The organism is Pseudomonas fontis (assembly GCF_028656955.1).
Taxonomy (GTDB): Bacteria; Pseudomonadota; Gammaproteobacteria; order Pseudomonadales; family Pseudomonadaceae; genus Aquipseudomonas; species Aquipseudomonas fontis.
Genome location: NZ_JAMDGY010000067.1, coordinates 1 through 44,180, shown reverse-complemented (window position 1 = coordinate 44,180; position 44,180 = coordinate 1). Strand labels below are relative to the sequence as shown.

Here is a 44,180-nt window from a genome sequence, read left to right as displayed (position 1 = left end):
CTGCCGTCATCAGCCCGTCCCCGAACTGCTCAAGCAGCTCTTTCGGGATTTTCGGTAATTCTCGTGGCGCTTGGCGCGCGGGTTTCTTTTTGGTTGGCATACATGCACCTCTTGCTCATGTTATGCCCGAACACAAAATTTCTGACACCCCCCCGGCTCCCACAGAAATCAAAGGCAACCCGTGTCCTGTAGGAGCCGGCCTTGCCGGCGATGGGCTCAGCGCCGAGCCCCGAGGTAATAGAACAAGGCCGCCAGCACCACCGCCACCATCATGATGTGGAACATCGCCACTGGCACCAGGTGTGCCAGGGCAAACCCGCAGATCACCGGCCCCAGGGCCGCGCCCAGGTTCGACAGGTTCTGCGCGCCGTAATACACCCCGCGCAGGTGCTCCGGCGCGATGCTGTCGATGAACATGTATTCCGCCGGGATCACGATGATCTCGCCCAGGGTGAACACCAGCATCGCCAGGCACCATACCAGCAGCGAATCGGCCAGCGAAAAGCCCAGCAAGCCCACCAGGAACAGCGCCATCCCCGCCATCAGCCAGGGCATCAGCTGACGGCTGCCGATGCGCCGGCCGATCACATACTGCAAGGCAATCACCGTCACTGCGTTGGTCGCCACCAGGTAGCTGATGGTCAGGTTGGCCTCTGCGGCGCTGCCGGTGGTCACCAGGTACTGCGACAGATACGCGGTGAACTGACCAAACACGATGGCGCTCAACGCGCCGCCCAGGGTGAAGTACACCAGCCGACGGTCGGCCAGCAAATGCCGGCCGACACTGAGGAAGCCCGGTGTCGCGCTGTCGTCGAGACGCGCCCGCGCCGTACGCTCGCCCCAGCGCTGGTAGCTGCCGCACATCAGCAAGCCGAGCAAGGCCGACACCAGGAAGGGCAGGTGATTGCTCAGTTGCATCAGTGCCACCCCAATAAATGGGCCGACGGCGTAGGCAACGTTGCTCAGGGTGTATTTGATCGAGAACACTTCGCTGCGCTCATCGACCGGCAACAACGCGCAGAAGCCTGCCTTGGCGGCGATGTCGACCACGGCCAGGGTCAGGTTGATCAACACCAGGCAAAGGAAGAACAGCACCAGCTGCCGGCTGGCGAAGGCGCCAATAAAGGCCCCGGCAAACACCAGGGTAGCCACGACGATGACGGTATAGCTGCGCAGCGTATCGATCAGGTAGCCGCCGTACAGGCTCAGCAGCGAGGCGACGATCAAGGCACCGCCGATCATCAGGCCAGTGCCGCTGATGTCCAGGGTGAAATACTCTGACAGGTAGACCACCAGGTACGGCAGTGTGATGGCCCGGGCCAGGGTCAGCACGAATGTGGTGACGAGTAGCAGGCGAACTTCAGCGCAATAGCCCATGAGGCGCGAGAGCATAAACATATCCTTGTACATTGCGGGGTTGCGCGATCCAGTGGGTGAGCATACGTCAGGCCTGGGCTGCTTCGCGAGGGCTGCCACTTATTGGTAAAACCGATAACAGATAGAGAAAATACCCGTTATATGGATATTTCCTGAGCGCATAAGATGGAGTCCACCTCACCAGAGGACAGGAGACCGACACCATGCCATGCCCCAACACTGCTCACCCCTTGCGCCCATTCAGCCAGCTGGCGCACCCGCGTGAAGTGATTCGCCAATTCACCCCCAACTGGTTTGCCGCGACCATGGGCACCGGGGTGTTGGCCTTGGCGCTCAAGCAGTTGTCCATCCCGGCACTGGACGGGCTGGCCGAAGGCTTGTGGGTGCTGACGATTGGCCTGTTCGTGCTGTTCACCTTTCTCTACACAGCGCGCTGGGTGATGTTCTTCGACGAGGCGCGGCGCATTTTTGCGCATTCCACCGTGTCGATGTTCTTCGGCACCATCCCCATGGGCCTGGCGACCATTCTCAATGGCGCGCTGCTGTTCGGCTTGCCGCGCTGGGGTGACGGCATCCTGCCGTGGGTCGAGGCGCTGTGGTGGTTCGATGTCGGGCTGGCGCTGCTGTGTGGCGTGGCCATTCCCTACCTGATGTTTACCCGCCAGGAGCACAGCATCGACCAGATGACCGCGGTCTGGCTGTTGCCGGTAGTGGCAGCGGAAGTTGCCGCGGCCAGCGGCGGCCTGCTGGCGCCGCACCTGGTGGATGTGCATCGGCAGTTCCAGGTGCTGATCACCAGCTATGTGCTGTGGGCGGTTTCCTTGCCGGTGGCGTTCAGCATCCTGACCATCCTGATGTTGCGCATGGCCTTGCACAAACTACCGCACGAGAACATGGCCGCGTCGAGCTGGCTGGCGCTGGGGCCAATTGGCACCGGGGCCTTGGGCATGCTGGTGCTGGGTGGCGATGCCCCGATGATATTTGCCGCCAATGGCCTCGGCGGGTTGGGCGAGATCGCCCGTGGCATCGGCCTGATTGTCGGGATCGTGTTGTGGGGCGCCGGGTTGTGGTGGCTGCTGACGGCGGTGCTGATCACCTGGCGCTACATGCGCAACGGCATGCCGTTCAACCTGGGCTGGTGGGGCTTCACCTTCCCGTTGGGGGTGTATGCGTTGGCGACCTTGAAGCTGGCGGCGTGGCTGCAGCTCGGGTTCTTCCAGATCATGGGCTATGTGCTGGTGGCGGCGTTGGCCGGGTTGTGGCTGCTGGTGGCCAGCCGCACGGTGCGCGGGGCCTGGCGCGGGGAGTTGTTCGTGTCGCCGTGCATTGCCGATTGTTCGGCTAAATAGAAGAAGCATCGCGGGCTCATCCCGCGATGGGGGCTTACAGCGAATTTGCATTTACCTGAGCAACTGTGGCTTTTTGCGCATTGGCATCCTCCAATCACAAAGCCCCACTCAGGACCACGGACGATGAGTCATCCTTCGCAATTCGCCTTGCTCAAGAAGCGGCGTTTCCTGCCCTTCTTCGTGACCCAGTCTTTGGGCGCGTTCAACGACAACCTGTTCAAGCAGTCACTGATCCTCGCGATTCTCTACAAGCTCAGCCTGGGTGGCGATGGCTCGCTGCTGGTCAACGTCTGCGCCTTGCTGTTCATCCTGCCGTTCTTCCTGTTCTCGGCCCTGGCCGGGCAGTTCGGCGAGAAATACGCCAAGGACGCGCTGATCCGCCTGATCAAGCTCGCCGAAGTGCTGATCATGGCCATCGGCGCTGCAGGCTTCCTTTATAACCAGCTGTGGATGATGCTCCTGGCGCTGTTCGCCATGGGCACTCACTCGGCGCTGTTCGGCCCGGTGAAGTACTCGATCCTGCCCCAGGCCCTGCGCGAAGAGGAACTGGTCGGGGGCAATGGCCTGGTGGAGATGGGTACCTTCCTGGCCATTCTCGCCGGCACCATCGGCGCCGGCGTGATGATGTCGGTGCATGACTATGCCCCGGTGGTCGCCACCGCCGTGGTGGCGGTGGCCGTGCTCGGTTACCTCGCCAGCCGCGCCATCCCGCGCGCCGCTGCCTCCACGCCGGAACTCCAGCTGCAATGGAACATCTTTTCCCAGACCTGGGCGACCCTGCGCATGGGCCTGAACCAGACCCCCGCGGTGTCGCGCTCGATTGTCGGCAACTCGTGGTTCTGGTTTGTCGGGGCGATCTACCTCACGCAGATCCCGGCTTACGCCCAGGAATGGATGCACGGCGATGAAACCGTGGTCACGCTGATCCTGACCCTGTTCTCGGTCGGCATCGCCATCGGCTCGTTGCTGTGTGAGCGCCTCAGTGGGCGCAAGGTGGAAATCGGCCTGGTGCCCTTTGGCTCGTTCGGCCTGACCTTGTTCGGCCTGCTGTGGTGGTGGCACTCCGGCGATATCCCGGCGGGTGTCGTTGCCTATGACTGGCTGGCGCTGCTGGGCATGAGCAAGGCCTGGTGGATCCTGCTGTCGATTCTTGGCCTGGGCGTGTTTGGCGGCTTCTATATCGTGCCGCTGTATGCACTGATCCAGTCGCGCACCCCGGAGCATCAGCGGGCGCGGGTAATTGCCGCGAACAACATCCTCAATGCACTGTTCATGGTGGTCTCGGCCATCGTCACCATCCTGTTGCTGAGCCTGGCCAAGCTGACCATCCCGCAGCTGTTCCTGGTGGTGTCGTTGCTCAACATTGCGGTGAACACCTATATCTTCCGCATCGTTCCCGAGTTCAGCATGCGCTTCATGATCTGGCTGCTCAGCCACTCCATGTACCGCGTCGAGCACCGCGACCTGGAGAAGATCCCGGACGAAGGCGCGGCCTTGCTGGTGTGCAACCATGTCTCGTTCGTCGATGCCTTGCTGATCGGTGGCGCTGTGCGTCGGCCGATCCGCTTTGTCATGTACTACAAGATCTACCGCCTGCCGGTGTTGAACTTCATCTTCCGCACCGCCGGGACCATCCCGATTGCCGGGCGCAGCGAAGACCCGGTGATCTACGAACAGGCCTTCGAGCGAATTGCCGCGTACCTGGCCGACGGTGAGCTGGTGTGTATCTTCCCGGAAGGCAAGCTGACCACCGATGGCGAGATCGACGAGTTCAAGGGCGGGCTGATGCGCATTCTTGAGCGCACGCCGGTGCCGGTGATCCCGATGGCGTTGCAGGGGTTGTGGGGGAGTTTCTTCAGTCGCGATCCGGCCAAGGGCTGGTTCCACCGCTTGTGGTCGCGGGTGACCCTGGTGGCCGGTTCCGCCTTGCCGGTGGAGGCAGTGGAACCGGCGCTGTTGCGCGAGCGCGTCAGTAAGTTGCGCGGGGCTGCGCGCTAGGGCAGCAACTCAGGGTCAGCTGGCGCTGACCTTGAGGCCGACCAGGCCGGCGATGATCAGCGCCACGCTGAGCAAACGAATCAGGGCCATGGATTCGCCGAACAGGATGATCCCGGCGATGACCGTGCCCACGGCGCCGACGCCGGTCCAGATGGCATAGGCGGTGCCCAACGGCAGTTCCTTCATGGCCAGGCCGAGCAGGCCCAGGCTGACGACCATTGCGGCAATAGTCAGAACGGTCGGGAGGGGGCGGGTAAAGCCGTCGGTGTATTTCAGGCCGACGGCCCAGCCGACTTCGAAAAGCCCGGCGAAAAACAGGATGATCCAGGACATGGTTACTCTCCATCTGATGATGGGGCCGTCCCCGAAGCGGTCACGCGGTGCGTCGTGAGGTCGTCCTCACAGTGCGCACTATCGTGCACATTTCTGTTTCGCGGGGCAAGGTGCGGGCTTGTTCTTATTATAGAGAGGCCCCATCGCTGGCAAGGCCAGCTCCCACAAAGGCCGTGTACTGCTTGGCACTTCAACTGTGGGAGCCGGCCTTGCCGGCGATGGGGCCCTCAAGACCACCAGGCTTATCAGACCCCTTGCGGAATCTCCTCGCCACCCAGTGCTTCATACAGCGCCGGCAGGAAATCACCAAAGGTCAGCATCATCAGGGTGAAGCTGGCATCCAGTTGGCCCAGGGCCTCTTCGCCGCCGTCTTCTTCCGCCTGGTCTTGCAGCAGCTCTTCGAACTTCAGGCGCTTGATGATCATCTTGTCGTCCAGCACGAACGACAGTTTGTCCTGCCAGGCCAGTGACAGCTGGGTGACCTGCTTGCCGGTCCCCAGGTGCATCTGGATCTCTTCGCTGGTCAGGTCCTGGCGCTTGCAGCGCACGATGCCGCCATCTTCATGGGTATCACGCAGCTCGCATTCATCCAGTACATAGAAGTCTGGCGCAGCTTGCTGGTTCTTGACCCAGTCGGTCATGGTCGCGGTCGGGGCGATCTTCACGGTCACCGGGCGCACCGGCAGCGAACCCATCACCTCACGCAGGGTGGAGAGCAGGTCTTCGGCGCGCTTGGCGCTGGCCGAGTTGACCAGGATCAGGCCCTGCTTCGGGGCGATGGCGGCGAAGATCATCGAGCGACGAATAAAGGCACGCGGCAAGAAGGCCTGGATGATCTCGTCCTTGATCTGGTCGCGCTCCTTCTTATAGACCTTGCGCATCTGTTCGGCTTCGATCTCTTCGATCTTCTCTTTAACAGCATCGCGTACGACGCTGCCCGGCAGGATGCGTTCTTCTTTACGGGCAGCGATCAGCAGGAAATCGCCGCTTACGTGTACCAGGGGGGCATCTTCACCTTTGCCGAACGGCGCAACAAAACCGTAGGTGGTCAACTCCTGGCTCGCACAGGGGCGCGCAGGCTTGCTGGCCAGAGCGGTTTCCAGTGCTTCGGCGTCGAACGGGATGTCCTGGGTCAGGCGATAGGTCAGCAGGTTTTTGAACCACATGGGGTGAATCTCTCCTCTTTACTAAGGAGGGCATTATTCTCCGAGCAGTGCCTCGAGGCCAACCCCGCTAAGTCATTGGAAGGCCTATAAAATTTTTTTAAAAAAGTGCTTGCCAGAGTGCAAGGTGCTCCGTAGAATGCGCGCCACACCGAGACGAAAGGGTGATTAGCTCAGCTGGGAGAGCATCTGCCTTACAAGCAGAGGGTCGGCGGTTCGATCCCGTCATCACCCACCACTTCTCATGTGTATCGCGCAGCGGTAGTTCAGTCGGTTAGAATACCGGCCTGTCACGCCGGGGGTCGCGGGTTCGAGTCCCGTCCGCTGCGCCATATTTAGTTCCAGGGCCCACTGAACTCCCTGGAACAACAAAGAAAGCGACCTTAGGGTCGCTTTTTTTGTGCCTGCGATTTCTCATCGAGCACCACAGCCCGCTGGTGCGGGCTGCGGTGGTTCAGGCCTTGAAGCGTTTAGTGCGCGTGATGGGCGTGCCCAGTCGCCGGCTTGGCCTGGGCTTCCAGCACTGCGATCCGCTGGTTCAGGGTGCGCACGCTTTCGATCAGTGGGGCGACCAGTTTCTGGTAGTCCAGTTGCTTGAAGCCGTCCTTTTCGTGGATCAGCTCCGGGTAGACCTTTTCGACATCCTGGGCAATCAGGCCAATGTCCTTGCTGCCGTCATTCTTGTAGGTGTAGGAAACGCCTCGCAGCTCAAGCAGCTTTGCCAGCGGGTCGCGTAGCGCATGGATGTCGTTCTTCAGGCGTTCATCGCTGAACGGGCAGCACTGCTCGCCAAAGCCAGGCAGTTCGTCGCACTCGAATTTGCCGCACTTCTCGTTGACTTCGGTGTTGGCGGTTACCGAGGTAGCGAACAGGGCGGAGCCGGCGATGCTGGCCAGCAGGCTGGCGGAAAGGGCGAGGTTCTTGAGGATCACGGTATTTTTCCTGAAATTTGTTATTGGCTCACTACCTCGTCAGTCAGACGCCTGAATGGGCATCTGCTGTTGTAGGGGTAGTAAGTTATTATTTTTTCGGGATTTTTTCGTTAGATCTGTAGAACAAGTTCTAGGGTGCATTGGCGCTCTACCTTGCAGCATAACCTGATACTTTTACCAGTAGACGATCGCGTGTCGAGGGGCCAGTCTTCCGTCTTAAATCGTCGGAGTTTCTTGCATGCCTAGCCCCTTGAAAACAGTATCGAGCATTTGTCGCTATCAATATGATCCGTTGGATCGGTTGGCAAATAAGGAGTTTTTAGTTGGGGATGACCTTCAGTTATTTCATGATGGGTTACGCTTGGTCACGCAGGTTCAGAAAGGACGAGCGTATTCTCTTATGCACAGTGGCGATCAGCTGTTGGCACAGCACGAGCACCGTGATGGGGACCTCACGGCATCCTTTTTTGGCACCGACACGCAGGGCTCAGTGTTGTCGGTCCTGAGTTTGTCACAGGTCAAGTTTTACACTTACACACCCTATGGCAGCCTTAATCCACCCGGGAATGTGATAGTGGCGTTTAATGGTGAGCGACGAGAGTTGGAAACTGGGCATTATCTACTGGGAGTTGGCGAGCGGGCCTACAATCCAGTCGTGCGGCGGTTCAACAGTCCGGATCGATTGAGCCCCTTTGGGAAAGGTGGGTTGAATACCTATACGTACTGCATGGGGGACCCGATCAACTGGCGTGATCCAACGGGGAATAGCATTCTGGGGTTTTTAAAGTATGTTGGTGATTCACTAGCAAATCTATCGGCAAAGGTAATTAATACGGCCCCTAAGGGTGCGGCAAGTATCAATCGTTTGCCCCCTGAAATGATTGAGTACATTACCGTTAATTTAAGAGGGAAGGACTTGGCTAATTTTGCCAGCACCTCCAAACGTATGTCAGCGGTCGTCAGTAATCAGTCTAGAGTATTGTTTAAGGTAGAACTTGATCGCTTGCCGAGCACAATGAAAGAAAACCAGCTTGGCGTGATTGTGCTGAATGGTCGGCGCAATGGTGTACTGCCTGTAGCGGCAAGAAATAAAGGGTTTAGCAAGAAAACGATTGCCGAAGAAAGCGCCCAAGTTCGTCGCCTCAATGTGCGTGCGAATGAAATCAATGATGTGCACAACGCTGACATCCACAATCAGCGAGTGCAGTATGAACTGGCTGAGCAAGCAGCTGTAATCAGAGCGCAAGAAGGTGGAAACTTGCCCTTATAAGTTTTCGAAGGTGCCACGCCTCCTCGCGCGACACCAACAGCCCCACACCTGTGGTCGTCACCAGTAGCGGATGCTTCCACTGCGCTGGCGGATTATCGCAAGTCCCCTCACCCTGGTTAACCATCCAATGCCTTGCGCGTGTTCGTCCATAGGGTGTGCAATTCGTCGATGATCGAGCGCGCCAGCAGTGCGCGGCCCTCACTATCGCGCAGTACCTGCAAATCCTCGTTGCTGGGAGTGGTCAAATTCAATTGTGGGTTCGCATACGTCCACCAGGGGAAATACGCACTGGTGTTTGTCTGTCCCGTCGGGTTGAGGAGTTTTTTTAGCGTTTGATGCGCTTCGGGGTGTTCGGCGTGATTGCAGTAGACGCCATGGAACAGGCGCTGGCCAATTTCGACCGCGACACCGCCGGGGGCGGTATTGAATGGCCACGCAAGCCCGTAGTAGCGATTGTTTCTGGACAGGTAATAGTAGTCGCGCACTTCCGCACGGCTGACCTTTTGGCTCGGCGTGCCCATGTCAGGGTACAGGGCGGTCTGATACGCCAACATGCGTTCCCATAGATCCAACTGAAGATCGATCAGCACTTCTTTATAGGCTTGCTGGATATCATTGATCAGTAGTAGGTGCTCGCCTTTGAGCAGTTGCTCCTTGAGCTTCTGCATGTAGTCCTCTCCCTGGTCGCTGGCTGTCAGTTTCTGTAGCAGTTCGATGTATTGAAAAATACCTTCGCGCAGGGAAGGTGCTCGAATCACGAGTGCGATGCACTGGTTCAGCCAGTCGATGATGTGGGTTTCATAACTGAGTAGTTGTACATCTAGCCCCTGCCGGCTCTGATCGCTGGGTTCGGTACCGTGCAGCGTGAGGTATATACAGCGGATGTCGGTTGCCTCGCGTTGCAATACGCGAACGTAGCGAATCAGCTGTTCCGGTTGGTCGCCGGCATTGATTTTGTTCTCGATCAGCAGCGCCTGGCCGACAGTATTGCGTACCAGGATGTCGATGTTCTGATACTCGGCCTGAACGCTGATGCCTTCCAGGGAAAAGTCGCTGATGCCCGCGTTCTGCAGGAAGGCATCGAGTAGCTGCACGCCTTTGTTGTGCGAGCTTTTCGGATCGAGTAGGTACGCCAGAAAACGCGAATGCAGGCGTACTTCATCGGTATCACGGCGCAGGATCGAGAATAGATTGAAACCCGGGGGGCGGTAGTGGAGTTTGCGCAATAGTGACAGTGTGTTGAAAAAGTTGTCCATGACCTAGTAATAGTCCTTAAGGCGATAGTGTGTCCGCCAATAATTTCATGGGGATGCTACTGCACGCTTTTTGTCCCTTCGCCAATCGGTGGTCTGTTTTCGATCGGTCATTTGAAATTTGCCATTGCAAGGGATTGAACCCAAGGATCAGATGTGGCTGAGCATCGCGCGCTCTTCGTCGCGCAAGGTCAGTACCTCGACACCATCCGCCGTCACCGCCACGGTGTGCTCCCACTGCGCCGACAGGCTGCGGTCGCGGGTGATCACCGTCCAGCCATCGCGCAAGGTCCGTACGCCACGCCCGCCCTGGTTGATCATTGGTTCGATGGTGAAGGTCATGCCCGGTTTGAGCAGCAGGCCACTGGCCGGGTGGCCGTAGTGCAGCACCTCGGGCGCTTCGTGCATTTGGCGACCAATACCATGCCCGCAATACTCGCGCACCACGTTGTAGCCGAAGGCTTCGGCGTGCTGCTGGATGGCGTGGCCGACGTCGCCCAGGGTGGCGCCGGGGCGTACCTGGCGAATGCCGGCCCAGAGCGCATCGTAGGTGTGATCGACCAATTGCCGGGCGCCTGCATCGATCTCGCCGATGCAGTACATCTTCGATGAATCGGCGATATAGCCGCCCTGTTCGAGGGTGATGTCGACGTTCACGATGGAGCCGGCCATGAGGATTTCATCAGCTTTGGGGATGCCGTGGCACACCACGTGGTCCACCGAGGTGTTAAGCGAATAGGCGAAACCGTACTGGCCCTTACTGGCCGGGCGCGCCTTGAGCACGTCGACGATGAAGGCATCGGCGCGGTCGTTGATGGCCAGGGTGCTGACGCCTGGCTGGATGAAATCGTCCAGGTGACGGAACACTTGGGCCAGCAATTGCCCGGCGTGGCGCATCAGGGCCAGTTGTTGCGGGTTTTTCAGTACCACATTGCTCATGGGCAGGTCCTTCTGGAGACTGGCACATCATACTCCCTGCTACAGGGTCTCTGTGGGAGCCGGCCTTGCCGGCGATGGGGGTTGAAGCCAGCGCAAAGCATTCGCAGTCCTCCCAATGCCCCGATAAACTCGCGGCATGAACCTCGACACTCGCATCAAGTTCCGCCACCTGCTGTGCTTTCTCGAAATCGCCCGCCAGGGCAGTTTCGCCAAGGCAGCAGACGCCATGGCGATCAGTCAGCCGGCGATTTCCAAGACCCTCAAGGAACTGGAAGACCTGCTCCAGACCCGGTTGTTCGAGCGCAGCAAGCAAGGTGTCGAGCTGACCGCCGCCGGTGTGCGCTTCATGCGCTACGCCGGCCCCTGCGTGCAGGCCCTGCGCGAAGGCGTAAACACCCTGCGCGGCGAAGAGCATCAGCCGCCCCAGGTGCGCATTGGCGTGCTGTCCACTGTCGAGAGCCTATTGATGCCCGAGGTCCTTTGCCGGCTGCATCAGCGTCACAGTGCGTTGGTGGTCAGCGTTGCCACCGGCCCCAGTGCCCACTTGCTGGCGCAACTGCATGTCGGCGAACTGGACCTGGTCATTGGCCGCATGACGGACAGCCCGCAAATCCAGGGCCTGCTGTTCGAGCATCTCTATAGCGAGTCCATGGCCCTGGTGGTCCGCCCCGGGCACCCATTGCTTGCCCGCCAGCCACTGGAGCGAAGCCAGGTGGGGCGTTTCCCCGTGGTACTGCCGCTGGCGGGCACCACCATCCGCAAACACGCTGACAGCCTGTTCGTGCAGTGCGCGATAGAGCCCTCGCCGCAACGTCTGGAAACCCTTTCCCCGGCCCTGAGTCGACGCTATGTACAGTGCAGCGATGCCGTCTGGGTGGCCCCGCGTGATGCCGTGCGCATCGACCTCGAGCGCGGCGAATTGCAGGAGCTGGACCTGGGCGTACGTGAGCCCGGTGGCTCTGTGGGCATCTGCAGCAATGCCACGATTCCCCTGGGTTTGCCGGCCCAATGGCTGTGTGAAGTGTTGCGCGAAGTGGCAGGCGAGTACCGCGAAACGCACTCTGCCTGAATGGCCCAGGCAAACCGCTGAATCCCGGCAATACTGGCTATTGGCCCGGCATTCGGTGAAGAAGCGTTCATACAGCTGAACTTATCCACCTTTCGTCGCTCTCATGCCGGTAGCCATTGGTCGTGGCCGCCTGATAAGCTCGCGGCTTTACTCGATTGCCCTATTGGCGCATGAACAAGGAAATAGCATGAAACAGCATCGGTTGGCGGCTGCGGTTGCCCTGGTTAGCCTGGTCCTGGCGGGTTGCGATTCGCAGACCAGCGTCGAGCTGAAGACTCCGGCACAGAAAGCCTCCTACGGTATCGGCCTGAACATGGGCAAGAGCCTGGCACAGGAAGGCATGGATGACCTCGATTCGAAGGCTGTAGCCCAAGGCATCGAAGACGCTGTCGGCAAGAAAGAGCAGAAGATCAAGGACGAAGAGCTGGTTGAAGCCTTCGCTGCCCTGCAAAAGCGCGCTGAAGAGCGTCTGGTCAAGATGAGCGAAGAGTCGGCTACCGCTGGCAAGAAGTTCCTTGAAGAAAACGCCAAGAAAGCCGGTGTCGTTACCACTGCTTCCGGCCTGCAATACGAAGTCGTGAAGAAGGCCGACGGCCCTCAGCCTAAGCCTACCGACGTAGTGACTGTTCACTACGAAGGCAAGCTGATCGACGGCAAGGTCTTCGACAGCTCGGTTGAGCGCGGCAGCCCGATCGACCTGCCGGTCAGCGGCGTCATCCCGGGTTGGGTTGAAGGCCTGCAACTGATGCACGTTGGCGAGAAGTACAAGCTGTACATCCCGGCCGACCTGGCTTATGGCGCGCAAAGCCCAAGCCCGATGATCCCGGCCAACGCGGTGCTGGTCTTTGACCTGGAACTGCTGGCCATCAAGGATCCAGCCAAAGCCGCTGCCGAAGCCGCTCAGTAAGCGTTCGCCAGTGTGCACAACGCCCCGTCTCGACGGGGCGTTGTCGTTTATGCAGTAGAGTGAACCGTCAGGCGTGTCTGACGTCAGAGAGGGGGCAGGGGGGTAAACTGTGACCCCGTGCGCAAAACGATTGCGCATTGAAACAGGTGTGTAAAAAACGCCCGATTTAACCCCGGCCCTTGCCCTGCGGGCACCTTGGGCTTAAAAAAGGGCTCTGTTCACAAGGTTATCCACAATTTATGTGGATAACATTTCCGTGCCAGGCCATTGGAGGTCGAATGAACGCACCGTGGAGTTTTGCCCGCTTCCTGCCCTTGGCCGAGCGTTTGTTGAGCCGTGGGCGCTTGCCGGCACTGATTTTTGCCGTGGCACGCAAGGGGCCGAGGCTGGGCAAGCTGAAGGACGACGTACGTTTGCTGCAGTCCCTGTGCGTAGCCTGGTGGCGGGGTGAGTACCGGGCGATCAGCCCGCGTGCGTTGGTGACCATCGTTGCCGGCCTGCTGTATTTCGTCAGCCCGCTGGATGCGATCCCGGACTGGCTGCTGGGCGTCGGCCTGCTCGACGACATTGCAGTGCTGGCCTGGGTGCTGAAAACCGTGGATGACGAACTGGCCGCCTTCCGCGCCTGGCGCGACCGTCAGGCACCGGAAAAACTGCGTGTGGTCGAGCGCCTGCCCGACACCCCGCAAGCGTTGCAATTGGAACAGGAAAAATCCTAGGGAAATACCGCACTGCAAACCTTTGTCCGCTAGTAATATAATTGGCATAAGGATTATGCCTACCGATTACATGCGATAAGTCCGACAAGGGGGTTGTAATGGGTATTCAGGTCATCAGCCGGGACGGTCAACCCGAATACGCGGTTGTACCCTGGGAGCAGTACCAGGCCTTGCTCAAAGCAGCGGGCCAGCCTGCCGTCAACGCCGACACCAGCAGCACCAGCGAAACCACACCCGCCACGCCGACCTTGCACGCTTTCAGCGAGCTTGCAGCATTGCGCCAGGCCAAAGGCCTGGCCGCCGAGCAACTGGCACGCAGCGTGGGTATCAGCCCGGTCTACCTGGCCCTGATCGAAAGCGGCGAGCGCGAGCCGGATGCCGCGATCCGTCGCAGCCTGGCCTGGGAGCTTGGCGTGCCGGGTTGGAGCGAGCCGTCATGAGCAGCGTGAGGATCAGCCGCCAGCAATGGGAAGGGCTGCTCGTCGAACTGGATGTGGCGCGCCGGCAGCGCCACCTGCTGACCTACCGCGCCTTGCTGGAGCGCTTGCAACTGCCCAGCCCGGCCATGCAGACGCTGACCGCCGCACTGGAATACCTGGCGGTGCTCGATGCGCGTGCCGAGCAACCGCTGCGCAGCTCGCTGGTGATCAGCCAGGGTGCCAGCCGTTTGCCGCGCACCGGGTTTTTCGAATGTGTGGAGCGCCTGGGGCGTTTCTCCGGACCTTCCGATGGCATGGCCGCCGCGTCCTGGCATGCCTCTGAAGTGGTGCGGGTGTTCGAGTACCGTTACCCGGATACTGAAGAAGCCTGATCAACGTTCGCGGTATCGATCAGGTACAGGCTGTGCCCGCTGACTTCCTTGGCGTGGTGCTTGGCCTGGGAGGCGAGGTCGGCCAGTTGCCCGGCATCCAGGTCGGCGCAAGACTGCGGATGCAACTGCACCACACCGACCGACAATGACAGCAAGGGAAATTCCTGACGCTGGCCCAGACGGTTGTGGGCAATGAAACACCCCGCCTGCACATGCTCGGCGCGGTAGAACCGCCGGCACTGTTTCTGAAAGTCCTCCAGCAACTGCTGCAGGCGTTTCTCCCAATCCTTCGAACCCAGCACCAGCATGAAGTCGTCGCCGCCGATATGCCCGACGAAGTCGCGGCTGGGGTCTACCCGATCGTTCAGGCACTGCGCCAGGCACAGCAGCACCTCATCGCCACGGGCATAGCCGTAGATGTCGTTGAACGGTTTGAAACTGTCGATATCCACGTAGCAGATTGCCGCGCTGCGCTGTTGTTGCAGCAAGCGGGTCAGGCACTGCTGGATCGGCACGTTGCCCGGTAGCAGGGTCAGCGGGTTGGCGTAGCGGGCCTGCTGGATCTTCTGCTCGGTAATCAGCTTGAGTACGTCGATCACCCGTCCCAGGCCCAGGTAGCGGCCCTCGCGGGTGATGATGAAATCTTCCTCGATACGCTGGCGTGCCCGGCTGGTCAGCAGGCGGCTGACGGTCTGCAGCGACTGGCTGATTTCCACCGCAAGAAAGTCATCGCTCATCAGTCGGCTGATCGGCTTGCGCGCGAACAGGTCGGTGGCGAACGGCTTGAGCAGGGCCTCGGACAGCGAGTGGCGATGCACGATCCCGCACGGCCGTTGCTGCTCGTCCAGCACGGCCAGGGAATTGAGGTTGGCCTGACGGCGGAACGCTTCCAGTACCAGGGGTGTCGGGGTGTCGCGGGTAACGGCCGGTGGCTCGTTGAGCAGGGCACTGAGGTCCAGGCCTTCGTCTGCCAGGATCGGCACCGTGCTGGGCGCCGGCAGCATGGCCAGGGCGTCACGCGGTGGGTGCTCCTGCGGGCGGCAGAGCAGGTAGCCCTGCACCAGGTCCACGCCCATTTCGGTCAGGATGGTCAGCTCTTCAGCCAGCTCGATGCCCTCGGCAATCACCTTGGCGCGGGAGGCCTTGGCGATCTGCAGGATGGAGCCGACGAACTCGCGCTTGACCGCGTCGAGGTGGATGCCATCGATGAAATGGCGGTCGATCTTCACATAGTCCGGGCGCAGCTCCGACCACAGGCGCAGGCTCGAATAGCCGGCACCGAGATCATCCAGCGCAATCGAAAAGCCCATGTCGCGGTAGTGGTGCAGGGCGGTGTACAGCAGCTGGAAATCATCGGTCGGCGTTTGCTCGGTCAGCTCGATCACTACGCGGCTGGCGGGGATGCCGAGGCTCTGCAACAGCTTCAGGGTGCGCCCGGACTCGTACTGCGGTTCCAGCAGCGACTCGGGCGAGACGTTGAGAAACAGCTTGCCGTCCAGTTGCTGCTCGCTGAAGCGCCGGCAGGCGCTTTCCCGGCAGGCCACTTCCAGTTCGGTCAGGCGGCCGGCCTGGCGGGCCACGGCAAACAGGTTGATCGGCGAGTGCAGCGGGCTGTTGGAGGGGCCGCGGCTCAAGGCTTCATAGCCGAGAATGCGCCGCTCAGACAGGCAGACTATGGGTTGGAACAGGCTGTGCAAGCCGCTTTGAGCCAGGATGGTGCTCAACGCGCTGAGCTGTTCGGTCACGGTCATGGCAAAACTACCTTGAAAAAAAGGGACTGAGGCCAGTGGCGCTCAGTCCCTTATTTCACGACAGAATGATGACTGTTTAATGACTTAATGTGTCGCAGTCATACTATTTTGCCATTATCGTTTCAGCATCCACCTTACTGCTTGGCCACGCGTGGGTTCAGGTTCAGGTAGTCGCCCAGGATGCGTCCGGTTTCGACCAGGTAAGCGTCGTCTTCCGGCTTGCTGTCATCCTGCTCGGGCGGCAGCGCGTCCTCGTCTTCCTTCTTCAGCTCCTTCAGCGGCTCTTCGCCCTTGGCTTTGCGGCGGGTGTTTTCCAGGGCCAGTTGCTTGCCCTCGATGTCCGCATGCTGGGCACGGCGCTCGACTTCGTTGAGGCTGACGGTTTTTTCGTTCATCAGCTTCTGGGTCAGGGCCAGGCGGTCGCGAATGTAGACGAACTCCGGGTCCTTGGCAGTGCGCGTGTCGTGATCAGCCTTTAGCTTGGCCAGGTACGGCTTGAACGGGTCGCTCTCTGGTTTGATCGCCGGGCGGATGGTGTCCCACGGCATCGCTTCAGGCAGGGCGCTCTCGCCGATTTCCTTGGTGTCGATAATCGACGGGTAGTCGATGTCCGGCAGCACGCCCTGGTGCTGGGTGCTCTGCCCGGAAACCCGGTAGAACTTGGCCAGGGTCAGTTTCAGCTCGCCATGGTTGAGCGGCTGGATGGTCTGCACGGTGCCTTTGCCGAAGGTCTGGCCGCCGATGATCAGTGCGCGGTGGTAGTCCTGCATGGCGCCGGCGAAGATCTCCGAAGCCGAAGCCGAGAGGCGGTTGACCAGCAGGGCCAGTGGGCCTTTGTAGAAGGCACCGGGGTTTTCGTCTTCAAGCACGTCGACACGGCCGTCGGCATTGCGCACCAGTACGGTCGGGCCCTTGTCGATGAACAGGCTGGTCAGCTCGGTGGCTTCCTGCAGGGAACCGCCGCCGTTGTTGCGCAGGTCGATGACCACGCCGTCGACTTTTTCCTTTTGCAGTTCGGTCAGCAGCTTCTTCACGTCGCGGGTGGTGGACTTGTACTCGGGATCGCCGGCACGGAAGGCCTTGAAGTCCAGGTAGAAGGCCGGGATCTCGATGATCCCCAGCTTGTAGTCACGGCCATCCTGCTTGAGGTTGAGCACCGACTTTTTCGCTGCCTGCTCTTCAAGCTTCACCGCTTCACGGGTGATGGCGACGATCTTGCTGGTCTGGTCGTTCGGCGCATTGGTCGAAGGGATGACTTCAAGACGCACCACCGAACCTTTCGGCCCACGGATCAGCTTGACCACTTCATCCAGACGCCAGCCGATCACGTCGACCATTTCCTTGTCGCCCTGGGCCACGCCGACGATCTTGTCGGCAGGGGCGACCTGCTTGGTCTTGGCGGCAGGGCCGGCCGGGACCAGGCGGACGATCTTGACCTGATCGTTGTCGCTTTGCAGCACCGCGCCGATACCTTCCAGCGACAGGCTCATGTTGATGTCGAAGTTTTCCGCGTTGTCCGGCGACAGGTAGTTGGTGTGCGGGTCGTAGGACTGGGCGAAGGTGTTGATGTAGGCCTGGAAGATGTCTTCGGCCCGGGTCTGGTCCAGGCGCGCCAGCTGATTCTTGTAGCGCTTGGTCAGCAGCTCCTGAATGGCCTTTGGCTCTTTGCCGGCGATCTTCAGGCGCAGTACTTCGTCCTTGACGCGTTTGCGCCAGAGCTCATCGAGCTCGGCATCGTTCTTCATCCACGGGGCGTCCTTGCGGTCGATCAGCAAGGTTTCCTTGGTGGTGAAGTCGATCTTGTCGACGCCTTTGTTCAGTTCGGCCAGGGTGAAGTCCAGACGCGACTTGACCCGGTCGAGGTAGCGTTTGTAGATGGTGAAGCCTGGGTCCAGGTTGCCGGACTTGAGGAAGTCGTCGAACTGGGTCTTCCACTTGTCGAACTCGGCGATATCACTGGCCATGAAGTAGCTGCGCGAGGGGTCGAGCAACTTGATGTAGCTGTCGTAGATGATGACCGAGCGCTTGTCGTCGAGCGGTGGCTTGCTGTAGTGATGGCGCTTGAGCAGCTCGACGATGTTCAGGCTGGCGACGACTTCGTCGCGGTCCGGCTGCAACTTGTCCCAACTGTTGGCAGCCAAAGCGCTGCCAGCCAGCGGCAAGCTGCCAAGGCCGATCATCAGGGCGAGGGCGGTGCTGGGCAGGAACTGCTTCATGCTGATTCGACGTAGGGGCAATTGATCACGCATATTAGGCCGTCTTTGGATTCGCCGGTTCCATGGAGCCGGACGCATAATGCAAAAAGCCTGAAGCTACAGCTCCAGGCTCAGTCATGACTCAACTATGGAGGCACTGTGAAGGCATTGCAAGGCGTTGAGGGACATGTGGAGTGGGTTGAGGCGACAAGTCCAACTTGCGATGTAGGTCAAGTACGAATTCGCGTCGCCGCGGCGGGGCTCAATCGTGCCGACCTGTTGCAACGTGGCGGTCTGTATCCGCCGCCGCCGGGTGCCAGCGAGTACCTGGGGCTGGAATGTGCCGGGGTGATCAGCGAAGTCGGGCCGGGTTCGGCCTGGCAGGTCGGTGATCGGGTCTGTGCCTTGCTGGCGGGTGGCGGCATGGCCGAGGAAGTGGTGGTCGATTCCCGTCATGTCCTGCCGGTGCCCGAGGGCCTGAGCCTGCACGAGGCGGCGGCGATCCCCGAGGTGTATGCCACGGCGTGGTTGAACCTGTTCCAGCTGGGCGGCCTGAAGCCGGGCGAGAAGGTCTTGTTGCATGCGGGCGCCAGCGGCGTCGGCTCGGCGGCGATCCAGCTGTGCAAGGCGTTCGGCAGCCCGTGCTGGGTGAGTGTCGGTTCGGCCGAGCGTCTGGCCTACTGCCAGGGCCTGGGTGCCAGCGGTGGCGTGGTGCGCGGTGACGACCTGGAAAGCCTGAGCGATTTTGCCCCGTTCGATGTGATTCTCGACCCGGTGGGTGGCAATTACGCGGCGCTGAACGTGAAGGTGCTGGCGCGTGATGGTCGCTGGGTGATCATCGGCTTGATGGGCGGGCGCAAGGCGGATATCGACCTGGCGCAGTTGCTGGCCAAGCGCATTCAGGTCACCGGCTCGACGTTGCGCAACCGCGATGATCAGTTCAAGGCGGACTTGTTGAGCGACCTGGGCCAGCAGGTGTGGCCGTTGTTCGCCGAAGGGCGGTTGCAGGCGCAGCTGGTGCGCAGTTACCCGGTGAAGGATGCCGAGGCGGCATTTGCCGAGCTGGCGGGCAATCAGGTGTCGGGCAAGCTGGTGCTGGTGATTGACGAGAGCCTGGTGTAGGGCTTGAGGGCCCTATCGCCGGCAATGCCGGCTCCCACAGGTGTTGTGGGAGCTGGCCTTGCCAGCGATGGGCCGCAAAGCGGCCCTGAAAACCTCAGCTCCAGCTCAAGATCGGCCAGCCCTGCTGTTCAGCATGCGCCCGCAACACCGCATCCGGGTTCACCACATGCGGGTGATCCACCTTCGACAGCAACGGCAGATCGTTGCGTGAGTCCGAATAGAAATGCGCCCCCTCGAGGTTCTCTTCCTCCTGGTCCAGCCACTCCAGCAGCCGGGTGATCTTGCCTTCGCGGTAGGTCAGCACGCCGGTGGTCTTGCCGCTGTACACCCCGTGCTGGACGTCCAGCTCAATCGCCAGAATCTCCTCGATGCCCAGGCGCTCGGCAATCGGCCCGACCAGGTGGGTGCCGGATGCCGAGATCACCAGAATCCGGTCCCCCGCCTTGCGGTGCATGGCGATGGTACGCGTGGCTTCACTGAAGATGATCGGCTCGATGAAATCTTCCACCCAAGGCCCGACAAGGTGCTCGACCTCTTCAGGTGTACGCCCGATCAACGGCTCGAGGCTGAAGGCCATGTAGTCCTCCATGGCCAGTTTCCCTTGGGCATAGGCGTCCATCAATTCCTTGTCTTTGCGCAGGAACGTCGCGTCCACCCAACCCAGGTGCACCATCTGCTCGCTCCAGAGCGAGGCGCAGTCACCGTGGATCAGGGTTTCGTCCAGATCGAATATCGCTAAAGCCATTTCAACAAAACTCCTGTGCAACCCTCAAGCCACTTCGCAGAGGGCGGTGGGATCGATCGACAAGGATACCCGCTGGCCATCCGCATGCAGATCGGCCGACGAGCGATTCAGTACATCCACCAGCAACTCGACGCCACGTGCCTCGATCCGGTAACGGATGACGTTGCCCAGCAGGCTGTGGCTGCGCACCAGGCCCTCGCGTTCACCCTCCAGGCTCAGCGCGATGGCTTCCGGGCGAATCGCCAGGCGCGTGTTGACCGGGCGTTGCAGCAGGCGGCTGGCGCTGTCGGCGTCGAGCAGGTTGTAGTTGCCGATGAAGCCGGCGGCAAACGCGTCCACCGGCGCGGTATAGAGCGTTTCGGCGTCGCCACTTTGCACGATGCGACCCTGGTTCATCAGGAAGATGCGGTCAGACATGGTCAGCGCTTCCTCCTGGTCGTGGGTCACGAAAATCGTGGTCAGGCCCAATTCGCGCTGGATCTGCCGGATCTGCTCGCGCAGGTGTTTGCGAATGCGCGCATCGAGGGCCGACAGCGGCTCATCGAGCAGCAGCAGGCGCGGGCGGGTGACCAGCGAGCGGGCCAGCGCCACACGCTGGCATTGCCCGCCCGACAACTGATGCGGATAGCGCCGGGCAAAGTCCTGCAACTCTACCATCTGCAAGGCTTCGATCACCCGCGCCTGGCTTTCTTCAGGCTTGACCTTCTGCATGCGCAGGCCGAAGGCGACGTTCTGCTCCACGGTCATGTTGGGGAACAGCGCATAGCTCTGGAACACCATGCCGATCCCGCGCTTCTGCGGGCTTTGCGGTACCAGGTCGTTGCCGTCGAGAAGGATCTTGCCGCTGTCCACCGAGGTCAGCCCGGCGATGCAGCGCAGCAGGGTGGATTTGCCGCAGCCGGAGGGGCCGAGCAGGGTGACGAACTCGCCCCGGCCGATCTGGCAATTGATGTCGTTGAACACCGGGCTGCCGGCGTAGCTCTTTTGCAGGTTCTGGATGCTGACGAAGCTCATATCAGGTCTTGTCCTTGTTCAGGCGGTTGGCTGCCCAGGTCAGCACCAGCACGAAGAGGAAATAGGAAATCACCAGCGCGCTGTTGAAGTGCCCGCTGCTGTTGCGCATGTTGTTCAGGTACACCTGCAGGGTTTCGTAGCGGGTGCCGACCAGCAGGTTGGCGAACACGAACTCGCCAAACAGGAACGAGAACGACAGCAGCAGCGCCACCATCAGGCCCTTGCGCAGGTTCGGCAGCACCACCAGGAACGCCGCCTGCCAGGTGTTGGCACCGAGCAGTTGGGCGGCGTCCATCAGGTCGCGCAGGTTGATCGCTTGCAGGTTGTTGGTGATCGCCCGGTACATGAACGGCAGGGCCACGGTGAAGTAGCAGCCGATCAGAATCCACGGCGTGCCGACCATCGCCATCGGCCCCGAGCCATACAGCTGCAACAGGCCCACCGACGACACCACCGGCGGCACGGCGAAGGGCAGCAGGATGAGGATGTTCATCAGCGCATCAAGGCGCGGGAAGTGGTAGTGCACCACGAACAACAGCGGCAGGATCAGCAGCACCGACAGCAGCAGCGCCCCGACGCACACCAGCAGCGACTGGCCGAAGGCGGCCAGGAAGCGCGGGTCGCTCCACAGTGCCACGTACCATTTGAAGGTCAGCCCGCTGGGTAGCAAGCTGGCCGACCAACTGGTGGCCAGCGAGTACAGCAGCGTACCGGCCAGTGGCAGCAGCAGGATCAGGAACAGCACATACACCACCACCCGGTGGTACAGGTTGGCAGAGCCAGGTTCAGCGCGCGACATGGTAGCTCCGCTTCAATAGCCATTGGTGGACCACGGTAACCAGGGTCATCAGCCCGACCAGGATGATCGCCAGGGCGCTGGCCAGGTTCGGGTCCAGCGAGATATCGCCGGCCACCAGCGCGGCAATGCGGATCGGCAGCACGTTGAAGTTGCCGGTGGTCAGCGCATACACCGTGGCATAGGCGCCCAGGGCGTTGGCCAGGAGAATCACGAAAGTCCCGAGCAACGCCGGGGTCAGCACCGGCAGGCCGATATGCCGCCAGTACTGCCAGGCATCGGCGCCCAGCAGCGCGGCGGATTCGCGCCAGTCTTCACGCAAGGCGTCGAAGGCCGGGTAGAGCAGCAACACCCCCAGCGGAATCTGGAAGTAGGTGTAGAGGATGATCAGGCCGGTCTTGGAGTAGAGGTTGAAGTCCTCGATGATCCCGGCCTGCTTCAGCAGCATGGTCAGCGCGCCGTTGAAGCCCAGCAGGATGATGAAGGCAAACGCCAGCGGCACGCCGGAGAAGTTGCTGGTCATGTTGGCGAAGGCGTTGACGAAGTCGCGCAGCTTGGAGTCGACCCGGCGCAGCGAATAGGCGCCGAGCACCGCGATGAGGATGCCGAACACGCTCGACCAGAAGCTGATTTCCAGGCTGAACTGGATCGCCTGGCGATAGAACCTGGAGGAGAACACCTTGGTGAAGTTGTCCAGGCCCCAGCCGCTTTCGGCTTGCAGGCTGTGGATGGCCACCCAGGCCAGCGGGGCGATCTGGAAGATGATGAAGAACACTGCGAAGGGCAGCAGGCACAGCAGCGCCAGCCATTTGCCGCGTAGGGTCGAGTTCACGTGAGCAGCTCCCGGCATACCGGTTTGTCGTGGGGTACGCCGAGCAGCTCGCAGATCGTGCCGCACAGCTCGGTCTGCAAGGGTTTGGCGGCGGGGTCGAGGCTGAAGGCATCGCCGAAGACGAACAGCGGCACTTCACGCTCTTCCGGGAGCAGGCCGTTGTGTGAGCGGTCGTTGTTCATGCCGTGGTCGGCGGTGACCAGTACCTGGTAGCCGCTGTCGAGCCAGCCACGCAGGTAGTCGGCCAGCTGGATGTCGGCGCTGCGTGCGCTGTTGCGGTATTGGCTGCTGTCCAGGCCATGCTTGTGCCCGGCGTCGTCGATGTTCATCGGGTGCACCAGGAGGAAATTTGGCGCGTAGTGGCGGCGCAGGTATTCGGCATCGGCAAACAGGTGCGAATCGGGGTAGTGATCGGCGTAGTAGAACAGGCCGTGCTGGATTGGCAGCTTTGGCGCGTTGGTGTGGCGGTCACGTACCGCATCGAACGGCGAGCGGTTGTACAGCTCGCTGACCCAATGGTAGGCCGCAGCGGCAGTGTTCAGGCCGGCATCGCGGGCGTAGTGGAAGATGCTGCGTTCGCTGGACAGGCGTGACACGTTGTTGTGCACGATGCCGCTGTTGATCGGGGTGACGCCGGTGAGGATGCATTCGTACAGCGGGCGCGACAGAGCCGGCAGTTCGCATTCCAGGCGGTACAGCGCGGCGCGGTCGGCTTCGACGTAGGCGTGCAGGTGGCCCATGGCGTGATGGGCGACCTGGTAGTTGAGGCCGTCGAGCAGGACCAGGATGACGTTGTGGTTCATGGATTCTCCGGATTAAGCGCAGGCCGCATCGCCGGCAAGGCCGGCTCTCACAGGGATATGCCGCGCAGCACACCCCTGTGGGAGCTGGCCTTGCCAGCGATTGGGGCCAACCGATTGCAAGTCAGCCCCTCAAGCGATCAATTCATTTCGATGATCACCTGCTCGTTCCACTTCTGCGGCAGGGCCTTGGAGGTTTTCTCCCAAGCCGCCGGATCCTTGATCGGCTTGACGCTCTTGTACTGCTCGTTAGGCAGCAACTTGGCCTGCACATCCGCCGGCAGCGTCAGGTGCTCGGCACGAATCGGCCGGGCATTGCCACGGGCCAGGTTGGTCTGCCCGGCATCACTGAAGATGTACTCGCGGGTCAGCTTGGCCGCGTTCGGGTGCTTGGCGTACTTGTTGATGATGGTGGTGTAGCCGGAGATCACCGAACCGTCCGAGGGGATCAGCACTTCAAAGCGCTTGGGGTCGATCTGCTCGCGGTAGCTCAGGCCGTTGAAGTCCCAGACCACGCCGACTTCCACTTCGCCTTTTTCCAGGGTCTGGATGGTCGGGTTGGCCAGCGACAGGCGCTTCTGCTGGGCCAGCTTGGTGAACAGTTGCAGGCCCGGTTCGATGTTCTTCTCGTCACCGCCACGAGCGATGGCCGCCGCCAGCACGCCGTTGGCCGCCTGGGCCGCAGTGCTCACGTCACCAATGGCGACCTTGTACTTGCCCGTCTCCAGGTCCTTCCAGCTTTTGGGGATGTCGCCTTCCTTGACCAACTGCTTGTTGATGATGAAAGCGATGGTGCCGGTATAGGCCAGCGCCCAGTGGCCGTCCTTGTCCTTGGCCCACTCCGGGACCTGGTCCCAGGTGCTTGGCTTGTACGGCTGGGTCACGCCCTTGGCGGTAGCAATCGGCCCGAACGCGGCGCCAACGTCACCGATATCGGCACTGGCGTTGTCTTTCTCGGCGTCGAACTTGGCCACTTCCTGGGCCGAACTCATGTCGGTGTCCATGTGCTTGAGGCCGTACTGTTTGGCCAGGTCTTCCCAGGTGCCTTTCCAGTTGGCCCAGGCGTCGGGCATGCCGACGCTGTTCACTGCGCCTTCTTTGCGCGCGGCGTCTTCAAGGGCCTTGAGGTCAGGGCCGGCGGCCATGGCTGAGGTACACAGGGCGATGCTGGTGCCTAACAGTGAGGCCAGGAAAAGCTGTTTCATCCGAAGCTCCTTAATGGGGTGCCTTGCAAAACGCTGAAGGGGTAGAACGTCGTTGCGATTCGGTTGGTCTAGGTCAGCAATACCTGAGCCAAGGTAGGCGTGTTGCATGACAATTTGATGTCTGAGGGGGTTCGCCGGGCTCGTGCGCTGGCCTTGGAAATACAGCGTAGACCAGTTTCAAGTGCTTGATCCGCAAGCCCTTGGCCGCGTCTTTGCAGGGTTTTTCACTGAGCCGTGGCAGCCGCTGTCATCTATCGTTCATCTGCATTGCCTAGGCTTGCAGCCATCACCAGCGGCTCGTCGATGCGCCATTTTGGCCCACGTTTGAGGCTGGACTAGTCCAGATAGGTAACCTTTGATGCGTCCACTGCCACCGCGTGCAGTAACAGCTATCTGCCATGCCCTGCAGGAACAGATCGAACATGGCCTGCTGGCCCCCGGCTGCAAGCTGCCGGCCGAGCGCAAGCTCAGCGAAGTGTTCGACACCACGCGCATCACCTTGCGTGAGGCGCTGGTGCAACTGGAGGCGCGTGGGCTGATTTACCGCGAGGAGCGCCGTGGCTGGTTTGTCGCCCCCGAACGCCTGACCTATGACCTGATCGAGCGTAGCCACTTCCACGCCATGGTTCGCGATCAAGGGCGGGTGCCGAGCACCGAGTTGCTCTCGGCGCGCTTGCAGCCAGCAGCCGCGACGATCTGCGCGCGCCTGCAACTGCCAGCGTTGTCCAGCGTGATCCAGGTATGCCGGTTGCGGCGCATTGACGGGCGGGCGGTGCTGTATGCCGAGCATTACCTGAACCCGGAGTATTTCCCCGGCATTCTGCAGCACGACCTGGGCCAGTCGCTGACCGAGATCTACGCGCAGCACTACGCAATTGATTACGGCCGGGTGTGCTTCGAGATCCTGCCCACCGCGCTACCGCTGGCGGCCGCCACGGCGCTGAAGGTGTCGACCGGGAGCCCGGGTTTGCACATCACCCGGGTCAACAGCGACCAGCACGGGCGGCTGATCGACTGTGATTTGGAATACTGGCGGCACGATGCCATTCGCATCCGCGCCGATGCCGGTTAAGCCTTGCCTTTGGCCTGCGCGTCTTCGCTAGCACCGCCACCGGCGGTGACCACCTGCACCGACAGGCGCGGGGTGGCCAGGTCCAGGCCGGCTTCGTCGAGCTGGCGCTTGAGCGCCAGGTTGAACGCCCGCGACACTTCCCACTGCTTGATCGGCGCGGTCTTGAAGCGCGCACGCAGCACCGCCGAGCCCGACTCGAAACTCTCCACGCCCTGAAACTCCAGCGGCGACCAGATGTTGCGGCGTTGCAGCGGGTCGTTGCGCATCTTCTGCCCGACATCGCGCACCAGCGCAATCGCCTGGTCGATGTTCATGTTGTACGGGATGGCGATACGGAAGATCGCGTAGCCGAACTCACGCGAGTAGTTCTTGATGCTCTTGATCTCGCTGAACGGGATGGTGTGGACGATCCCGTCGATATCGCGCAGGCGCACGGTGCGGATGGTCAGGCCTTCGACCGTGCCCAGGTGGCCGCCGACGTCGACGTAGTCGTCGATGGCCAGCGAGTCCTCGATGATGATGAACAGGCCGGTGATCAGGTCGGCAACCAGCGATTGGGCACCAAAGCCGATGGCCAGGCCGATCACGCCGGCACCGGCCAGCAGCGGGGTGACGTTCATGCCCATGTTGGCCAGGGCGACGATCACCGCAATGATGAAGATGGTCACGAACAGCACGTTGCGGATCAGCGGCATCATGGTTTGCTCGCGGGCGTTGGCCAGGCCTTTGCGTGAGCGGGTGAGGGCGTGGTGCACGGCGGTGTCGGCGAGGATCCACACCAGCCAGGCGCCGATCAGCGTGCCGACCAGGCCGAACAGGCGCACTGCAACATCGTGGCCGTCGCCCTCGGCAAAGCCGATGATCGACAGGCCCCACACGCGCAGCCCGAGCTCGATGAACACCAGCCAGATGATCAGGTGCACCAGGGTGTAGCCGAAACTGCGCAGGCGCTCGGCATACACTGCCTGGCGCCGGTTGGCCCGGCGCGGCTTGGTCGCGTTGCGGCGGACCAGGCCGTTGACCACCATGCAGATCACTACCAGCACCGTGCACATCAGGGACTGGCGCAAGGCCGTGCTGGTGTCGCCGGCGGAAATGAACGTGGCCACCAGCGAAATACCCACCAGCACCAGCGCCGGCAGGTACCAGAAGGTACCGAGGATCTCGATGGTGTCGCTCAGAGCGCGGCGGGTCAGGCGTCGCGACAGTGGCTGGTTGCGGATCAGGTGGGCGATGGGCCGGCGGAAACGCACGATGAACAGCCCGCTGGAGATGGCCGCGAGGATGTTCGCCAGGGTCGCCAGGGTATGGGCCAGGTGATCGCCCAGCGCGCTGGACATGCGCGGATCGTTCATCGCCTCGCCGAAGGCGGCGAAACTGCCGATCAGCCACAGCGGGTGGAAGGCCTGGTGGCGCAGGATGTACAGGGCGCGATGGCGGTGCGGGCCGTCGAGCAGGGAAAAGGCGATCACGCAGATGGCCGAGAAGCAGGTGCCCACTACCAGCGCGTAGGCCAGCACCATGGCCATCGACTTGCCCAGCGACGAGGGCAGGGCGAGGCTCAGGTACACGGTGATCACCAGGGCCACCAGCCACGGCCCGAGCTTGCGCAGGGCGAAGCGCACCAGGTCCCAGGTGTTGGGGTGTTGCGGCAGTTCTTCCGTCAGGCCGAAGCGCAGGCGCACCTGGTGGCTGACCCAGTTCAACGCGTAGGCCAGCAGGCTCCACAGCGCGATGATCGCGGCGAAGCCGAAGAGGATGGTTGGCCACTCCTGCACCGGCAGCAGGCGGGCGCTGAACTCGATCTGCGCCAGTTCCAGCTCTCGCGACCAGCGCACGAACGGGCTGGCTTCACCGCTGAACTGTTTTTCCAGCTCGCCGAGGGTCGAGCCGATCAGGCCGAGTACGCCTTGTTCGGTGGTGGGCTGGGCTTGCTTGGTACTGTCGCGGAGTTTTTTCAGGTCGGCGAGAAGCTTGGCGCGTTGCTGGTCGTTTTCCAGGTTCTTGATGACTTCGTCCAGCGACTGGCTGAGCGGCTCGGTGGCTTCGGGCTGGGGTTTGCTGCCGCCCAGCAGGCTCGGCAGGCCAGCCGCATGGGCCTGGCCGAGGGAGGTGAACAGGAGCAGCAACAGCAGGGGTAGGCAGCGAAGGAGAGCAGGCACCGGACAATCAACCTCGAACAATCAGTCGCCCGAGTGTAGAGCATTTGTCAGGCCAGTTTCTCGAGGATCTTCCAGACCATGATGCCGAGGATGCCGAGCATGCCGATCCACATCATCAGCACGCCGGAGTTGCGGTCGCGCATGGAGAAGCCGACGGTGAGCATGATCAGGCCGGCGAGCACCGGGAGGAACATCAGTTGAAACTCAGACATGCGCAAGGTCCTTGGTCTGCTTGGAGTCGTTGAGCCAAGCATAGGACGGATTGGCGGGGAGGGGGTTGATTGAGGTCAGCGGGGGGCTGTGGCTTATGACTCACCCTTCAGCCCAGCGGCCTGTTCCTGTGGGAGCCAGCCTTGCTGGCGATTGCTCGCACCACCGTTGCAAGTCTCTACTACCTGCAAGGGCCTCATCGCCGGCAAGGCCGGCTCCCACAGAGATTTTTGCCTGGGTTGCTTCCTGCTTACGGCAGGTCGCGGCTGCGATAGAACGCCGTCAACACCTTCACCAGGTGTGCCAGGTCCTGGCTGCCGCACAGCTCGCGGATCGAGTGCATGGCAAAGGTCGGCAGGCCGATATCCACGGTACGCACACCCAGGTGGCTGGCAGTGATCGGGCCGATGGTCGAGCCACAGCCCATGTCACTGCGCACCACGAAGCTTTGCACCGGCACTTCTTCAGCCATGCACAGATGGCGGAAGAACCCGGCAGTTTCGCTGTTGGTGGCGTAGCGCTGGTTGTTGTTGACCTTGATCACCGGCCCGGCATTGAGCTTGGGCCCGTGGTTGCCGTCATGCTTGTCGGCATAGTTGGGGTGCACGCCATGGGCGTTGTCGGCCGAAACCAGCAACGAACGCTGGATCGTACGGACGAAATCATCGCCCTCCGGCAGCAGGCGGCGCAGGGTTTGCTCGAGCATCGGGCCGTCGGCACCACAGGCCGAGCAGGAACCCACTTCCTCGTGGTCGTTCGCCACCAGCACGCAGGTCTCATCACTGTCGGCGGCGAACAAGGCTTGCAGGCCGGCATAGCAGGACAGCAGATTGTCCAGGCGCGCACCGGCGATGAAGTCGCCATTGAGGCCGACCACTGCAGCGTCCTGGGTGTCGTAGAAGCTCAGCTCGTAGTCGAGCACTACATCGGCGTTCAGGCCGTGCTCGCGGGCCAGTTGCTCGGTGAGCACGGCGCGGAAGTCCACGCGCTCGTCACCGGCGAACTGCGCCAGGATCGGCGGCAGTTCGTTCTGCGGGTTGATCGCCCAGCCTTCGTTGGCGGTACGGTTCAGGTGGATCGCCAGGTTGGGGATCACCGCAATCGGCAGCTTGAAGTCGATCAGCTGGCTTTCGACCTTGCCGTCGCGGCGGAAGGTGACCCGCCCGGCCAGCGACAGGTCGCGGTCGAACCACGGCGCGAGCAGGGCGCCGCCGTAGACTTCGACGCCCAGTTGCCAGAAGCCCAGGCGTTGCAGCTCGGGCTGCGGCTTGACCCGCAGGCATGGGCTGTCGGTGTGGGCGCCGACCAGGCGGATGCCGTCGAGCAGCGGCGAGTGCTTGCCGAGCTTGATGGCGATGATCGAGGAGTCGTTGCGGGTCAGGTAGTAGCGACCGCCGGCCACGGTGGCCCAGCTGTCGCGTTCGTCCAGGCGCTGGTAACCGGCGGCTTCAAGGCGTTGGGCCATGGCAGCGGTGGCGTGGAACGGCGTAGGGGAGGCCTTGAGGAAGTCAATCAGGCCTTGATTCAGAGCATCGCGCATAAGTCACTCCAGACAGCAGTGGCGCGAGTTTAACGTATTGCTTGGGGATTTGCGTTGGCACTCTCGCCGGCAAGGCCGGCTCCCACAAAGGCTGAAGAAAACCCTGTGGGAGCCGGCCTTGCCGGCGAAAAATCCTACGCGGTCTATCAGAACGGCGCCGGGCACTCGAAGCGCATCCGCTCTTTGCTCACCGGGTGGGTAAAGCTCAGCATGCTGGCATGCAGGCACAGCCGCTCGTAGGCCGCCAGCGCCTCGGGGTGGGCGTACAAGCCATCCCCCAGCAGCGGGTGGCCGATCGACAGCATGTGCACGCGTAACTGGTGCGAACGCCCGGTAATCGGCGTCAGCTCGACCCGGCAGTAATCGCCACAACGCTCGACGATGCGCCAGAACGTCATGGCATGCTTGCCCAGCTCATGGTCCACCACATGCCGTGGCTTGGTCGGCGGGTCGTAGCGCAGCGGCAGGTTGATGCTGCCACTGTCCAGCTCCGGCTGGCCCCAGCACAAGGCGGTGTAGGCCTTTTCGGTTTCGCGGTCATGGAACTGGCGCGACAGCTCGCGATGACTGTCGGCATCGCGCGCCAGCAGGATGATCCCCGAGGTTTCCCAGTCCAGGCGATGGACGATCAGGGCATCGGGGTAACCGTTTTCCTGCAGGCGGGTGATCAGGCAGTCCTTGTTGTCCTCGGCACGGCCAGGAACGGACAGCAACAGGGTGGGCTTGTTGACCACCAGGACAGCAGCATCCTCATGCAGGATGCGAACATTGGACAGCGGCATTGCGTGCTCTCTGCAAACGCCAACGGCGACGGTCGGACCCAGGCTCATGGAGCCCAGGCCCGGCCGCCGCCGTGGCTGGTTACCCGAAGGCGCCGATCAACGATCGGGCAGGGTGATGTTCAGTTCCAGGATCGAGCAGCTGCCCTGATTCTCCAAAGCCACATGCACATCATCAGAGCCGATGTTCACGTACTTGCGGATCACTTCCACCAGTTCCTTCTGCAAGGCTGGCAGGTAGTCAGGGGTACTGCGCTGACCGCGCTCGTGCGCCACGATGATCTGTAGACGCTCTTTCGCGACCGAGGCGGTGCTTACTTTTTTGCTGGCACGAAAGAAGTCAAAAAGGTTCATTTTTTACTTGCCTCCAAACAGGCGCTCGAAGAATCCCTTCTTCTGTACATCAAGGAACCGGTGTTCCACATTTTTACCCAGCAGGCGGTCGACGGTGTCGCTGTACGCCTGGCCGGCATCGCTCTGGTCGTCAAGAATCACCGGCACGCCCTGGTTGGAGGCCTTGAGCACCGCCTGGGATTCCGGGATCACGCCGAGCAGGGCGACCGAGAGGATTTCCTTGACGTCTTCAACGCCGAGCATTTCGCCCTGGCTGACACGCTCCGGGTTGTAGCGGGTGATCAGCAGGTGCTCCTTGATCGGGTCCTGCTGGTTCTCGGCGCGACGCGATTTGCTGGCCAGCAGGCCGAGCATGCGGTCCGAGTCACGTACCGAAGACACTTCCGGGTTGGTCACGACGATGGCTTCGTCGGCGAAGTACATCGCCAGGTGGGCACCTTTCTCGATACCGGCCGGGGAGTCGCAGACGACGAACTCGAACTGCTCCTTGAGCTCCATCAGGACTTTCTCGACGCCTTCCTGGGTCAGCGCATCCTTGTCACGGGTCTGGCTGGCGGCCAGCACGTACAGGTTCTCGAGGCGCTTGTCCTTGATCAGGGCTTGCTGCAGGTTGGCTTCGCCGTTGACCACGTTGACGAAGTCGTACACCACGCGACGCTCGCAACCCATGATCAGGTCGAGGTTACGCAGGCCGACGTCGAAGTCGACGATCACCGTCTTGTGGCCACGCAGTGCGAGGCCGGTACCGATAGCGGCGCTGGTGGTGGTCTTACCCACACCACCCTTGCCGGATGTAACCACGAGAATCTTGGCCAAGGTGTATCACCCCTAAAGAAAAAGGACGTAACGTCCCAAAAAATACAAAAACGGCAACATATGGAAAAGTTGCGCGGAAAATGGCGGCAGTATCCGTTAAAGGCGTGTGATGTTCAACACGTCACCGGACAGGCTGACCTGTACCCCGGCCCCCCACAACGGATCGCGACGCAGATCTTCAGACACCTTGTATTGCCCGGCAATCGACACCAGCTCAGCGGTCATCTGCTGGCAGAAGATCCGCGCGCGGGTATTGCCCTTGATGCCGGCCAGCGCTCGGCCGCGCATGGCGCCGTACACATGGATATTGCCATCGGCAAGAAGTTCCGCACCCGGGCTGACCGAGGCGATCACTACCAGGTCGCCGCCCTGAGCATAGATCTGCTGGCCGCCGCGTACAGGGGTGGTGATGATTTTGGTCGGCTTGATCGCAGGTTCTGCCGGGGCTGGCGGCGGGGCGGGCGCAGGCTCGGGCTTCTTCACTTCCGGCTCGGGCTCGAGCGGCCGCTCGCGGGCGCCGGACGGTGGCAGCACCGGCAGGTCGATGGCGATGGCGGCCGCGATGTCCTCGATACGGCTGGCGCGAATCGCCAGGGTACGCAGGCCGTGATGGCGGCAGACGCGCATCAGGCCGGGCAGATCGACCGCGCCAGAACCTGCCGGGAGCTTGTCCAGGGCCAACACCAGCGGGGTGTTGCTGAAGAAGTTCGGCGCCTGGGCCACCTTGGCCGCCAGCTGGCGGTCGAGGCCCTCGAGGTTGTTCTGCGCAAGTTCGAGCACGGTAATGGCGAGCATGCTGCCCTTGAGCTGGAACACGGGTTCTTGGTCTGGCGTCTGGGTTTGGCTCATGGTCTGCATAGGGCGGCTTGTTACGAAAAAGTGCCCAGACTTATAACGAGAACGCCGGTTAGCCGCAACCCGCACCGAACCGTTGTAGAATGCGCGGCCATCGTCTTTTCGGAATCTTGAATGGATCGCCCGCGTTTTCGTCCTTATTTTCTGCACCCACGTTTCTGGCCGCTGTGGCTGGGGCTGGGCCTGTTGTGGCTGATCGTGCAGCTGCCGTACCGGGTTTTGCTGGTTGTCGGCCGGGCTTTGGGTGCGCTCATGTACTGCGTGGCGGGCGAACGCCGCTATATCGCGGCGCGCAACCTGGAGCTGTGCTTCCCTGAATTACCGTCCGTCGAACGCAAGCGCCTGCTCAAGGAAAATTTCGCTTCCACCGGCATCGCCTTCTTCGAAATGGCCATGAGCTGGTGGTGGCCAAAGGCTCGATTGGCGCGCCTTGCGCACATCGAAGGGCTGGAGCACCTGCAGGCGGCGCAGCGTGATGGCCAGGGAGCCATCCTCATGGCCCTGCATTTCACCACGCTGGAGATCGGTGCCGCGCTGCTGGGGCAGAAGCACACCATCGACGGCATGTACCGCGAGCACAAGAACCCGGTATTCGACTTCATTCAGCGCCAGGGCCGTGAGCGGCACAACCTGGACTCGCTGGCGGTCGAGCGCGAGGATGTGCGCGGGATGCTCAAGTTGCTGCGTGCCGGCCGGGCGATCTGGTATGCACCGGACCAGGACTACGGCGCCAAGCAGAGCCTGTTCGTGCCGTTGTTCGGCATCGAGGCGGCGACGGTGACTGCGACCACCAAGTTTGCCCGCCTGGGCAAGGCGCGGGTGATTCCGTTCACCCAGGAGCGCCTGGCCGATGGCAGCGGCTATCGGCTGGTGATCCATGCGCCGCTGGCGGACTTCCCCGGGGAGAGCGAAGAGGCCGATTGCCTGCGGATCAACCGCTGGATCGAGAGCGCCTTGCGCGAGTGCCCGGCGCAGTACCTGTGGGCGCATCGACGCTTCAAGTCGCGCCCGCCGGGGGCGCCGCGGCTGTACGAAAAGAGGTAGGGAAGCCATCGTCGGCAAGGCCGGCTCCCACAGGGTAGGGCATCCACCACACCACTGTGGGAACGGGCTCGTCCCGCGATGAATTCACCACAACATCCAGGGAGGACCGCAATGCCAGCAGCAGCCCCGATCACCGGCCTGATCCTCTCCGGCGGTGGCGCCCGTGCCGCCTATCAGGTCGGGGTGCTGGCGGGGATCGCCGACCTGCTGCCGCCCGGCGCCGCCAACCCGTTCCCGGTCATCGTCGGCACCTCTGCCGGGGCCATCAATGCGGTCACCCTGGCCAGCGGCGCGATGCAGTTCCCCGACGCCATTCGCCGCCTCACTGCCTTCTGGCAAGGCTTTCGCAGCGATCTGGTGCTGCGCAGCGACTGGCCCGGGGTCATCCGCCAGGCCAGCCGCTTCGTCGGCCACAGCCTGCTCGGCCTCGGCTCCCAGGTGCCGGTGGCCCTGCTTGACAGCTCCCCCCTGCGCAAACTGCTCAACCAGCACCTGGACCTGCGCGGGATCGGCCATGCCATCGAGCAGCAGCAACTGCGCGCCGTGGCAGTGACGGCCTTCGGTTACGAGTCCGGCCAGGCGGTGACGTTCTATCAGGGCAAGGGCGCCATCGCCCCCTGGCTGCGCCATCGGCGCATCGGCCTGCCGACTCAGCTGAGCGTCGAGCACTTGCTGGCAAGCTCGGCCATTCCACTGCTGTTCGCACCGATCAAGCTGGGCCATGAATATTACGGCGACGGCGCGGTGCGCCAGTCGGCGCCGATCAGCCCGGCGCTGCACCTGGGCGCGAGCCGGGTGCTGGTGGTCGGGGTGAGCGGCAACCCGCACAGCCCTTCACCGGGAGATCCGCGCGAGCGCATTTTCAGTGGCCAGCAACCGAGCCTGGCGCAAATCGGCGGGCACCTGCTCAACAGCACGTTCATTGACAGCCTGGAAGACGACCTGGAGTTGTTGCAGCGGCTCAATCACCTGAGCCGTTTGCTGCCCTCGGATGTGCAGCCACGCCACCTTGGGCTGGCGCCGGTAGAGGTGCTGGTGGTCGCGCCGAGCCAGCCACTCGATGAGATCGCCGCACGCCACCGGCGTGAGCTGCCGGCGGCGTTGCGCTTGTTTCTGCGTGGTCCGGGGGCGACCAAGACCAGTGGCGCCGGGGTGCTCAGCTACCTGCTGTTCGAAGCCGGCTATTGCAGCGAGCTGATCGAGCTGGGCCGGCGCGATGCCTTGGCCAAGCGCGATCAGCTGTGCCGATTCCTCGGCCTGCCGCTGGTGGCCTGACGCGGCTACTCGGCGACCTGCAGCTTGCGCGCCTCGGTGTACACGTAGCGGACCTTTTCATACTCGAACGGCGAGTTCATCTGCCCGTAGCGGAATTTCGTCGTGTAGCGCTTGTCGACCGCCCGCAGCACCCAGACCTCCGGGTGATTGCTGCTGACTTCAGCCACGTTGAGGAAGTTGATCCAGTTCTCGGCGCTGTAATCCACCACCAGGCCGCTGGTGTCACGCAGGTTCGACGGGCCAAGGATCGGCAGCATCAGGTACGGCCCTTCCGGCACCCCGTAGAAGCCCAGGGTCTGGCCGAAGTCTTCGCTCTGGTGCGGCAGGCCCATCATGGTCGCCGGGTCCCACAGGCCGGCCACACCGATGGTGGTGTTGAGCAGCAGGCGCGCGGTGATCTCCATCGAACGCTGGCCCTTGAGCTGCAACAGGCTGTTGAGCAGGTTCGGCACATCGCCCAGGTTGCTGAAGAAGTTGCTCACGCCACTGCGCACGAATTGCGGGGTGATGTAGCGGTAGCCATTGACCACCGGCAGGAACACCCACTGATCGAAGCGGTAGTTGAAGTGGTAGATGCGCCGGTTCATCGGCTCCAGCGGGTCGTAGATATTCAGCGCGGTCAGGGTCGCGCGTTCGAATTCGCGCTGGTCCAGGCCCGGGTTGAATTTCAGGGTCTTGAGCGGCTCGGTGAAACCATCGGGGTCGACCACAGGTTGCGTCGGCGGGGTTTCTTCAGCCAATACCTGGCTGCTGGCGATCAGCGTCGCGATCAACAGAAGTTTTTTAACCACGGAAAAACTCCAGCATGGCGTCGCTGTTGACGCGGTAATTGATGTTGCCGCAATGGCCACCGTGCGGGTACAGGGTCAGCCGTTCGCCGAAGGTGTTGCGCAGGAAACCGATATCGCCAGGGCCGAGAATGACGTCGTCGGCGTTGTGCATCACGGCGATTTTCGGGCTGTTCTTCAGGTAGTCCTTGAGTGCATAGAGGCTGACCTGGTCGACCAGTTGCAGCAGACTGCCACCGTCGGTGCGGGCACGCCACATGGGGATCACCTGCTCGGTCAGGTAGCAGTCGAAGTCGCATTGCAGGGCACGTCTGAAGAACGGCTCCAGGCTGGTGCTTTCGGTGATCGGGTACTTCGGCGGGATGATCAGCCCGCGACGGTTGATCAGGTCCGAGGTAAAGGCGATATCGGCCGAGGAGAAGCGGAACGAGGTGCCGATGAGCATGGCCATCTGCTCGTTGCTCAGGTGCTGGCGCGACTGCTGGAAGTCGTAGAGCAGGGCATCGTTGAGGTCGATGTAGCCCTTCTGCTGGAAGTAGCGGGTCAGCTTGTTGAGCACCAGTTCATAGAACGTGGTGGTGCTGGTGATGCCCTTGACCTGGGTCTGCACCAGCTTGTCGAGGTTGTTGATCGAGGTGTAGAGGTTGACCGGCGGGTTGAGCAGCAGCACGCGCTTGAAATTGAAGCTGCGCCGGGTTTCGTCCAGGTGGCTGACGAAGGCGGCATCGAGCGCGCCTAGGCTATAGCCGGTGAGGTAGTAATCGGTGACCGGCAGGCGCGGGTGCTGGGCACGCACGCCTTGCATCACTCGGTACAGGTCTTCGGCATCTTCCGTGCTGATGCCGGGGGTGGCGAAGCGCGAGGCGGCGCTGATGAAGTCGAAGCTGGTGGGCGAGGACAGCTGCACCACGTGGTAGCCGGCCTTGTAATAGAGCTTTTTCAGGTAGTCGTTGAGGCTGGCGTCGTAGCGCGCGCCGGTGCCGGCGATCAGGAAGATCAGCGGGGCCGGGTGGTCCTGGCGGGCCAGGCGATAGCCGAGCTTTTTCACCGCCCAGAAGTTGTCCGGCAGGGTGAAGGCGCGTTCCGGGCGCACGTTCAGGCTGTAGTCGGCCTGGTTGATGTCGTCGTCGTGGGGCAACTCGGGCCGCAGTTCGGGCGGCGTGGTGGCGATGGTGGCCTCGAACGGGTTGGTCAACGGGTAACCGTAGGTGGCCGCGTCGACATCTCGCGCTGACGCGGCCGCACTCAGTAGAAGGCCGCCCAACAGGGCAGCGAGGCGCAGTGTTCGAAGCATGACGAGTCCCCGGAAAAGGCAAAGGCAAAAGGCGTTACGCAGGCTAGGACACTGGTGCCCTTGGCAAAGTTGCCTGGCGCTCCGGCATTTATCGTCCCAGATGTTGCCGTCACCAGAACGCTGACGGCAACAATTGGTTCCATTTATCTGTTGCTTAAAGTAGCTGAAGCTAGCGCTTTTGCCTTGCGCAGAGCGATTTGGCGATTATGCTGGGCGCCGATTTTTCTGATTCTGGAGTAATGCATGTCCCGCCGATTACCGCTGATAGCGCTGCTGGTGTTTGTGCCGTTGTGGCTGGCTGCCAGTTATGCCGTGCGCTATGGGTTCATGGAGGACCCGCAGTGGGTAGGTTTGTGCAGTGGGCAGGTGCAGGCCTGGGAGTGCGGGGTGCGCTCGACCTTGGGCTACATGATCCATTTTCGGGTGATGGCCTGGGTTGCCCTGGGGCTGGCGGTGCTGGGCTTTGTGCTGCCGCGTTGCGCCGGGCGCGGGGTGGCTGTGCTGGCGCTGGTGGTGGGGATCCCGGCGTTGGTGCTGTACACCGCGAGCATTGCGGTATTTGCGGTGGTGATTGCCGGGTTGCGCCTGGTACGTCGCTAACGCCCCCGCAGACGCTAGGCTGATCTTCCTTCCCTGTGGGAGCCGGCCTTGCTGGCTCTCACAGGGTTTGTGTCAAGTTGGAGTTTGTGGGAGCTGGCCTCAGTTTTGGCGGTGTTCCTGACGGATCCGCAGGCAGCGCCACAACGCTGCCACCATCATCACGCTGACCCCCGCCCACACCAGCGCCTGCTGGCTGCTCAAACCTTCGCGGTACAGCTGTGGCGCCACCCCGGCCCCGACGATGAACGCCAGCAGTGCCACTTCGGCCCGTGGCACGCGCACCGGGCGCAGCAGGTAAACCACCGCCGGCAACACCAGCGCTGCACTTGGGAAGCTGCGATAACGCGGGTCGAAGACCATCGCCAGCATGCTCACTGCCGCCGCAAAGCCAGCCGCCGCCACCCACCAACCGGCACGGGCTTCGAGCCAGGCAAACAGCCGCTCGCGCCAACCACTGCGCTGCGCCATCGCCAGCACGCCATGGGCCAGCACCAGCAGGTTCAGCCCCGCCAGCAGCACCGCCCAGAGCCACTCGCCAACAAAGCGGCTGTTGACCCGCACCAGCTCGCCCCACAAGCCCAGGCTCGCTGCACCCAGCGCCGCCAGCAACGGCAGCAGCAGGCCCGCGCGGGTCCCGCGCACACGGCCTGCGAGCAACAGCGCGGCAGCGAATACCGCCAGGCTCACCGCCAGCCATTGCGGCCAGAACGGCAGGTTGGTCACCGGCCCTTCGAGCACGCCCTTGTCCTGGCGGTCGGCATCGTACAGACCCCAGTAACCACCCACGGCCCCTTCGCTGGCGCGCTTCCACGGCTGGTCGAAGGCTTCGATCAGGTTGTATTTCCAGCCCTGTTGTTCCGCCATAGCGACAAAACCACGAATGAACAGCGCTTCGTTGACCCGGCTCGGCACGGCGGTTTCGCGCTGGCGACCCTCGCTCGGCCAGCCGGTTTCACCGATCAGGATCTCCTTGCCGGCGAACTTCTTGCCGAACTCATGACGAATCTCGCCGACATGCGCCAGCGCATCGGCGATGCCCTTGGGCTCATCTTCCCAGTACGGCAGCAAATGGATGGTCAGGAAGTCCACCGCCGGGGCGATCTCCGGGTGTTGCAGCCAGAACTCCCAGACATCGGCATAGGTCACCGGCACTGAAGTCTGGCTTTTGACCTGGCCGATCAGCTCGGCCAGGCGGGCCCCGGTGACTTCCTTGCGCAGCAACGTCTCGTTGCCGACGATCACTGCCGTGACCACGTCCGGGTTGGCATTGGCCGAGGCGATCAGCGCCTTGATCTCTTTCTCGGTATCAACCGGGTTGCCATTCACCCAGGCCCCCAGCATCACCTTCAGGCCGTACTTGCGGGCGACTTCGGGGATGCTCTCCAGGCCAGTCATCGAATAGGTACGGATGCACTCGAAACGCTTGGACAGCAACGCCAGGTCCGCGTCGATCCGCGCCGGGCGCAGGGTGAACGGCTGGTCGAACGGCGATTGGTCCTTGTCGAACGGGGTGTAGGAGGCGCACTGCAACTTGTGCGTGGCGCTGGCGGCATCTGGCAGCACCACCGGCTTGCCAAGGCCATACCAGAGCCCTCCGAGGGCAAACAGGCCAAGCAGGCAGGCAAACAGATAGGGCAATAACGGAAAGCGGGCAGTCGTGGGCATGGATCAAACCGGTGGAATGACAAAGCCGCCAATACTACCTGCAAATCCCCCGGGCTTTGCCCTTGGCATGCAAAGTTCGGGCGGGTTTGCCGACAACGCCCGGCACATCAGGCATTGCTGGCTTTGTGATGTCGTTTCTCGATGTTTCGAGGTCGCGGTCAGAGCAGGCACGCAAACCCCGGCGGTCGATGATGCAGGGCATCAGTACTCCGCTGATGCGCGGTCGGTCCAGGTTGTGCGGCGTGACGGGGGCGCCTTGCACCAAAACAAGACGTGGCGATTCGACCAGCGTCGGGCGCTGCACTTTCCGTGAAGTAACGAGGGGAAGCTTTGATGAAAATGCGACGACTCCTGGGGGCGGGCACCGCCCTTGTTCTGGCAATGGGCGCCGTGCCGGCGATGGCCAAGGAAGTGAGCATCGGCTATGTCGATGGCTGGTCCGACAGTGTAGCGACGACCCACGTGGCGGCTGAAGTCATCAAACAGAAGCTCGGCTACGACGTCAAGCTGATGCCGGTCGCCACCGGGATCATGTGGCAGGGCGTGGCCACCGGCAAACTCGACGCCATGCTCTCGGCCTGGCTGCCGGTGACCCATGGTGAATACTGGGCCAAGAACAAGGACAACGTGGTCGACTACGGCCCCAACTTCAAGGACGCCAAGATCGGCCTGATCGTGCCGGAATACGTCAAGGCGCAATCCGTCGCCGACCTCAAGACCGATACCAGCTTCAAGAACAAGATCGTCGGCATCGATGCCGGCTCCGGGGTAATGCTCAAGACCGACCAGGCGATCAAGGACTATGACCTGACCGGCTACAAGCTGCAGGCCAGTTCCGGTGCGGCGATGACCGCCGAGTTGGGCCGCGCCTACGCCAAGAACCAGTCCATCGCCGTCACCGGCTGGGTGCCGCACTGGATGTTCGCCAAGTGGAAACTGCGCTTCCTCGACGACCCCAAGGGCGTGTATGGCGCCGCTGAAACCGTCAACAGCATCGGCAGCAAGGAACTCGACAGCAAGGCGCCGGAAGTGGCGGCGTTCCTGAAGAAGTTCTCCTGGCAGTCGAAAGACGAAATCGGCGAGGTCATGTTGGCCATTCAAGAGGGCGCCAAGCCGGACGCCGCCGCCAAGGACTGGGTCGCCAAACACCCCGAGCGCGTGGCCGAGTGGACCGGCAAATAATGGCTTAGGGCCTCTACCTCGCACCCTCCAGGGCCGCACACTGTTCTACAGGCGTGCGGCCCTTGTCGTTGCGGGCTGTTAGCGGATCTGAAAAAGAGTTTTACATCTAAGACTAAGGTCGTCTGGAGTGCGTCCGAAGGCAGCATAAAGTGGCGTGGGTACTACCTAATCTGTGCTGCGAGGACAAAAACAATGAACGACAGCATTTATCTATCGATACAAAACAGCCCGAGGTTCAAGGAGCTGGTTACAAAAAGGGAACGGTTCGCCTGGATTCTCTCGGCGATCATGCTCGGTCTTTACTCCGCTTTCATCCTGCTGATTGCCTATGGACCGCAAATCCTCGGCGCCAAGATCTCGGCTGACTCCTCGATCACCTGGGGCATCCCCATCGGTGTCGGGTTGATCATCTCGGCCTTCATTCTCACCGGTATCTACGTGCGTCGCGCGAACGGTGAATTCGATGAGCTGAACAACGCGATCCTGAAGGAGGCTCAGCAATGATCCGGCGTCTAATGGCAACACTCGCCTTTGGCGCCTTCGCACCTGCCGTCTGGGCCGCCGACGCCCTGACCGGTGCCGTGCACAAGCAACCCCTGAACATTGCGGCGATCCTCATGTTCGTGGCCTTCGTTGGCGCGACCTTGTGCATCACCTACTGGGCATCCAAGCGCAACAACTCCGCCTCTGACTACTACGCCGCAGGCGGGCGCATCACCGGCTTCCAGAACGGCCTGGCGATTGCCGGCGACTACATGTCGGCAGCGTCCTTCCTGGGTATTTCCGCCCTGGTGTTCACCTCTGGCTACGACGGCCTGATCTACTCGATCGGCTTCCTGGTCGGCTGGCCGATCATTCTGTTCCTGATCGCCGAACGCCTGCGCAACCTGGGTAAATACACCTTTGCCGACGTGGCCTCGTACCGCCTCGGGCAGAAAGAAATCCGCACCCTGTCGGCCTCCGGCTCGCTGGTGGTGGTGGCCTTCTACCTGATCGCGCAAATGGTCGGTGCCGGCAAGCTGATCCAGCTGCTGTTCGGCCTGGACTACCACGTCGCGGTGATCCTGGTGGGCATCCTGATGTGCATGTACGTGCTGTTCGGCGGCATGCTCGCGACCACCTGGGTACAGATCATCAAGGCCGTGTTGCTGCTTTCCGGTGCCAGCTTCATGGCGCTGATGGTGATGAAACACGTCAACTTCGATTTCAGCGCGCTGTTTGCCGAGGCGATCAAGGTTCACCCTAAAGGTGAAGCGATCATGAGCCCGGGCGGCCTGGTGAAAGATCCGATCTCGGCGTTCTCCCTGGGCCTGGCACTGATGTTCGGTACCGCTGGCCTGCCGCACATCCTGATGCGCTTCTTCACCGTGAGCGACGCCAAGGAAGCGCGCAAGAGCGTGCTGTATGCCACTGGCTTCATCGGTTACTTCTACATCCTGACCTTCATCATCGGCTTTGGCGCGATCCTGCTGGTCAGCACCAACCCGGCCTTCAAGGACGCTGCTGGCGCCCTGCTGGGTGGCAACAACATGGCGGCCGTGCACCTGGCTGACGCCGTGGGTGGCAGTATCTTCCTGGGCTTCATCTCGGCAGTGGCGTTTGCCACCATCCTTGCGGTGGTTGCCGGCCTGACCCTGGCGGGTGCCTCGGCGGTGTCCCACGACCTGTATGCCAGCGTATGGCGCAAAGGCAAGGCCAACGACAAGGACGAGATCCGCGTTTCGAAAATCACCACGGTGGCGCTGGGCGTCCTGGCCATCGGCCTGGGCATCCTCTTCGAAAGCCAGAACATCGCCTTCATGGTAGGCCTGGCGTTCTCGATCGCGGCCAGTTGCAACTTCCCGGTACTGCTGCTCTCGATGTACTGGAAGAAGCTGACCACGCGCGGTGCGATGATCGGTGGCTGGTTGGGCCTGATCAGTGCCGTGGGCCTGATGGTGCTTGGCCCGACCATTTGGGTACAGATCCTCGGTCACGAGAAGGCGATCTTCCCGTACGAGTACCCGGCGCTGTTCTCGATGCTGATTGCATTCGTGGGCATCTGGTTCTTCTCGATCACCGACAAGTCGAAAGCGGCTGATGAAGAACGCGCGTTGTTCTTCCCACAGTTCGTGCGTTCGCAAACCGGCCTGGGTGCCAGCGGTGCGGTCTCGCACTAAGGGTTCCGGCAGGTAATGAAAAGGCAGCCTTCGGGCTGCCTTTTTTTGTGCTGCCTTTTTTTGTGCTTGTTGTAGCCGCTGCCGTCAGGCTGCGCTCGCCTGCAGCGCAGGCGCAGTTCTTGGGAGCCCTAGCGGACTCCAGCGCAGCCTGACGGCAGCGGCTACAAATTGTGCAGGTGCGGTGAGCCTATATCTTGCCGAGCAACAGCAGGATCAACAGGATGATCAACACCGTACCAATGATCCCGGACGGCCCGTAGCCCCAGCTTCTGGAGTGGGGGAACACAGGTAAGCCACCGATCAACAACAGAATCAGGATGATGATAAGTATGGTGCCCATGGCAGAGTCCTTTGTGATGAGTGGGGGACAGGCGTTTGGCGGTTGTTCGAGCTGTTCGGTCATGGGATTCATGCCCGCCTGTTAATTCCGACCTCAGCGTTACGCAGAAAGTTTTATCGGTCTGCCATGCCCTTGTTTGCCCGCGCCATTCAGCATCCTGATACAGCGTGGGCGCACGCCGGGCCTTCGCTACACTGGCGTTCACCTTCAAGGCAGAACAAGGCTTGCCGCTATGCAAAACCGCATGATGATCACAGGCGCAGGATCGGGCCTTGGCCGGGAAATCGCCCTGCGCTGGGCCCGCGCAGGCTGGCAACTGGCACTGAGCGACGTCAACGAAACCGGCCTCAAGGAAACCCTCGCGCTGGTGCGCGCAGCCGGCGGTGATGGTTTCACCCAGCGTTGTGATGTGCGCGACTACAGCCAGCTCACCGCCCTGGCCCAGGCCTGCGAAGAGAGGCTCGGTGGCGTCGATGTGATCGTCAACAACGCCGGGGTGGCGTCCGGCGGGTTTTTTGCCGAACTGTCGCTGGAAGACTGGGACTGGCAGATCGCGATCAACCTCATGGGCGTGGTCAAGGGCTGCAAGGCCTTCTTGCCGCAGTTGCAACGCAGCAAGGGCCGGATCATCAACATCGCCTCGATGGCGGCGTTGATGCAGGGGCCGGCAATGAGCAACTACAACGTCGCCAAGGCGGGGGTGGTGGCGTTGTCCGAGAGTTTGCTGGTGGAGTTGCGCCAGCAGGAAGTGGCGGTGCATGTGGTGTGCCCGTCGTTCTTCCAGACCAACCTGCTCGACTCGTTCCGTGGCCCGACCCCGACGATGAAGGCCCAGGTGGGCAAGTTGCTGGAAAGCTCGCCGATCAGTGCTGGCGACATTGCCGAATACATCTACCAGAAGGTTGCGCAGGGCGAGTTCATGATCTTGCCGCATGAGCAGGGGCGCATGGCCTGGCAGCTCAAGCAGCACAACCCGCAGGCGCTGTATGACGAAATGACCAGCATGGCCGAGAAGATGCGCGCCAAGGGCAAGCCTACGCAGGACTGACTGGCCGCTTCGGGTATCCTTGGCGTTTTTGCGCGACGCCAGGGGTGCGGCATGATCAATTATTTCTGGTTCTTCCTTGCGGCGGTGTTCGAGATTGGCGGGTGTTATGCCTTCTATCTGTGGCTGCGCCTGGGCAAGAGCGGCTGGTGGGTGGTGCCGGCGCTGGTCAGTTTGACGTTGTTCGGGCTGATTCTCACGCGGGTCGAGGCGGCGTATGCCGGGCGGGCGTATGCGGCGTATGGCGGGATCTACATCGTCACTTCGCTGGTTTGGCTGGCACTGGTGGAAAAGGCCCGGCCGTTGGGCAGTGACTGGATTGGGGCGTTGCTGTGCGTGGTTGGTGCAACCGTGATTGTGCTGGGGCCGAGGTTGCAGCAGGGCTGAACCTCAACAGCATCTTTGTAGCCGCTGCCGTAA

Annotated in this window: 43 protein-coding genes and 2 tRNA genes; 20 read left to right on the top strand and 25 right to left on the bottom strand. The window is 61.8% G+C overall.

The window, feature by feature from the left end; all coding sequences use genetic code 11:
• Positions 1 to 216 precede the first annotated feature (216 nt).
• Positions 217 to 1,392 carry an MFS transporter gene (locus tag M5G11_RS19980; RefSeq protein WP_273912068.1) on the bottom strand — a complete coding sequence of 392 codons (1,176 nt, stop codon included), beginning with the start codon at positions 1,390 to 1,392 and terminating at the stop codon, positions 217 to 219.
• A 188-nt stretch (positions 1,393 to 1,580) separates the two neighbouring features.
• Here M5G11_RS19980 and M5G11_RS19975 point away from each other — a divergent pair, with 188 nt between their 5' ends.
• Together M5G11_RS19975 and M5G11_RS19970 are read left to right on the top strand one after the other, a co-directional pair.
• On the top strand, positions 1,581 to 2,726 hold the full coding sequence (locus M5G11_RS19975; RefSeq protein WP_273912066.1) for a TDT family transporter: 1,146 nt from the start codon (positions 1,581 to 1,583) through the stop codon (positions 2,724 to 2,726).
• A gap of 123 nt (positions 2,727 to 2,849) precedes the next feature.
• A complete protein-coding gene (locus M5G11_RS19970) occupies positions 2,850 to 4,724 on the top strand; it encodes an MFS transporter (protein ID WP_273912065.1) in 1,875 nt (624 codons plus the stop codon).
• A 15-nt stretch (positions 4,725 to 4,739) separates the two neighbouring features.
• Here M5G11_RS19970 and sugE read toward each other — a convergent pair whose 3' ends face one another.
• Positions 4,740 to 5,057, bottom strand: a complete 318-nt coding sequence (gene sugE / locus M5G11_RS19965) for a quaternary ammonium compound efflux SMR transporter SugE (protein WP_273912064.1) — start codon at positions 5,055 to 5,057, stop codon at positions 4,740 to 4,742.
• A gap of 245 nt (positions 5,058 to 5,302) precedes the next feature.
• Positions 5,303 to 6,223 (bottom strand): recombination-associated protein RdgC, encoded by a 921-nt coding sequence (gene rdgC, locus M5G11_RS19960; protein WP_273912063.1) that lies wholly within the window; start codon positions 6,221 to 6,223, stop codon positions 5,303 to 5,305.
• A 159-nt stretch (positions 6,224 to 6,382) separates the two neighbouring features.
• Between rdgC and M5G11_RS19955 the strand changes: the two genes are divergently transcribed.
• Positions 6,383 to 6,458: transfer RNA gene (locus tag M5G11_RS19955), tRNA-Val, on the top strand.
• A 17-nt stretch (positions 6,459 to 6,475) separates the two neighbouring features.
• Positions 6,476 to 6,552, top strand: a tRNA-Asp gene (locus M5G11_RS19950).
• Positions 6,553 to 6,690: 138 nt separating this feature from the next.
• On the opposite strand, the gene M5G11_RS19945 is transcribed toward M5G11_RS19950, so the two are convergent.
• Complete coding sequence (locus tag M5G11_RS19945; RefSeq protein WP_273912062.1) at positions 6,691 to 7,152, bottom strand: tail fiber domain-containing protein; 462 nt, start codon at positions 7,150 to 7,152, stop codon at positions 6,691 to 6,693.
• 238 nt (positions 7,153 to 7,390) lie between these two features.
• Between M5G11_RS19945 and M5G11_RS19940 the strand changes: the two genes are divergently transcribed.
• Positions 7,391 to 8,422: an RHS repeat-associated core domain-containing protein gene (locus M5G11_RS19940; RefSeq protein ID WP_273912061.1), complete on the top strand. Its 1,032-nt coding sequence runs from the start codon at positions 7,391 to 7,393 to the stop codon at positions 8,420 to 8,422.
• A 116-nt stretch (positions 8,423 to 8,538) separates the two neighbouring features.
• On the opposite strand, the gene M5G11_RS19935 is transcribed toward M5G11_RS19940, so the two are convergent.
• The gene (locus M5G11_RS19935) at positions 8,539 to 9,678 is read right to left on the bottom strand and encodes a PDDEXK-like family protein (RefSeq protein ID WP_273912060.1); all 1,140 of its coding nucleotides are present in this window, start codon (positions 9,676 to 9,678) and stop codon (positions 8,539 to 8,541) included.
• Positions 9,679 to 9,825: 147 nt separating this feature from the next.
• Complete coding sequence (gene map, locus M5G11_RS19930) at positions 9,826 to 10,614, bottom strand: type I methionyl aminopeptidase (protein ID WP_273912059.1); 789 nt, start codon at positions 10,612 to 10,614, stop codon at positions 9,826 to 9,828.
• Between the two features lie 136 nt (positions 10,615 to 10,750).
• Here map and pcaQ point away from each other — a divergent pair, with 136 nt between their 5' ends.
• The 5 genes from pcaQ to M5G11_RS19905 all read left to right on the top strand — a co-directional run bounded on the left by pcaQ (position 10,751) and on the right by M5G11_RS19905 (position 14,120).
• Positions 10,751 to 11,683: a pca operon transcription factor PcaQ gene (gene pcaQ, locus M5G11_RS19925; RefSeq protein ID WP_273912058.1), complete on the top strand. Its 933-nt coding sequence runs from the start codon at positions 10,751 to 10,753 to the stop codon at positions 11,681 to 11,683.
• Positions 11,684 to 11,870: 187 nt separating this feature from the next.
• Positions 11,871 to 12,590 (top strand): BamJ family beta-barrel-assembly machinery protein, encoded by a 720-nt coding sequence (locus M5G11_RS19920; RefSeq protein ID WP_273912057.1) that lies wholly within the window; start codon positions 11,871 to 11,873, stop codon positions 12,588 to 12,590.
• A 278-nt stretch (positions 12,591 to 12,868) separates the two neighbouring features.
• Positions 12,869 to 13,309, top strand: coding sequence for a YkvA family protein (locus M5G11_RS19915; protein WP_273912056.1), 441 nt, complete (start codon positions 12,869 to 12,871; stop codon positions 13,307 to 13,309).
• 98 nt (positions 13,310 to 13,407) lie between these two features.
• Entirely contained in the window at positions 13,408 to 13,749 is a 342-nt protein-coding gene (locus M5G11_RS19910) for a helix-turn-helix domain-containing protein (protein ID WP_273912055.1), read from the top strand.
• Complete coding sequence (locus tag M5G11_RS19905; RefSeq protein WP_273912054.1) at positions 13,746 to 14,120, top strand: hypothetical protein; 375 nt, start codon at positions 13,746 to 13,748, stop codon at positions 14,118 to 14,120. The genes M5G11_RS19910 and M5G11_RS19905 overlap by 4 nt, the downstream gene beginning before the upstream one ends.
• On the opposite strand, the gene M5G11_RS19900 is transcribed toward M5G11_RS19905, so the two are convergent.
• Together M5G11_RS19900 and M5G11_RS19895 are read right to left on the bottom strand one after the other, a co-directional pair.
• Complete coding sequence (locus M5G11_RS19900; RefSeq protein ID WP_273912053.1) at positions 14,096 to 15,871, bottom strand: bifunctional diguanylate cyclase/phosphodiesterase; 1,776 nt, start codon at positions 15,869 to 15,871, stop codon at positions 14,096 to 14,098. The two genes, M5G11_RS19905 and M5G11_RS19900, sit on opposite strands and share 25 nt — an antisense overlap.
• Positions 15,872 to 16,005: 134 nt before the next feature.
• Entirely contained in the window at positions 16,006 to 18,087 is a 2,082-nt protein-coding gene (locus M5G11_RS19895; RefSeq protein WP_273912052.1) for a carboxy terminal-processing peptidase, read from the bottom strand.
• 138 nt (positions 18,088 to 18,225) lie between these two features.
• Here M5G11_RS19895 and M5G11_RS19890 point away from each other — a divergent pair, with 138 nt between their 5' ends.
• Entirely contained in the window at positions 18,226 to 19,188 is a 963-nt protein-coding gene (locus tag M5G11_RS19890) for a zinc-binding dehydrogenase (RefSeq protein WP_273912051.1), read from the top strand.
• Between the two features lie 94 nt (positions 19,189 to 19,282).
• Here M5G11_RS19890 and M5G11_RS19885 read toward each other — a convergent pair whose 3' ends face one another.
• From M5G11_RS19885 to M5G11_RS19860, 6 genes are all read right to left on the bottom strand, one after another.
• Positions 19,283 to 19,933: an HAD family hydrolase gene (locus tag M5G11_RS19885; RefSeq protein ID WP_273912050.1), complete on the bottom strand. Its 651-nt coding sequence runs from the start codon at positions 19,931 to 19,933 to the stop codon at positions 19,283 to 19,285.
• A 24-nt stretch (positions 19,934 to 19,957) separates the two neighbouring features.
• Positions 19,958 to 20,947: an ABC transporter ATP-binding protein gene (locus M5G11_RS19880; RefSeq protein ID WP_273912049.1), complete on the bottom strand. Its 990-nt coding sequence runs from the start codon at positions 20,945 to 20,947 to the stop codon at positions 19,958 to 19,960.
• Position 20,948: 1 nt separating this feature from the next.
• Complete coding sequence (locus M5G11_RS19875; protein ID WP_273912048.1) at positions 20,949 to 21,746, bottom strand: ABC transporter permease; 798 nt, start codon at positions 21,744 to 21,746, stop codon at positions 20,949 to 20,951.
• A complete protein-coding gene (locus M5G11_RS19870) occupies positions 21,733 to 22,593 on the bottom strand; it encodes an ABC transporter permease (protein ID WP_273912047.1) in 861 nt (286 codons plus the stop codon). Before M5G11_RS19870 ends, M5G11_RS19875 begins: the two co-directional genes overlap by 14 nt.
• Positions 22,572 to 23,378 (bottom strand): alkaline phosphatase family protein, encoded by an 807-nt coding sequence (locus tag M5G11_RS19865; RefSeq protein ID WP_273912046.1) that lies wholly within the window; start codon positions 23,376 to 23,378, stop codon positions 22,572 to 22,574. Before M5G11_RS19865 ends, M5G11_RS19870 begins: the two co-directional genes overlap by 22 nt.
• 137 nt (positions 23,379 to 23,515) lie before the next feature.
• Positions 23,516 to 24,580, bottom strand: a complete 1,065-nt coding sequence (locus tag M5G11_RS19860) for an ABC transporter substrate-binding protein (RefSeq protein ID WP_273912045.1) — start codon at positions 24,578 to 24,580, stop codon at positions 23,516 to 23,518.
• Positions 24,581 to 24,938: 358 nt separating this feature from the next.
• Here M5G11_RS19860 and phnR point away from each other — a divergent pair, with 358 nt between their 5' ends.
• Positions 24,939 to 25,652, top strand: coding sequence for a phosphonate utilization transcriptional regulator PhnR (gene phnR, locus M5G11_RS19855; protein ID WP_273912044.1), 714 nt, complete (start codon positions 24,939 to 24,941; stop codon positions 25,650 to 25,652).
• On the opposite strand, the gene M5G11_RS19850 is transcribed toward phnR, so the two are convergent.
• The 7 genes from M5G11_RS19850 to minC all read right to left on the bottom strand — a co-directional run bounded on the left by M5G11_RS19850 (position 25,649) and on the right by minC (position 32,371).
• The gene (locus M5G11_RS19850) at positions 25,649 to 27,814 is read right to left on the bottom strand and encodes a mechanosensitive ion channel family protein (protein ID WP_273912043.1); all 2,166 of its coding nucleotides are present in this window, start codon (positions 27,812 to 27,814) and stop codon (positions 25,649 to 25,651) included. The genes phnR and M5G11_RS19850 overlap by 4 nt on opposite strands.
• Positions 27,815 to 27,861: 47 nt before the next feature.
• Positions 27,862 to 28,026: a hypothetical protein gene (locus M5G11_RS19845; protein WP_273912042.1), complete on the bottom strand. Its 165-nt coding sequence runs from the start codon at positions 28,024 to 28,026 to the stop codon at positions 27,862 to 27,864.
• A 248-nt stretch (positions 28,027 to 28,274) separates the two neighbouring features.
• The gene (locus M5G11_RS19840) at positions 28,275 to 29,564 is read right to left on the bottom strand and encodes a M18 family aminopeptidase (protein WP_273912041.1); all 1,290 of its coding nucleotides are present in this window, start codon (positions 29,562 to 29,564) and stop codon (positions 28,275 to 28,277) included.
• A 146-nt stretch (positions 29,565 to 29,710) separates the two neighbouring features.
• Positions 29,711 to 30,346: an RluA family pseudouridine synthase gene (locus M5G11_RS19835; RefSeq protein ID WP_273912040.1), complete on the bottom strand. Its 636-nt coding sequence runs from the start codon at positions 30,344 to 30,346 to the stop codon at positions 29,711 to 29,713.
• A 96-nt stretch (positions 30,347 to 30,442) separates the two neighbouring features.
• A complete protein-coding gene (gene minE, locus M5G11_RS19830) occupies positions 30,443 to 30,697 on the bottom strand; it encodes a cell division topological specificity factor MinE (RefSeq protein WP_007898843.1) in 255 nt (84 codons plus the stop codon).
• Between the two features lie 3 nt (positions 30,698 to 30,700).
• Positions 30,701 to 31,513, bottom strand: a complete 813-nt coding sequence (gene minD, locus M5G11_RS19825; protein ID WP_273912039.1) for a septum site-determining protein MinD — start codon at positions 31,511 to 31,513, stop codon at positions 30,701 to 30,703.
• Positions 31,514 to 31,609: 96 nt separating this feature from the next.
• Positions 31,610 to 32,371, bottom strand: coding sequence for a septum site-determining protein MinC (gene minC / locus M5G11_RS19820; RefSeq protein WP_420793838.1), 762 nt, complete (start codon positions 32,369 to 32,371; stop codon positions 31,610 to 31,612).
• 111 nt (positions 32,372 to 32,482) lie between these two features.
• On the opposite strand from minC, the gene M5G11_RS19815 reads away from it, so the two are divergent.
• Both M5G11_RS19815 and M5G11_RS19810 read left to right on the top strand, forming a co-directional pair.
• Positions 32,483 to 33,412 carry a lipid A biosynthesis lauroyl acyltransferase gene (locus M5G11_RS19815; protein ID WP_273912038.1) on the top strand — a complete coding sequence of 310 codons (930 nt, stop codon included), beginning with the start codon at positions 32,483 to 32,485 and terminating at the stop codon, positions 33,410 to 33,412.
• Between the two features lie 111 nt (positions 33,413 to 33,523).
• A complete protein-coding gene (locus tag M5G11_RS19810; protein WP_273912037.1) occupies positions 33,524 to 34,687 on the top strand; it encodes a patatin-like phospholipase family protein in 1,164 nt (387 codons plus the stop codon).
• Between the two features lie 5 nt (positions 34,688 to 34,692).
• Here M5G11_RS19810 and M5G11_RS19805 read toward each other — a convergent pair whose 3' ends face one another.
• On the bottom strand, positions 34,693 to 35,478 hold the full coding sequence (locus M5G11_RS19805; protein WP_273912036.1) for an MlaA family lipoprotein: 786 nt from the start codon (positions 35,476 to 35,478) through the stop codon (positions 34,693 to 34,695).
• Entirely contained in the window at positions 35,471 to 36,769 is a 1,299-nt protein-coding gene (locus tag M5G11_RS19800) for a serine/threonine protein kinase (RefSeq protein WP_273912035.1), read from the bottom strand. The genes M5G11_RS19805 and M5G11_RS19800 overlap by 8 nt, the downstream gene beginning before the upstream one ends.
• A 243-nt stretch (positions 36,770 to 37,012) precedes the next feature.
• Between M5G11_RS19800 and M5G11_RS19795 the strand changes: the two genes are divergently transcribed.
• The gene (locus M5G11_RS19795) at positions 37,013 to 37,369 is read left to right on the top strand and encodes a hypothetical protein (protein WP_273912034.1); all 357 of its coding nucleotides are present in this window, start codon (positions 37,013 to 37,015) and stop codon (positions 37,367 to 37,369) included.
• 99 nt (positions 37,370 to 37,468) lie between these two features.
• Here M5G11_RS19795 and M5G11_RS19790 read toward each other — a convergent pair whose 3' ends face one another.
• The gene (locus M5G11_RS19790) at positions 37,469 to 39,034 is read right to left on the bottom strand and encodes a glycoside hydrolase family 17 protein (protein WP_273912033.1); all 1,566 of its coding nucleotides are present in this window, start codon (positions 39,032 to 39,034) and stop codon (positions 37,469 to 37,471) included.
• Positions 39,035 to 39,367: 333 nt separating this feature from the next.
• Between M5G11_RS19790 and M5G11_RS19785 the strand changes: the two genes are divergently transcribed.
• The 3 genes from M5G11_RS19785 (at position 39,368) to M5G11_RS19775 (ending at position 42,375) form a co-directional block, all read left to right on the top strand.
• A complete protein-coding gene (locus tag M5G11_RS19785; RefSeq protein WP_273912032.1) occupies positions 39,368 to 40,216 on the top strand; it encodes a glycine betaine ABC transporter substrate-binding protein in 849 nt (282 codons plus the stop codon).
• A gap of 192 nt (positions 40,217 to 40,408) precedes the next feature.
• Positions 40,409 to 40,720: a DUF485 domain-containing protein gene (locus M5G11_RS19780; protein WP_273912031.1), complete on the top strand. Its 312-nt coding sequence runs from the start codon at positions 40,409 to 40,411 to the stop codon at positions 40,718 to 40,720.
• Positions 40,717 to 42,375 (top strand): cation acetate symporter, encoded by a 1,659-nt coding sequence (locus M5G11_RS19775; RefSeq protein ID WP_273912030.1) that lies wholly within the window; start codon positions 40,717 to 40,719, stop codon positions 42,373 to 42,375. Before M5G11_RS19780 ends, M5G11_RS19775 begins: the two co-directional genes overlap by 4 nt.
• Before the next feature lie 187 nt (positions 42,376 to 42,562).
• Here the strand turns inward: M5G11_RS19775 and M5G11_RS19770 are convergent, their stop codons facing one another.
• A complete protein-coding gene (locus M5G11_RS19770) occupies positions 42,563 to 42,715 on the bottom strand; it encodes a DUF3309 family protein (RefSeq protein WP_010224169.1) in 153 nt (50 codons plus the stop codon).
• A 232-nt stretch (positions 42,716 to 42,947) separates the two neighbouring features.
• Here M5G11_RS19770 and M5G11_RS19765 point away from each other — a divergent pair, with 232 nt between their 5' ends.
• Complete coding sequence (locus tag M5G11_RS19765) at positions 42,948 to 43,763, top strand: SDR family oxidoreductase (protein ID WP_273912029.1); 816 nt, start codon at positions 42,948 to 42,950, stop codon at positions 43,761 to 43,763.
• A 51-nt stretch (positions 43,764 to 43,814) separates the two neighbouring features.
• Positions 43,815 to 44,147: a YnfA family protein gene (locus M5G11_RS19760; RefSeq protein ID WP_273912028.1), complete on the top strand. Its 333-nt coding sequence runs from the start codon at positions 43,815 to 43,817 to the stop codon at positions 44,145 to 44,147.
• Positions 44,148 to 44,180 lie beyond the last annotated feature (33 nt).

Coding starts and splice junctions, on each gene's coding strand:
- M5G11_RS19910 (WP_273912055.1), top strand. CDS start 13,408: ATGGGTATTCAGGTCATCAGCCGGGACGGTCAACCCGAATACGCGGTT.
- M5G11_RS19840 (WP_273912041.1), bottom strand. CDS start 29,564: ATGCGCGATGCTCTGAATCAAGGCCTGATTGACTTCCTCAAGGCCTCC.
- pcaQ (WP_273912058.1), top strand. CDS start 10,751: ATGAACCTCGACACTCGCATCAAGTTCCGCCACCTGCTGTGCTTTCTC.
- M5G11_RS19895 (WP_273912052.1), bottom strand. CDS start 18,087: ATGAAGCAGTTCCTGCCCAGCACCGCCCTCGCCCTGATGATCGGCCTT.
- M5G11_RS19795 (WP_273912034.1), top strand. CDS start 37,013: ATGTCCCGCCGATTACCGCTGATAGCGCTGCTGGTGTTTGTGCCGTTG.
- M5G11_RS19920 (WP_273912057.1), top strand. CDS start 11,871: ATGAAACAGCATCGGTTGGCGGCTGCGGTTGCCCTGGTTAGCCTGGTC.
- M5G11_RS19900 (WP_273912053.1), bottom strand. CDS start 15,871: ATGACCGTGACCGAACAGCTCAGCGCGTTGAGCACCATCCTGGCTCAA.
- M5G11_RS19810 (WP_273912037.1), top strand. CDS start 33,524: ATGCCAGCAGCAGCCCCGATCACCGGCCTGATCCTCTCCGGCGGTGGC.
- M5G11_RS19760 (WP_273912028.1), top strand. CDS start 43,815: ATGATCAATTATTTCTGGTTCTTCCTTGCGGCGGTGTTCGAGATTGGC.
- M5G11_RS19815 (WP_273912038.1), top strand. CDS start 32,483: ATGGATCGCCCGCGTTTTCGTCCTTATTTTCTGCACCCACGTTTCTGG.
- M5G11_RS19975 (WP_273912066.1), top strand. CDS start 1,581: ATGCCATGCCCCAACACTGCTCACCCCTTGCGCCCATTCAGCCAGCTG.
- phnR (WP_273912044.1), top strand. CDS start 24,939: ATGCGTCCACTGCCACCGCGTGCAGTAACAGCTATCTGCCATGCCCTG.
- M5G11_RS19770 (WP_010224169.1), bottom strand. CDS start 42,715: ATGGGCACCATACTTATCATCATCCTGATTCTGTTGTTGATCGGTGGC.
- M5G11_RS19865 (WP_273912046.1), bottom strand. CDS start 23,378: ATGAACCACAACGTCATCCTGGTCCTGCTCGACGGCCTCAACTACCAG.
- minE (WP_007898843.1), bottom strand. CDS start 30,697: ATGAACCTTTTTGACTTCTTTCGTGCCAGCAAAAAAGTAAGCACCGCC.
- M5G11_RS19940 (WP_273912061.1), top strand. CDS start 7,391: ATGCCTAGCCCCTTGAAAACAGTATCGAGCATTTGTCGCTATCAATAT.
- M5G11_RS19885 (WP_273912050.1), bottom strand. CDS start 19,933: ATGGCTTTAGCGATATTCGATCTGGACGAAACCCTGATCCACGGTGAC.
- M5G11_RS19775 (WP_273912030.1), top strand. CDS start 40,717: ATGATCCGGCGTCTAATGGCAACACTCGCCTTTGGCGCCTTCGCACCT.
- sugE (WP_273912064.1), bottom strand. CDS start 5,057: ATGTCCTGGATCATCCTGTTTTTCGCCGGGCTTTTCGAAGTCGGCTGG.
- M5G11_RS19905 (WP_273912054.1), top strand. CDS start 13,746: ATGAGCAGCGTGAGGATCAGCCGCCAGCAATGGGAAGGGCTGCTCGTC.
- M5G11_RS19915 (WP_273912056.1), top strand. CDS start 12,869: ATGAACGCACCGTGGAGTTTTGCCCGCTTCCTGCCCTTGGCCGAGCGT.
- M5G11_RS19870 (WP_273912047.1), bottom strand. CDS start 22,593: ATGCCGGGAGCTGCTCACGTGAACTCGACCCTACGCGGCAAATGGCTG.
- M5G11_RS19780 (WP_273912031.1), top strand. CDS start 40,409: ATGAACGACAGCATTTATCTATCGATACAAAACAGCCCGAGGTTCAAG.
- M5G11_RS19835 (WP_273912040.1), bottom strand. CDS start 30,346: ATGCCGCTGTCCAATGTTCGCATCCTGCATGAGGATGCTGCTGTCCTG.
- minC (WP_420793838.1), bottom strand. CDS start 32,371: ATGCAGACCATGAGCCAAACCCAGACGCCAGACCAAGAACCCGTGTTC.
- M5G11_RS19800 (WP_273912035.1), bottom strand. CDS start 36,769: ATGCTTCGAACACTGCGCCTCGCTGCCCTGTTGGGCGGCCTTCTACTG.
- M5G11_RS19790 (WP_273912033.1), bottom strand. CDS start 39,034: ATGCCCACGACTGCCCGCTTTCCGTTATTGCCCTATCTGTTTGCCTGC.
- M5G11_RS19785 (WP_273912032.1), top strand. CDS start 39,368: ATGAAAATGCGACGACTCCTGGGGGCGGGCACCGCCCTTGTTCTGGCA.
- M5G11_RS19845 (WP_273912042.1), bottom strand. CDS start 28,026: ATGTCTGAGTTTCAACTGATGTTCCTCCCGGTGCTCGCCGGCCTGATC.
- M5G11_RS19970 (WP_273912065.1), top strand. CDS start 2,850: ATGAGTCATCCTTCGCAATTCGCCTTGCTCAAGAAGCGGCGTTTCCTG.
- M5G11_RS19875 (WP_273912048.1), bottom strand. CDS start 21,746: ATGTCGCGCGCTGAACCTGGCTCTGCCAACCTGTACCACCGGGTGGTG.
- M5G11_RS19880 (WP_273912049.1), bottom strand. CDS start 20,947: ATGAGCTTCGTCAGCATCCAGAACCTGCAAAAGAGCTACGCCGGCAGC.
- M5G11_RS19980 (WP_273912068.1), bottom strand. CDS start 1,392: ATGCTCTCGCGCCTCATGGGCTATTGCGCTGAAGTTCGCCTGCTACTC.
- map (WP_273912059.1), bottom strand. CDS start 10,614: ATGAGCAATGTGGTACTGAAAAACCCGCAACAACTGGCCCTGATGCGC.
- M5G11_RS19765 (WP_273912029.1), top strand. CDS start 42,948: ATGCAAAACCGCATGATGATCACAGGCGCAGGATCGGGCCTTGGCCGG.
- rdgC (WP_273912063.1), bottom strand. CDS start 6,223: ATGTGGTTCAAAAACCTGCTGACCTATCGCCTGACCCAGGACATCCCG.
- M5G11_RS19935 (WP_273912060.1), bottom strand. CDS start 9,678: ATGGACAACTTTTTCAACACACTGTCACTATTGCGCAAACTCCACTAC.
- M5G11_RS19860 (WP_273912045.1), bottom strand. CDS start 24,580: ATGAAACAGCTTTTCCTGGCCTCACTGTTAGGCACCAGCATCGCCCTG.